This is a genomic window from Variovorax sp. YR566, from assembly GCF_051992195.1.
Classification (GTDB): Bacteria; Pseudomonadota; Gammaproteobacteria; order Burkholderiales; family Burkholderiaceae_C; genus Variovorax.
Genome location: NZ_CP197092.1, coordinates 3,514,294 through 3,568,688, shown reverse-complemented (window position 1 = coordinate 3,568,688; position 54,395 = coordinate 3,514,294). Strand labels below are relative to the sequence as shown.

At 65.9% G+C, this 54,395-nt stretch carries 60 protein-coding genes (2 of these 60 only partly in view); 22 read left to right on the top strand and 38 right to left on the bottom strand.

What is annotated here, in order from left to right; translation table 11 throughout:
- The 24 genes from ACTG4X_RS16685 to ACTG4X_RS16570 all read right to left on the bottom strand — a co-directional run.
- A protein-coding gene (locus tag ACTG4X_RS16685) for a family 2A encapsulin nanocompartment shell protein (RefSeq protein WP_093054609.1) crosses the window boundary here: on the bottom strand, positions 1–505 show its 5' portion. 428 nt of this gene lie to the left of the window's left edge; only the first 505 of its 933 coding nucleotides appear in the window; its start codon is at positions 503–505; its stop codon lies beyond the left edge, outside the window.
- 64 nt (positions 506–569) lie between these two features.
- Positions 570–839 carry a helix-turn-helix domain-containing protein gene (locus ACTG4X_RS16680; RefSeq protein ID WP_081269389.1) on the bottom strand — a complete coding sequence of 90 codons (270 nt, stop codon included), beginning with the start codon at positions 837–839 and terminating at the stop codon, positions 570–572.
- On the bottom strand, positions 836–1,753 hold the full coding sequence (gene epsC, locus ACTG4X_RS16675) for a serine O-acetyltransferase EpsC (RefSeq protein ID WP_093054607.1): 918 nt from the start codon (positions 1,751–1,753) through the stop codon (positions 836–838). The genes ACTG4X_RS16680 and epsC overlap by 4 nt, the downstream gene beginning before the upstream one ends.
- A 37-nt stretch (positions 1,754–1,790) precedes the next feature.
- Entirely contained in the window at positions 1,791–2,273 is a 483-nt protein-coding gene (locus ACTG4X_RS16670) for a rhodanese-like domain-containing protein (protein WP_093074697.1), read from the bottom strand.
- A 128-nt stretch (positions 2,274–2,401) separates the two neighbouring features.
- Positions 2,402–3,349, bottom strand: coding sequence for a TauD/TfdA dioxygenase family protein (locus tag ACTG4X_RS16665; protein WP_440534327.1), 948 nt, complete (start codon positions 3,347–3,349; stop codon positions 2,402–2,404).
- A 45-nt stretch (positions 3,350–3,394) separates the two neighbouring features.
- Complete coding sequence (locus ACTG4X_RS16660) at positions 3,395–4,216, bottom strand: ABC transporter ATP-binding protein (protein WP_440534326.1); 822 nt, start codon at positions 4,214–4,216, stop codon at positions 3,395–3,397.
- Positions 4,217–4,236: 20 nt separating this feature from the next.
- Entirely contained in the window at positions 4,237–5,028 is a 792-nt protein-coding gene (locus ACTG4X_RS16655) for an ABC transporter permease (RefSeq protein WP_258355135.1), read from the bottom strand.
- On the bottom strand, positions 5,028–5,867 hold the full coding sequence (locus tag ACTG4X_RS16650) for an ABC transporter permease (RefSeq protein ID WP_440534325.1): 840 nt from the start codon (positions 5,865–5,867) through the stop codon (positions 5,028–5,030). The genes ACTG4X_RS16655 and ACTG4X_RS16650 overlap by 1 nt, the downstream gene beginning before the upstream one ends.
- Entirely contained in the window at positions 5,864–7,228 is a 1,365-nt protein-coding gene (locus ACTG4X_RS16645; RefSeq protein WP_440534324.1) for an LLM class flavin-dependent oxidoreductase, read from the bottom strand. The genes ACTG4X_RS16650 and ACTG4X_RS16645 overlap by 4 nt, the downstream gene beginning before the upstream one ends.
- Positions 7,225–8,319 carry an ABC transporter substrate-binding protein gene (locus tag ACTG4X_RS16640; protein WP_093174173.1) on the bottom strand — a complete coding sequence of 365 codons (1,095 nt, stop codon included), beginning with the start codon at positions 8,317–8,319 and terminating at the stop codon, positions 7,225–7,227. The genes ACTG4X_RS16645 and ACTG4X_RS16640 overlap by 4 nt, the downstream gene beginning before the upstream one ends.
- A 179-nt stretch (positions 8,320–8,498) precedes the next feature.
- Entirely contained in the window at positions 8,499–8,633 is a 135-nt protein-coding gene (locus tag ACTG4X_RS16635) for a hypothetical protein (protein ID WP_440534323.1), read from the bottom strand.
- A gap of 56 nt (positions 8,634–8,689) precedes the next feature.
- Positions 8,690–9,058: a hypothetical protein gene (locus ACTG4X_RS16630; RefSeq protein ID WP_440534322.1), complete on the bottom strand. Its 369-nt coding sequence runs from the start codon at positions 9,056–9,058 to the stop codon at positions 8,690–8,692.
- A complete protein-coding gene (locus tag ACTG4X_RS16625) occupies positions 9,058–9,615 on the bottom strand; it encodes a hypothetical protein (protein ID WP_440534321.1) in 558 nt (185 codons plus the stop codon). Before ACTG4X_RS16625 ends, ACTG4X_RS16630 begins: the two co-directional genes overlap by 1 nt.
- 652 nt (positions 9,616–10,267) lie before the next feature.
- Complete coding sequence (locus tag ACTG4X_RS16620) at positions 10,268–10,483, bottom strand: TOBE domain-containing protein (RefSeq protein ID WP_007829250.1); 216 nt, start codon at positions 10,481–10,483, stop codon at positions 10,268–10,270.
- 54 nt (positions 10,484–10,537) lie between these two features.
- Entirely contained in the window at positions 10,538–11,134 is a 597-nt protein-coding gene (locus ACTG4X_RS16615) for a malonic semialdehyde reductase (RefSeq protein ID WP_093054585.1), read from the bottom strand.
- A 16-nt stretch (positions 11,135–11,150) separates the two neighbouring features.
- The gene (locus ACTG4X_RS16610) at positions 11,151–12,440 is read right to left on the bottom strand and encodes an O-acetylhomoserine aminocarboxypropyltransferase/cysteine synthase family protein (protein ID WP_093054584.1); all 1,290 of its coding nucleotides are present in this window, start codon (positions 12,438–12,440) and stop codon (positions 11,151–11,153) included.
- A 38-nt stretch (positions 12,441–12,478) separates the two neighbouring features.
- Positions 12,479–13,309, bottom strand: coding sequence for an ATP-binding cassette domain-containing protein (locus ACTG4X_RS16605; protein ID WP_093074723.1), 831 nt, complete (start codon positions 13,307–13,309; stop codon positions 12,479–12,481).
- A gap of 5 nt (positions 13,310–13,314) precedes the next feature.
- Positions 13,315–14,283: an aliphatic sulfonate ABC transporter substrate-binding protein gene (locus ACTG4X_RS16600; protein WP_440534320.1), complete on the bottom strand. Its 969-nt coding sequence runs from the start codon at positions 14,281–14,283 to the stop codon at positions 13,315–13,317.
- Between the two features lie 10 nt (positions 14,284–14,293).
- Positions 14,294–15,139, bottom strand: coding sequence for an aliphatic sulfonate ABC transporter permease SsuC (gene ssuC, locus ACTG4X_RS16595; RefSeq protein ID WP_093054578.1), 846 nt, complete (start codon positions 15,137–15,139; stop codon positions 14,294–14,296).
- A 9-nt stretch (positions 15,140–15,148) separates the two neighbouring features.
- Positions 15,149–16,318 (bottom strand): FMNH2-dependent alkanesulfonate monooxygenase, encoded by a 1,170-nt coding sequence (gene ssuD / locus ACTG4X_RS16590; RefSeq protein WP_440534319.1) that lies wholly within the window; start codon positions 16,316–16,318, stop codon positions 15,149–15,151.
- Complete coding sequence (locus ACTG4X_RS16585) at positions 16,318–17,274, bottom strand: sulfonate ABC transporter substrate-binding protein (RefSeq protein WP_093173967.1); 957 nt, start codon at positions 17,272–17,274, stop codon at positions 16,318–16,320. The genes ssuD and ACTG4X_RS16585 overlap by 1 nt, the downstream gene beginning before the upstream one ends.
- 31 nt (positions 17,275–17,305) lie before the next feature.
- Positions 17,306–17,443: a hypothetical protein gene (locus ACTG4X_RS16580; RefSeq protein WP_177142297.1), complete on the bottom strand. Its 138-nt coding sequence runs from the start codon at positions 17,441–17,443 to the stop codon at positions 17,306–17,308.
- Positions 17,444–17,570: 127 nt separating this feature from the next.
- On the bottom strand, positions 17,571–18,155 hold the full coding sequence (gene ssuE, locus ACTG4X_RS16575) for an NADPH-dependent FMN reductase (RefSeq protein WP_093054572.1): 585 nt from the start codon (positions 18,153–18,155) through the stop codon (positions 17,571–17,573).
- Between the two features lie 97 nt (positions 18,156–18,252).
- A complete protein-coding gene (locus tag ACTG4X_RS16570; protein WP_093173969.1) occupies positions 18,253–19,293 on the bottom strand; it encodes a sulfate ABC transporter substrate-binding protein in 1,041 nt (346 codons plus the stop codon).
- A gap of 147 nt (positions 19,294–19,440) precedes the next feature.
- Between ACTG4X_RS16570 and ACTG4X_RS16565 the strand changes: the two genes are divergently transcribed.
- Both ACTG4X_RS16565 and mnmC read left to right on the top strand, forming a co-directional pair.
- Positions 19,441–19,716 carry an oxidative damage protection protein gene (locus ACTG4X_RS16565; RefSeq protein ID WP_093173971.1) on the top strand — a complete coding sequence of 92 codons (276 nt, stop codon included), beginning with the start codon at positions 19,441–19,443 and terminating at the stop codon, positions 19,714–19,716.
- A 183-nt stretch (positions 19,717–19,899) separates the two neighbouring features.
- Entirely contained in the window at positions 19,900–21,678 is a 1,779-nt protein-coding gene (gene mnmC, locus ACTG4X_RS16560) for an FAD-dependent 5-carboxymethylaminomethyl-2-thiouridine(34) oxidoreductase MnmC (protein WP_440534396.1), read from the top strand.
- A gap of 3 nt (positions 21,679–21,681) precedes the next feature.
- Here mnmC and ACTG4X_RS16555 read toward each other — a convergent pair whose 3' ends face one another.
- Together ACTG4X_RS16555 and ACTG4X_RS16550 are read right to left on the bottom strand one after the other, a co-directional pair.
- Positions 21,682–22,485, bottom strand: coding sequence for a sulfite exporter TauE/SafE family protein (locus ACTG4X_RS16555; RefSeq protein WP_440534318.1), 804 nt, complete (start codon positions 22,483–22,485; stop codon positions 21,682–21,684).
- A gap of 3 nt (positions 22,486–22,488) precedes the next feature.
- On the bottom strand, positions 22,489–22,824 hold the full coding sequence (locus ACTG4X_RS16550; RefSeq protein ID WP_440534317.1) for an antibiotic biosynthesis monooxygenase: 336 nt from the start codon (positions 22,822–22,824) through the stop codon (positions 22,489–22,491).
- Between the two features lie 128 nt (positions 22,825–22,952).
- Between ACTG4X_RS16550 and ACTG4X_RS16545 the strand changes: the two genes are divergently transcribed.
- Positions 22,953–23,852 carry a transglutaminase family protein gene (locus tag ACTG4X_RS16545; protein ID WP_256216665.1) on the top strand — a complete coding sequence of 300 codons (900 nt, stop codon included), beginning with the start codon at positions 22,953–22,955 and terminating at the stop codon, positions 23,850–23,852.
- A gap of 27 nt (positions 23,853–23,879) precedes the next feature.
- On the opposite strand, the gene ACTG4X_RS16540 is transcribed toward ACTG4X_RS16545, so the two are convergent.
- The 4 genes from ACTG4X_RS16540 to ACTG4X_RS16525 all read right to left on the bottom strand — a co-directional run bounded on the left by ACTG4X_RS16540 (position 23,880) and on the right by ACTG4X_RS16525 (position 28,474).
- Positions 23,880–25,094, bottom strand: a complete 1,215-nt coding sequence (locus ACTG4X_RS16540) for a glycerophosphodiester phosphodiesterase (RefSeq protein WP_373559387.1) — start codon at positions 25,092–25,094, stop codon at positions 23,880–23,882.
- Between the two features lie 166 nt (positions 25,095–25,260).
- Positions 25,261–26,184, bottom strand: coding sequence for a crotonase/enoyl-CoA hydratase family protein (locus ACTG4X_RS16535; protein WP_440534316.1), 924 nt, complete (start codon positions 26,182–26,184; stop codon positions 25,261–25,263).
- Positions 26,185–26,261: 77 nt separating this feature from the next.
- Entirely contained in the window at positions 26,262–27,749 is a 1,488-nt protein-coding gene (locus ACTG4X_RS16530; RefSeq protein WP_177192739.1) for a sensor histidine kinase, read from the bottom strand.
- Positions 27,749–28,474: a response regulator transcription factor gene (locus ACTG4X_RS16525; RefSeq protein ID WP_093074754.1), complete on the bottom strand. Its 726-nt coding sequence runs from the start codon at positions 28,472–28,474 to the stop codon at positions 27,749–27,751. Before ACTG4X_RS16525 ends, ACTG4X_RS16530 begins: the two co-directional genes overlap by 1 nt.
- A gap of 98 nt (positions 28,475–28,572) precedes the next feature.
- Between ACTG4X_RS16525 and ACTG4X_RS16520 the strand changes: the two genes are divergently transcribed.
- The 4 genes from ACTG4X_RS16520 (at position 28,573) to msrA (ending at position 31,170) form a co-directional block, all read left to right on the top strand.
- Positions 28,573–29,220, top strand: coding sequence for a cytochrome b/b6 domain-containing protein (locus tag ACTG4X_RS16520; protein WP_440534315.1), 648 nt, complete (start codon positions 28,573–28,575; stop codon positions 29,218–29,220).
- Positions 29,220–30,011: a molybdopterin-binding protein gene (locus ACTG4X_RS16515; protein WP_093173984.1), complete on the top strand. Its 792-nt coding sequence runs from the start codon at positions 29,220–29,222 to the stop codon at positions 30,009–30,011. The genes ACTG4X_RS16520 and ACTG4X_RS16515 overlap by 1 nt, the downstream gene beginning before the upstream one ends.
- 105 nt (positions 30,012–30,116) lie before the next feature.
- Entirely contained in the window at positions 30,117–30,368 is a 252-nt protein-coding gene (locus tag ACTG4X_RS16510; RefSeq protein WP_093173986.1) for a pentapeptide MXKDX repeat protein, read from the top strand.
- A gap of 100 nt (positions 30,369–30,468) precedes the next feature.
- Entirely contained in the window at positions 30,469–31,170 is a 702-nt protein-coding gene (gene msrA, locus ACTG4X_RS16505) for a peptide-methionine (S)-S-oxide reductase MsrA (protein ID WP_093054545.1), read from the top strand.
- A gap of 16 nt (positions 31,171–31,186) precedes the next feature.
- On the opposite strand, the gene ACTG4X_RS16500 is transcribed toward msrA, so the two are convergent.
- The 5 genes from ACTG4X_RS16500 to ACTG4X_RS16480 are packed head-to-tail and all read right to left on the bottom strand — an operon-like array spanning position 31,187 to position 36,814.
- Positions 31,187–32,485, bottom strand: a complete 1,299-nt coding sequence (locus ACTG4X_RS16500) for an acetyl-CoA hydrolase/transferase family protein (protein WP_440534314.1) — start codon at positions 32,483–32,485, stop codon at positions 31,187–31,189.
- Between the two features lie 8 nt (positions 32,486–32,493).
- The gene (locus tag ACTG4X_RS16495; RefSeq protein WP_440534313.1) at positions 32,494–33,504 is read right to left on the bottom strand and encodes a class I fructose-bisphosphate aldolase; all 1,011 of its coding nucleotides are present in this window, start codon (positions 33,502–33,504) and stop codon (positions 32,494–32,496) included.
- Between the two features lie 51 nt (positions 33,505–33,555).
- Entirely contained in the window at positions 33,556–34,728 is a 1,173-nt protein-coding gene (locus ACTG4X_RS16490; RefSeq protein ID WP_440534312.1) for an NAD(P)/FAD-dependent oxidoreductase, read from the bottom strand.
- 28 nt (positions 34,729–34,756) lie between these two features.
- Positions 34,757–35,662: a delta(1)-pyrroline-2-carboxylate reductase family protein gene (locus tag ACTG4X_RS16485; RefSeq protein WP_440534311.1), complete on the bottom strand. Its 906-nt coding sequence runs from the start codon at positions 35,660–35,662 to the stop codon at positions 34,757–34,759.
- Positions 35,663–35,668: 6 nt separating this feature from the next.
- Positions 35,669–36,814 carry a branched-chain amino acid ABC transporter substrate-binding protein gene (locus ACTG4X_RS16480; protein ID WP_093054535.1) on the bottom strand — a complete coding sequence of 382 codons (1,146 nt, stop codon included), beginning with the start codon at positions 36,812–36,814 and terminating at the stop codon, positions 35,669–35,671.
- Between the two features lie 168 nt (positions 36,815–36,982).
- On the opposite strand from ACTG4X_RS16480, the gene ACTG4X_RS16475 reads away from it, so the two are divergent.
- A complete protein-coding gene (locus ACTG4X_RS16475) occupies positions 36,983–37,876 on the top strand; it encodes a LysR substrate-binding domain-containing protein (protein WP_307614046.1) in 894 nt (297 codons plus the stop codon).
- Here the strand turns inward: ACTG4X_RS16475 and ACTG4X_RS16470 are convergent.
- Positions 37,873–38,901 (bottom strand): aldo/keto reductase, encoded by a 1,029-nt coding sequence (locus ACTG4X_RS16470; protein ID WP_093074781.1) that lies wholly within the window; start codon positions 38,899–38,901, stop codon positions 37,873–37,875. The two genes, ACTG4X_RS16475 and ACTG4X_RS16470, sit on opposite strands and share 4 nt — an antisense overlap.
- Positions 38,902–39,175: 274 nt before the next feature.
- Between ACTG4X_RS16470 and ACTG4X_RS16465 the strand changes: the two genes are divergently transcribed.
- The 4 genes from ACTG4X_RS16465 (at position 39,176) to ACTG4X_RS16450 (ending at position 41,445) form a co-directional block, all read left to right on the top strand.
- Positions 39,176–39,838 carry a peptidoglycan recognition protein family protein gene (locus ACTG4X_RS16465; protein WP_440534310.1) on the top strand — a complete coding sequence of 221 codons (663 nt, stop codon included), beginning with the start codon at positions 39,176–39,178 and terminating at the stop codon, positions 39,836–39,838.
- Positions 39,835–40,389, top strand: coding sequence for a hypothetical protein (locus ACTG4X_RS16460; protein ID WP_440534309.1), 555 nt, complete (start codon positions 39,835–39,837; stop codon positions 40,387–40,389). The genes ACTG4X_RS16465 and ACTG4X_RS16460 overlap by 4 nt, the downstream gene beginning before the upstream one ends.
- Positions 40,390–40,472: 83 nt before the next feature.
- Entirely contained in the window at positions 40,473–40,985 is a 513-nt protein-coding gene (locus ACTG4X_RS16455; protein ID WP_440534308.1) for a GNAT family N-acetyltransferase, read from the top strand.
- Positions 40,986–41,112: 127 nt separating this feature from the next.
- Positions 41,113–41,445 (top strand): hypothetical protein, encoded by a 333-nt coding sequence (locus ACTG4X_RS16450; RefSeq protein WP_093074793.1) that lies wholly within the window; start codon positions 41,113–41,115, stop codon positions 41,443–41,445.
- A 27-nt stretch (positions 41,446–41,472) separates the two neighbouring features.
- On the opposite strand, the gene ACTG4X_RS16445 is transcribed toward ACTG4X_RS16450, so the two are convergent.
- Positions 41,473–42,180, bottom strand: coding sequence for a Crp/Fnr family transcriptional regulator (locus ACTG4X_RS16445; RefSeq protein WP_440534307.1), 708 nt, complete (start codon positions 42,178–42,180; stop codon positions 41,473–41,475).
- Between the two features lie 119 nt (positions 42,181–42,299).
- The gene (locus tag ACTG4X_RS16440; RefSeq protein WP_440534306.1) at positions 42,300–43,040 is read right to left on the bottom strand and encodes a Crp/Fnr family transcriptional regulator; all 741 of its coding nucleotides are present in this window, start codon (positions 43,038–43,040) and stop codon (positions 42,300–42,302) included.
- A 224-nt stretch (positions 43,041–43,264) separates the two neighbouring features.
- Between ACTG4X_RS16440 and ACTG4X_RS16435 the strand changes: the two genes are divergently transcribed.
- The 10 genes from ACTG4X_RS16435 to ACTG4X_RS16390 form a co-directional block, all read left to right on the top strand.
- Entirely contained in the window at positions 43,265–44,389 is a 1,125-nt protein-coding gene (locus ACTG4X_RS16435) for a sensor histidine kinase (protein WP_440534305.1), read from the top strand.
- A 248-nt stretch (positions 44,390–44,637) separates the two neighbouring features.
- Complete coding sequence (locus tag ACTG4X_RS16430) at positions 44,638–45,621, top strand: MurR/RpiR family transcriptional regulator (protein ID WP_440534304.1); 984 nt, start codon at positions 44,638–44,640, stop codon at positions 45,619–45,621.
- On the top strand, positions 45,618–46,595 hold the full coding sequence (locus ACTG4X_RS16425) for an isoaspartyl peptidase/L-asparaginase family protein (RefSeq protein WP_440534303.1): 978 nt from the start codon (positions 45,618–45,620) through the stop codon (positions 46,593–46,595). The genes ACTG4X_RS16430 and ACTG4X_RS16425 overlap by 4 nt, the downstream gene beginning before the upstream one ends.
- Positions 46,596–46,634: 39 nt before the next feature.
- A complete protein-coding gene (locus ACTG4X_RS16420; RefSeq protein WP_440534302.1) occupies positions 46,635–48,512 on the top strand; it encodes a dipeptide ABC transporter ATP-binding protein in 1,878 nt (625 codons plus the stop codon).
- A gap of 78 nt (positions 48,513–48,590) precedes the next feature.
- Complete coding sequence (gene gsiB / locus ACTG4X_RS16415) at positions 48,591–50,144, top strand: glutathione ABC transporter substrate-binding protein GsiB (RefSeq protein WP_093054515.1); 1,554 nt, start codon at positions 48,591–48,593, stop codon at positions 50,142–50,144.
- A 48-nt stretch (positions 50,145–50,192) separates the two neighbouring features.
- A complete protein-coding gene (gene gsiC / locus ACTG4X_RS16410; RefSeq protein ID WP_093054513.1) occupies positions 50,193–51,113 on the top strand; it encodes a glutathione ABC transporter permease GsiC in 921 nt (306 codons plus the stop codon).
- A gap of 10 nt (positions 51,114–51,123) precedes the next feature.
- A complete protein-coding gene (gene gsiD, locus ACTG4X_RS16405; RefSeq protein ID WP_093054511.1) occupies positions 51,124–52,050 on the top strand; it encodes a glutathione ABC transporter permease GsiD in 927 nt (308 codons plus the stop codon).
- Positions 52,051–52,065: 15 nt separating this feature from the next.
- A complete protein-coding gene (locus ACTG4X_RS16400) occupies positions 52,066–53,148 on the top strand; it encodes a P1 family peptidase (protein WP_354336042.1) in 1,083 nt (360 codons plus the stop codon).
- Between the two features lie 14 nt (positions 53,149–53,162).
- Entirely contained in the window at positions 53,163–53,981 is an 819-nt protein-coding gene (locus ACTG4X_RS16395) for a M55 family metallopeptidase (RefSeq protein WP_093174011.1), read from the top strand.
- Positions 53,982–54,284: 303 nt separating this feature from the next.
- On the top strand, positions 54,285–54,395 hold the 5' end (the start) of the coding sequence (locus ACTG4X_RS16390) for a nitrite/sulfite reductase (protein WP_354336039.1). It continues 1,668 nt past the right edge of the window; only the first 111 of its 1,779 coding nucleotides appear in the window; it begins with the start codon at positions 54,285–54,287; its stop codon lies beyond the right edge, outside the window.

Below are 54,395 nucleotides of genomic sequence, written 5' to 3'. Positions count from 1 at the left end.
TCAGCAACTCGTCCAGGTCGTCGGGCGTGGGTGCGCCGGTCAGCGGAAAGATGCGCTGCTCTTCCGTCACCTGGGCCAGCAGGCCGTAGTCGGGGTTGTTGATGAGCTCGCTCTCCTGGTTCTCCTTGATCGTCTCGATCGTGAGGCGCAGCTGCTCCTTGATCTGGTCGTGCGGGCTGCTGTAGAGGTCGGAGATGCGGGTGTGCACGTCGAGCACGGTGCTCACGGCATTGAGGTAGTGCTCGCGCGGGTTCTCTTCGTAGTCCACGAAGGTGCGCGGCAGCTGGTTTTCTTCTTCGCGCGAGGTGCAGGTGACCTTGATCGACTCGGGGTTCTTGACCTTGTTGACGCGGTAGATGCCCGCCTCCACCGGCACCCATTGCAGCAGGTGCGTCAGCCAGCGCGGGCTGATGGTCTCGAGCTGGGGGACTGTCTTGGTGGCATTGGCTAGCTGTCTTGCGGCGTTGTCGCCAAGGGCGGTCGTACCACCAACTGTTGCGCTCATGGATCAGGGCTCCGGGTGTTAAGGAAAAAGTGGCCGCCAGTGTCCGGCGGCCACGGGTTTTCCCTCAACAGGCTATAGCCGCCAAGTTGATCCTTCTTGCAAGGCGCGATTGCTCCAGTTGCTCGCAGCGCATGAGCAGGCCGACCATGTTGATGCCCAGCGCGGTCGCGAGTTTTTGCGCGGTGACGATCGAAGGAATGACACGGCCGCGCTCAATTTCGCCTACGTAGGAGCGGTTCAGATCGGAGCGCTCTGCCAGCTCCTCCTGCGACCAGCCCTTGCCCTCGCGCAGCTGGCGGATGGTCACACCGAAGTCTTCTACAAATGCTTTCATGCTGCCCCACCCGCTTTCGGTGCGTTCTGCAGGCTGGCCTGCGTGACGCTCGCGCCTGGCGGCACGTCGTCGGTAATCCAGACATTGCCGCCGATGACGGCGCCCTTGCCCAGCGTGACCCGTCCGAGGATGGTCGCGCCCGCGTAGATGACCACGTCGTCTTCCACCACCGGATGCCGCGGCAGGCCCTTCTGCAGGTTGCCTTCGGTGTCGGTCGGAAAGCGCTTGGCGCCGAGCGTGACTGCCTGGTAGAGCCGCACGCGCTTGCCGATGACGGCCGTCTCGCCGATCACGACGCCCGTGCCGTGGTCGATGAAGAAACCCGCGTCGATCTGCGCGCCCGGGTGGATGTCGATGCCCGTCTGCCCATGCGAGAGCTCGGCCACGATGCGCGCCAGCAGCGGCAGGCCGAGCTTGTAGAGCTCATGCGCCAAGCGGTGATGAATCATCGCGAGCACGCCGGGGTAGCACAGCAGCACCTCGTCGACGCTGCGCGCGGCGGGGTCGCCCTGGTAGGCCGCGAGCACGTCGCTGTCGAGCAGGCGGCGCAGACCGGGCAGCGCGTTCGCGAACCGGCGCACGGCCTCGGTGGCCGTGTCGTCGATCTCGCTCGCGGGGCGCGGCTCATGGCGCGCGTTGAAGTTCAGTTCCAGCCGGGCCTGCACGAGCAGCGCCTGCAGGGCAGCATCGAGCGTGTGGCCGACGTAGAAGTCTTCGCTCTCGTGGCGCAGGTCCGGCGGGCCGAGCCGCATCGGAAAGAGCGCACCTTTCAGCGACTCGACGATCTGCGCGAGCGCGTCGCGCGACGGAAACTCGCGCGCACCGGGCTCCCGCGATCGACGCTGCGAATCGCGCCACTCGTCGCGCACGCCATGCAGCGCACGCACGATGTCGCTTACCTCGAAATGGGCCATGTGTTTTTCTCCCGGGGGACGTCTTGTGTTGGGGATTTCAGTCCTGCACCCACGGCAGCTTGTGGAAACGCCAGCCGTCTGCACCGCCACGGTGCTGGTGCGCGTCGATCTCGCCCTCGAAACCTTCGAGCACGTTGAAGACGTTCGTGAAACCGGCCTTGGCAGCCGCCTCGGCGGCCAGTGCGGAGCGCTTGCCGCTGCGGCACAGCAGCAGCACCACGGCGTCCTTGCCGCCGTCTTTCGCCAGCTTGGCCTCCAGTTCGCGCACGAAGCGCGGGTTGCGCGTGAGCGCCGTGCCCGTGGCCCAGGCCACATGCAGGCTGTCGGGCACGTGCCCGACAAACTTGCGCTCTTCGCCCGAGCGCACGTCGACCAGCACGGCATGGCCCTTCTGCACCAGTTCCCAGGCCACCGGTGGCGTCACGCCGCCGGCATAGGGCCAATTGCTTTCGGCGGCCTTGGCGCGCGCCTGTTCCAGTGCTTCGGGCAAGACGAGTTCTTCTTCAACTTCCACTGACATGCTGTGCGGCTCCTGTTGTGCGTTGGATACGCCTTGATGGCGATAACCACCACTGTAGGAGCCGCACGCCGAAGCTCAAACAACTGAAAAGTCGATTCCTAACAACCATCCGATCTATAGAAACAGGCTCAGGCAGCCGCTTCCGCAGCTTCGGCAGCGCGCACGGCCGGGGCCGTCCGGTCCACGCTCGTCGCGCCATCCACGCCATAGGGCACGTCGCCCGCGATAGTCACCCGCCGCACCACGCGGTGCTGGTCGCCGTAGTCGTTGATTGCGTAGTGCTGCGTGGCCCGGTTGTCCCAGATCGCCACGTCGCCCTGCGTCCAGCGCCAGCGCACCGTGTTCTCCAGGCGGTGCACATGGCTCTGCAGCACGCTCAGCAGATGGCCCGAGTCGTGCGTCGAATGGCCGGCCAGCCTCTTCACGAAATGGCCCAGCACCAGGCTCCGCTCGCCGGTTTCGGGGTGCACGCGCACCACCGGGTGCTCGGCTTCGAGCAGGCGGCGCGTGAACACTTCTTTGTAGCGACGGGCGCCCTCGTCGTTCAGGTCGACCGGCAGGCGCGCGGCGGCGTAGTCGTAGTCGTTGCCGTGAATGGCGCGCAGCCGGTCGGCCAACGCCTTGAGGTCATCGGGCAGGCTCTCGTAGGCCGCCACCGTGTTGGCCCAGACGGTATCGCCGCCATAGGCCGGGATCACAACCGCACGCAGGATCGACACCTGCGGATAGGCGACCTCGAAGGTCACGTCGGTGTGCCACGAATTGGCGCGGCCGCCGTGGCGTGAGTCGAGCTCCAGCAGCCGCGTGCCGTCCTTCGAGGGCACGGTCGGGTGCGGCACCAGTTCGCCCCACAGGCGCCCGAAGGCTTCCTGCTGCGCATCGTCCAGGTGCTGCTGGCCGCGGAAGAACAGCACCTTGTGCTTGAGCAGCGCGGCCTTGATGGCACCGAACACCTCGGGTTGCAGCGCGCCCGAAAGACGCACGCCGCGCACCTCCGCGCCGATGTGGCCGGCCTGCCGGACGATGTCGAGTTCGTTGTCCTGCGCAACGACCGGGGAAGAAAGAATGGCGCTCATCGAAGGTCCTCTTTGGTTGATGGAAGAAAGGAAAGAAACAAAGGCTCAATAGGCAAAGCGCAGGCCGGCAGGCAAACCACCCACCGAATACAGCGGCGCTTCGGCCAGCGGCGGCGTGCCCGCGAACTCGCGCAGCACCTCTTCCTTGACGTGGGTGAAGGCAAGGTCCACGCGGTTGCGCGGATGTGCAAGCTCCACCGGCACGATGCGGCGGATGCGCCCGGGGCGCGGCTCCATCACCACCACCTTGTCGCCGAGGTACACGGCCTCCTCCACGTCGTGCGTGACGAGGATCATGGTGATGCCTTCAGCCTGCCAGATGCGGTGCAGCTCCTGCTGCAAATGCGCGCGCGTCATCGCATCGAGCGCACCGAAAGGCTCATCGAGCAGCAATATCTCGGGCCGGTTCACCAGCGCCCGCGCAATCGCCACGCGCTGCGACATGCCACCCGACAGCTGATGCGGATAGGCACTCTCGAAACCCTTGAGCCCGACCAGCTCGATGTGCGCCTGCACCTCCTTGCGCTTCTGCTGTGCACCGAGCCCGGCATTGAGCAGGCCCAGCGCGATGTTGTCCCGTACCGTGAGCCACGGGAACAGCCTGTGCTCCTGGAACACGATGCCGCGATCGAGGCTGGTGCCGACGATGCGATTCCCGTCGATCAGCACCTCGCCGCGGTAGTCCGCTTCGAGGCCGACGACCAGCCGCAGCAGCGTCGATTTGCCGCATCCGCTGGAACCCACGATGCTGACGAACTCACCCGGCGTGATGGTCAGGCTGATGTCGTCGAGCACCTTCAGCGGTGCGCCCTCGACCTCGTATTGCTTGCTGAGCTGGCGTATTTCCAGCGTGGCGGCGTGTGCCATTGCGTTGTTCTTTCTCTTGTTCAGAAGCCGGCCACGGAACGTCCGCGCCAGGCCAGCAGGCGGTTCTCGATGCGCGTGGCGATCCAGTTGAGCGTGAAGCCCACGAGCCCGACCACGATCACGCCGAAGATCACCAAGTCCATGCGGAAGTGGTCGCGCCCGTCGATCATGGTGTTGCCTATGCCCTTGCCCGAGACCAGCAGGTACTCCGCCCCGAGCGTGGCAAGCCATGCGTAGATCAACGCCAGGTGAATGCCCGCGAAGATCGACGGCGACGCGCTCGGCAGCACCACGCGCGTGAACAACTGCCAGCGGTTGAAGCGCAGCACCCGCGCCACCTCGACCAGGTCGCCCGGCACGCTGCGAATGCCCTCGAAGGTGTTGAGCACCACCGGAAAGAAAGCCGCGAGCGACAGAAAGGCCACCTTGGCCGCGTCACCCAGCCCGAACCAGACAGACAGCAGCGGAATCCATGCGAACAGCGAGATCTGCTTGAGCGTGTGGAAGCCCGGCCCCACAAGGTTCTCGAACAGCCGCGACAGGCCCAGCGCCGCGCCGAACAGCAGCCCCGCGCTCGCGCCGATGGCAAAGCCCGCCAGGTCGCGCCACAGGCTGGCGGAGAGCCCTACCCACAGCTCCCCGCTCGTGGCCTGCTCCACCGCCTGTTGCCAGACGCTGTCGATAGACACCAGCAGCGGCGAACTCGACCAGCCGAAGCGGAAGGCTGCCCACCAGAGCGCGACCAGCAATGCAGGCAGCACCCAGCCGCGCAGGGGTTTCGGCACGCGGCGAAAGAGGTTCCCGGCACTCATCAGAACCCCGCCCGCCGCCAGCGCAGCAACCGCGTCTCGATCAGCGCGAGCATCTTGTCGAGCACGAAGCCGACCAGCCCCACCATCACCACCGCCGCCAGCACCACGTCGAGCTGGAACAGCTGCCGCCCGAACACGATCATGTAGCCCAGCCCTTCGCTCGACGCCAGCAACTCGACCACCACCAGCGCGAGCCATGCATGCGTAAAGCCATAGCGCACGCCGTTCCAGATAGGCGCCGCCGCGGCCGGAAACACCACCCGTGACAGCAACTGCCAGCGGCTGAACCGGAACACGCGCGCCACCTCGATATAGCGCGTGGGCACGTTCTGGATGCCCTTGTAGGTGTTGAGCGCAATGGGCACCAGCGAAGCCTTGGCAATCAGGATGATCTTGAGCGCCTCGTCGATGCCCACCAGCAGCATCAGCAACGGCAGCCAGCCGAGCACCGGCACCTGCGCGAAGGCCTTGAACAGCGGATAGACGTAGTCCTTGAAGGTCGGCGACAGCCCCATCGCAGTGCCGATCAGCAGCCCGCCCACCAGCCCGACGCCGAAGCCCGCGAACACGCGCCAGAGGCTGATGCGCAGGTTGTCGAGCAGCTCGCCGCTGCGCAACGCATCGGCGAAAGTCGCTGCCACCGCTTCGGGCGACGGCAGCACCTGCGGCGCGATCCATTCGTTGCGCGCCGCGATGTGCCACAGCAGCAGCACGGCCAGCGGCACCGGCCAGGCGAGCAGCAGGCGTGTCGTGCCAGGCAGCCATCGGCGCCATGCCGCAAGGGGCGACGTTCGCCCGACGACCGGGAGCGACAGCTCCGGAGGCAGCACCGCACTCATGCGGCCGCCTTGAGATCACGCGCCAGCAGATGCCGGTTCGCGGGCCGCGCCAGTCCCAGGTTCTCGCGCAGAGTGCGGCCTTCGTACTCATGGCGGAACAGGCCGCGGCGCCGAAGCTCAGGCACCACCTGCGTCACGAAGTCATCCAGCCCGCCGGGCAAGGTCGGCGGCATGACGTTGAAGCCGTCGGCCGCCTCTTCTTCGAACCACTGCTGCAGCTGGTCGGCAATCTGCGAGGCCGTCCCGTGGATCGACCAGTGACCGCGCGCCGTGCCCACGCGCTGGTAGAGCTGGCGGATGCTCAGGCCCTCTGTGCGCGCCAGTTCGGTCACGAGCCGGAAGCGGCTCTTGGGCCCGTTCGGCTCTGGCAAGTTGCCGGGCAGCGGGCCATCGACCGGATAGCCCGTGAGATCCACGCCACCGATCACCGTCGACAGCAGCGCCACGCCCACGTCGGGCGGAATCAGTGATTGCAGCTCCTCGAGCTTTTCCTTCGCATGCTGCTCGCTCTGCCCCACCACGGGGAACACGCCCGGCAAGATCTTGAGCCCCTCGGGGTCGCGGCCATGGTGCGCCAGCTGCGCCTTCAGGCCGCGATAGAAAGCCTGCGCGCCCGCCAGCGACTGCTGCGCGGTGAAGATCACCTCCGCCGTCGCTGCGGCCAGCGCCTGCCCCGCTTCCGAAGCGCCGGCCTGCACCACCACCGGGTGCCCCTGCGGCGGCCGCGCGACGTTGAGCGGGCCGCGCACGCGAAAGTGCTTTCCCTGGTGCGCCAGCACATGCAGCCGGTCGGGGTCGAAGTATTCGCCGGCCGCCTTGTCGTGCGTGAAGGCATCGTCGTCCCACGAATCCCACAGCCCTGTCACCACATCGACGAACTCCCGCGCGCGCTCGTAGCGCAGCGCGTGCTCGGGATGCCGATCGAGGTTGAAGTTCAGCGCTTCGGCCTCGTTGGACGAGGTGACGACGTTCCAGCCCGAACGCCCACCACTCAAGTGATCGAGCGAGGCGAACTTGCGCGCCACGTGATACGGCTCGTTGTAGGTGGTCGACACCGTGGCGATCAGGCCCAGCCGCTCGGTCACGGCCGCGAGCGCCGACAGCAACGTCAACGGCTCGAAGCCAGAGACCCGTGCGCTGCGATGCAGGGTGCGCGACGCCGACGCGTCGCGGATGCCCACGCTGTCGGCCAGGAACACCGCATCGAACTTCGCGCGCTCCGCCGTCTGCGCCAGTGCCTTGTAGTACGCGAAACCGAGCCCGGCCTGAAGCGGCACCTCGGGGTGGCGCCATGCCGCCACATGATGGCCGGTTGCCATCAGGAAGGCGTTGAGCTTGATCTGCCGCTTGCTACTGCTCATCGCGCCACCGCCACTTGCTTGCCGCTGACTTCGCCATTGGCCTCGTACACCGGCCAGTAGTTCTCCAGCTTCAGCTCGCGCAGCGCTGCATCGAGAAAGCTGCGATCGAACCAGTTGTCGATCTCTGCCTTGCCGCGCACCAGCTTGAGCGCCAGCGCCTGTTCGGCCGAATCCTTGTAGCGCTGCACCAGGAACGGATCGAGCAGCGGCGACAGGCGCACGCGCAGCGGCTGGCCGATGAAGTCCTCGCGCCAGTATTTCTCGGCCACCTCGGCCTTGCCCCATTGCCTGAACACTTCGTCGCGCTGCGATTCGTCGGAGTAGCGTCGCGCCACCGTCACCAGCGACTTGACGATGCGCTGCGTGGCCTTGGGATAGCTCCGCGCGAAATCGTCCGAGGCCAGCAGCACGGTTTGCCGCGTGTACTTGAACGAATCCTCGGAAGCCGAATAGATCACCTTCGCCGCGCCCTTGTCGCGCAGCACGAACAGCTCGACATAGCCGAACGCGCCATCGATGTCCCTGGTGGCCAGCGCGGCCTGTGCGCCCGGCAGGTCGAGGTTGATGAGGCGAACATCGCTTTCCTTCAGCCCGTGCGCGGCCAGCGCGCGCACGGCCGCGAGATGCAGGTTCGTGCCCTTGTAGAGGGCGATGCGCTTGCCGCGCAGGTCCTCGATGCGTTTGACCGGCGAATCCGGCGGCACCGCGAGGTAGAGGCCATTGCGCACACCCGAGCCCGCGATGATCCGAGTCTTGACTCCGCCCGCGCGGTGCACGATGGAAGGCAGGTCGCCCTGCCAGGCCAGGTCGAGCTGCTTGTTGACCAGCGCCTCGTTCACGGCCGGGCCCGCGCCCTTGAAGAACACCCATTCGATCTTCGTACCGTCAGCCTTGAACTCTTCCTCGAGCCCGCCGAAGGCATGCAGCAGCGCCGCAGACGACCCGCCGAAGCGCACCGGGTTGCCCACGCCGCCAGTGGCCACGCCGATGCGGATGGTGGCCGGCGTTTCGGTGTTGGCCGCCAGCAGGCGTGGTGCGGCGGCGATCAAAGGCCACGCAGCAGCGTGACGAAGAAACGAACGTTTGAGCATGAGCGGCAACCTTGGCTTCGATGAATCCAGAAGATTCTGCGAGGCGGGTGCGCGAGGCGGAAGGAAGCTGTTCGCGCTTTCTAATGCGCCCCGCGACTAAGGGTGATTGCCGTTTGGAGACAGCCAAAAGAAAACCCGCCGTAGCGGGTAATCAGGGGGAGAACGCCTTGGTTGGTATGTCAGGGCTTGACGCGTTCGGCACGTACCCTCTTCAACCGAAGCTCCGCTTCGCTGGCGGAGAGCTGCCCTTCCGCCACCAGCCTCTTGAGCCTTCGCTCATCCGCGCGGTTCAGTGCATCTTTCAGGAGGGCCATCTTGCGCTCCCGGCAAGGGCTGCATTCGTAGAAACTCGTCGAACTCCCCGTGAGCTTCATCTTTGCGTCGTACTCAAGTGCAAGAGTTCGCCCATTGGGTTCAATACCATGGCGAGGATTTTTCCGTTCTTGAACGTGACGAGGGCACTCCCTTCGCACCCTGTGGCATCGGTTCTTTCCGGGTCGTAGGCTTTCCACGAAACCCTGCGCATATGCCGCAAGGCGTAGCGGACGTCCTCTTCTGCCAGCACGACATCGTCGCAGTTCAGAAAATCCTTGTTCTCCCAGGCACTTCGGTGCGAAGGGTGTGTGACTTCCACTTTCTGCACATAAGCGATGGGGTACCGCTTGTCAGCGGCCTGCGCTGAAGATGTTCCCGCTGCCACGATCAGTATCGTGGCCACGAGATTGTTGATCTTGCGCATCAAGGCCCTTTGCGCGCTGAACGCGCCTTCTGCAGCAGAAGTTCCGCTTCAGTGGAAGAAATCCGTCCTTGCGCCACCAGCTTCTTGAGCCTGCGCTCATCGGCTCGATCGAAAGCGTCCTGAAGAAGGATCATCTTGCGTTTCCTGCACGGATCGCACCCATAGTAGCTTTCAGGAACACCGGTAGGTTCGAGTTTGGCGTTCGCTTCGAAGATGTTGATCCTCCCCGTGGGCTCGACTCCGATGACGATGATCTTTCCATTTCTGAAAGTGACGGAAGCACCACCTGAACACCCCGTCCTCTCCGTCTCCTCGCTGAAAAATGCCTTCTCTGTGACCCTGCGTATGTGCCGCAGCGCATATCGCACATCCTCTTCGGTCAGGACGACATCGGAGCAATCTAGGAGATTTTTGTCTTCCCACACAGACCCGCTGGAGGGCTCGACGACTTCGATCTTCCTTACGGAATCAAGCGGGTATCGCTTGTCCGCCGCGTGAGTCGGGGCACCCATTGCGGTTGCAACCAGCGCCATCAAAGGAATGCTTACTTTGCTCATGGTGTGGGTATGGGGAGCGTCCAGTTCGCGCCTTGCACCTCGGTACTGTTCTTTCTGCTGACATCCGGGTGACGAAACACTTCGCTCGTTGCGAGTTGCATTGAGCTCTGGAGCACATGAACGAGCCACGAAAGCGCCTGGTTCTGAGCTGCTGTTGGAGTGGGAAAGACACCGGCGTCTCCCCGCAGTCTTTCCAGAGGCATTTTTCTTTGCTTGAGAGTCGGTTTGAAACCCTCCGGCAATCTTGCTCTTCCCACCATTTCGATTCCTATGGCTTCCATATTGCTCGGATAGCGGTCTCCTGGCGCTCTACGCATCTCGATCCGATGCATCGCCCTCGCGCGTGACTGAGCATTTCGTGTTCGTCAATTTCAACGAGCATGGGGTTCCTCCCTGAATATCTTTGATTGGTGAACGACTCTTCACGAGGCGTTTCCCAGCATCGACACACGACACGGATCGCACCTCGCGGCGCGGATGCTATGGCGATGTCTTCAAAGAAAATTCAGGGTCTTGAAAGATTCGATGGATTCCAGAAATTCAGCACGGTCGATGAATCCACACCCTGTAAACCCCTGCAAACACGAAGCCCAGAAACGAAAAAACCCGGCGCCATGACAGCGCCGGGTTGTCGCAGATGCCCGAGGGTCCGTCAGAGCTTCGCGATCGAAACCTCAGTCGACTTCACGAGCGCGACCACGTCGGAGCCCACCTTCAGTTGCAGCTCGTCGACCGAGCGCGTGGTGATGACGGAGGTGACGATGCCCCAGGCGGTTTCGACATCGACTTCGGAGACGACGTCGCCGCGGATGATCTCGCGGACCTTGCCCTTGAACTGGTTGCGCACGTTGATGGCTTGGATGGACATGATGGTTTCTCTTTCAGGTTGAAGCAGGGATGGATGGATGAATGGGCCGGAGCGTCAGACGATCTCGGCCACGTCGTCGAACGCCAGCCGGGGGCCGCGCTCGAAAGTGCCGGCGTGGTCGGCCACGCCGAGGTTGACGAGGAAGTTGGCGCGGTAGCGCCCGTCTGGGAAGAACGCCTTGTCGACCAGGTCGGCGTTGAAGCCCGACTGCGGCCCCGCGTCGAGCCCGAGCGAGCGGGCCGCCAGAATCAGGTAGGCGCCCTGCAGGCTGCTGTTGCGGAAGGCCGTGGCCTGTGCGGCTTCGGCGCTCTTCTCGAAGAAGGGCTTGGCGTCGTAGGCCGGGAACTGCGTGGGCAGGTGCTCGTAGAAGCGCGTGTCGTGCGCCACGATCACCGTGACGCCGGCCGCCAGCGTCTGCGCAGTGTTGCCTGCGGACACGGCTGGCTTGAGCTTCGCCTTGGCTTCTTCGCTGCGCACGAACACGTAGCGCGCCGGCTGGGCGTTGTAGGCGGTCGGGCCCCACTTCAGCAGGTCGTAGAGCTTGTGGATCAGTTCGTCGGTCACGGGCACGGGCTTGAAGGCGTGCACGGTGCGGGCCTTGCGGAACAGCTGGTCCAGCGCGGCTTCGGGAATGGATTGCAGTGTGGTCATTTCTTCAGAAGGTCTTTCAGTTCGATGCGGCGGCAAGAGCCTGGTCGAGGTCGGCGATCAGGTCGTCGATGTGTTCGATGCCGACCGACAGGCGCACGGTGTCTTCGGTCACGCCGGCCTTGGCCAGCTCCTCGGGTGACAGCTGCCGGTGCGTGGTCGAGGCGGGGTGCGTGGCCAGCGAGCGCACGTCGCCGATGTTCACGAGGCGCGTGAAGAGCTTCAGCGCATCGAGGAACTTCGCCCCTCCCTCGCGACCCGCACCGATTCCGAAGGTCAGCACGCCGCTGGAGCGGCCGCCGAAGTACTTCTTTGCCAGCGGGTAGTCGGGGTGGTCTTCGAGCGCCGCGTAGTTCACCCAATTCACGGCCTTGCTCTGCTTCAGGTGCTGCGCCACCGCGAGTGCGTTGCTGCTGATGCGGTCCATGCGCAGTGCCAGCGTCTCGATGCCCTGCAGGATCAGGAAGGCGTTGAACGGCGAGATGGCCGCACCGGTATTGCGCAGCGGCACCACGCGCGCACGGCCGATGTAGGCGGCCGGGCCCAGCGCCTCGGTGTAGACCACGCCGTGGTAGCTCACGTCAGGCTCGTTCAGGCGCCTGAAGCGCTGCTTGTGCTCGGCCCACGGGAACTTGCCCGAATCGACGATGGCACCGCCGATGCTGGTGCCGTGGCCGCCCAGGTATTTGGTGAGCGAGTGCACCACGATGTCGGCGCCGTGTTCGATAGGTCGGCTCAGGTACGGCGAAGGCACTGTGTTGTCGACGATCAGCGGCACGCCGTGGCGATGCGCGATCTCGGCAATGGCCGCGATGTCGGTCACGTTGCCCGCCGGGTTGCCCAGCGATTCGACGAACACCGCCTTGGTCTTCTCGTCGAACAGCTTCTCGAAGCTCGTCGGATCGCGGTGGTCCGCGAAGCGCGTGGTGATGCCGAACTGCGGCAGCGTGTGGGCGAACAGGTTGTAGGTGCCGCCATACAGCGCGGTGCTGCTGATGATGTTGTCGCCGGCCTCGGCGATGGTCTGGATCGCGTAGGTCACGGCCGCCTGGCCCGAGGCCAGGGCCAGCGCCGCAATGCCGCCTTCAAGCGCGGCCACGCGCTGCTCCAGCACGTCCTGCGTGGGGTTGTTGATGCGGGTGTAGATGTTGCCCGGCACCTTCAGGTCGAACAGGTCCGCGCCGTGCTGCGCGCTGTCGAAGGCATAGGCCACCGTCTGGTAGATCGGCGGCGCCACTGCGCGGGTGGTCGGTTCGGGCGAGTAGCCGGCGTGCACCGACAGGGTTTCGAATTTCCAGTTCTGCGACATGCGACTGCCTTTCAAAGGGGCGGATGGATGAAAGAAGCTCAGATCGCCCAGCGCAATGCATGCGCGGGGGTGCTGAGCCAGCTTGCGTCGGTGCTCTCTGGCGCGGTGTCTTCCGGCTTCTGCAGCACCCTGTCGAGGATTCGTTTTTCAATGGCCGCAAAGGCCGGGTCGCCCTGCGAGCGCGGGCGGGCCAGCGCGATGTTCTCGTCGAGCGCGATGCGGCCGTCTTCGATGAGGATCACGCGGTCGGCCAGCGCCACGGCTTCCTGCACGTCATGCGTCACCAGCAAAGCGGTGAAGCGGTGGCGCTGCCACAGGTTCTCGATGAGGCGGTGCATCTCGATGCGCGTCAGCGCATCGAGCGCCCCCAGCGGCTCGTCGAGCAGCAGCAAGCGCGGGTGATGCACCAGCGCGCGGGCCAGTGCCACGCGCTGCCGCTGGCCGCCCGACAGGCGCGCCGGCCATTCGTTCTCGCGGTCGGCCAGGCCGACTTGCGCCAGCACTTCCTTGCCGCGCGCCTTGGCATCGTTGGGCAGGCCCAGCGTCACGTTGTCGAGCACGCGCCGCCACGGCAGCAAGCGCGCCTCCTGGAACATGATGCGGGTGTCGTCGTGCAGGCCATGCACGGCCTTGCCGTCGGTGTAGAGGCCACCGGCGCTCGGCTCCTCCAGCCCCGCGATGAGCCGCAGCAGCGTGCTCTTGCCGCAGCCGCTGCGCCCGACGATGGCGATGAACTGGCCCGGCTCGATGGTCAGGCGCGTGTTGCGCAGCACTTCGCGCGCACCGTAGCGCTTGTGCAGGCCGCGCGCTTCGAGGCGCACGCCGCCAGCGATGGCCTGGGGTTGGATGTCTTTCAGGACGGCACTCATGGGCTTCAGGCTCCGGGTTTGAACAGCGCCACGTTCAGCGCATCGATTTTTCGGGGGAGCAGCTTTTCCTTGAAGAAGGCATCGGCGATGCGCTGCTGCTCGGTCAGGGCCTCGGCCACCACCGGACGCACGGCATAGCTGCGGCGGCTGTTGGCCTGCTCGATGGTTGCGGCGTCCAGGCCCCATACGGGCGACAGCAGCGCGGCCGCGTCCTTCGGGTTCTGCTTGACCCACTTGCCGGTCTTCTCGAGCTCGGCGTAGACCACGCGCAGCACGTCGGGCCGGGCCTTCGCGAACTTGGTGCTCGCGAGGTAGTAGCGCTGGTACGAAGCGATGCCCGCACCGTCGGCCAACACGCGTACCTTCGACTGGCGCTGTGCGGCGGCGAGGAACGGGTCCCACACCACCCATGCGTCGATGGCGCCCTTCTCGAAGGCGGCGCGGCCATCGGCGGGCGTGAGGTAGGCGGGCTCGATGTCCTTGAACGACAGGCCGGCCTTGTCGAGCGCGGCGATCAGCAGGTAGTGCGCGCCAGCGGCTTTCGCGAAGCCGATCTTCTTGCCCTTCAGGTCGGCCACGGTCTTGATCGGCGAGTCTTCGCGCACCACGATGGCCTGTGCGGCCGGCGACGGTGCTTCCTGCGCAATGAAGGTCAGGTCTGCTCCGGCGGCTTGCGCGAACACCGGTACGGTGTCGGCCACGTCGGCGCTGATGTCCAGGTTGTCGAGGTTCAGCGCCTCCAGCAGCGGCAGGCCGCTGGTGAACTCGTGCCAGCTCAGCGTGACGTTGAGCGGCGCGAGCTGCTTTTCGAGCGCGCCTTGTGCCTTGAGCACGGCGATCAGCGTCGACGATTTCTGGTAGCCGAGCCGCACGGTCGCGGGCCGCGCGGCCACGCCCTGTGCAAGCACCACACCGGCGCCGAACGCGCCCAGCGTGGCGATGACGGTGCGACGGGAAACATGGAATTGCGTCATGCCCCTGCCCTCACTTCGCCTTCTTCTGGTAGCCAGGATGCCACCGCAGCCACCACTGCTCCAGCCCGCGCGCGAACAGGTCGGCCAGCTTGCCGAGCAGCGCGTACAGCAGGATGCCCACGAGCACGATGTCGGTCTGCAGGAACTCGCGGGCGTTCATCGTGAGGTAGCCGATGCCGGCCTGCGCCGAGATGGTCTCCGCCACGATCAGGATCACCCACATCAGGCCCAGCGAGAAGCGCAGGCCCACGAGGATCGACGACAGCGCGCCCGGCAGGATCACCTCGCGGTACAGCTGCCAGCGCGACAGGCCGTAGGTGCGCCCCATCTCGATCAGTTGCGGATCGACGTTGCGGATGCCGTGGAAGGTGTTCAGGTAGATCGGGAAGAACACCGACACCGAAATCAAGAACAGCTTGGCCGATTCGTCGATGCCGAACCACAGGATCACCAGCGGAATCAGCGCCAGCGCAGGGATGTTGCGCACCATCTGGATGGTGGAGTCGAGCAGCGTCTCGGCGAACTTCACCGAGCCCGTGAGCAGGCCGAGCGCAAGCCCCGCCCCGCCGCCGATGGCCAGCCCCGCGAGCGCGCGGCCCGCGCTGACCTTCACGTGCGTCCACAGCTCGCCCGACACCGTGAGGTTCCATGCAGCCTTGACCACGTCGACCGGCGCCGGCAGCACGCGCGTGCTGAGCCAGCCCAGCGACGACGCGATCTGCCAGAAGACGATGAGCCCGACCGGCACGAGCCACGGCACCAGCCGCCCGGCGACGTTGGCAGCGAAGCTCCTGAATGCGTTGCCAGTGTTCTCGGTGGGTGCCACGGCCGGCAGCTCCTGAACTTGTTCGGTCATGGCGGTCCTTCAGCTTTGGGAGACGAGCCTGGATGGCGCATCGAGATTGGCGACGACCTCGCCGAAGGGCCCGCTGAGCGAACCGCCTGCCAGGCGCGTCTGCGCCTTGCGCGAGAGCAGCGGGAACACCAGTTCGGCGAAGCGGTAGGCCTCTTCGAGATGCGGGTAGCCCGAAAGAATGAATTTGTCGAGCCCGAGCGCCGCGTATTCCTCGATGCGCGCAGCAACGGTCTTCGGGTCACCGACCAATGCGGTGCCAGCACCGCCACGCACGAGGCCCACACCAGCCCAGAGGTTCGGCGCAATCTCAAGCTCGGCGCGCGAGCGCTTGGCGCCGCCAGCATGCAGCGCGGCCATGCGGCGCTGGCCTTCGGAATCCATGCGCGCAAACGCAGCCTGCGCGCGGATGACGGTCTCGTCGTCCACGCGGCTGATCAGTTCTTCGGCGGCCTTCCAGGCGGCGTCTTCGGTCTCGCGCACGATCACATGCAGGCGGATGCCGAACTCGACCTTGCGGCCCTGCCGCTCGGCGCGGGCGCGCACGTCGGCAATCTTCTTCGCAACTTCCGCGGGCGGCTCACCCCAGGTGAGGTACGCATCGACCTGCTCCGCGGCAAGCTCGTGCGCGGCGGCCGACGAGCCGCCGAACCACACGGGCGGATACGGCCTCTGCACCGGCGGGTAAAGCAGCTTCGCACCCTTCACGCTCAGGTGCTTGCCTTCGAAGTCGAAAGCCTGCCCGTCGTGGCTGCGCGCAATGATCTCGCGCCAGATGCGGATGAACTCGGCCGACTGCTCGTAGCGCGCCGCATGGTCGAGGTACACGCCGTCGCCTTCGAGCTCGGCCTGGTCGCCGCCCGTCACTAGGTTCACGAGCAAGCGCCCGCCGGAGAGCCGGTCGAAGGTCGCGGCCATGCGCGCGGCCAGGCTGGGCTGGTGCAGGCCGGGGCGCACCGCCACCAGGAACTTGAGCTTCTTCGTCGCACCGATCAGGCTCGACGCGATGACCCACGGGTCTTCACACGAGCGGCCCGTCGGAATGAGCACGCCTTCGTAGCCGAGGTTGTCGGCCGCGCCGGCAATCTGCTGCAGGTAAGCCAGGTCGATGGGGCGTGCGCCCTCGCTCGTGCCGAGGTAGCGGCTGTCGCCGTGCGTGGGGAGGAACCAGAAGATCTGCATCACGCAATCCCCGCGCCGGCGGCTTCGAGCAGGTTGATCTTTTTCGGGATCAGCTTCAGTGCGAAGAAGGTGTCGGCAATCTGCTGCTGCTCGGCCAGGATGGCCTTGGTGATGGGTGTAGTGCCGTAGTCCACCCGGCCCACCGACAAATCGGCCACCGGCTTCGGCAGGCCCCAGAGCGTGGCCAGTTCGGCCGCGTAGTCACCCTTGTTGGCTGCGCCCCAGACGTCGATCTTGTTGATCTCTTCGACCGCGATGGCCAGCACGTCGGCGTTCTTCGCCACGTAGTCGAGCGACGAGAAGTAGTAGCCACGGTTGCCGACCACGCCGGTGGCGTCGGCCAGCACGCGCGCTTCGAGCGACTTCTCGGCTGCGGCGAGGAACGGGTCCCAGATGACCCAGGCGTCGACCGAGCCCTTCTCGAAGGCGGCGCGCGCATCGGCCGGCGGCAGGTAGACCAGGTTCAGGTCGGTGTACGGCAGCCCGTGCTTCTCGGCCAGCTTGACGATGAGGTAATGAACGTTCGAGCCCTTGTTGAGCGCGATCTTCTTGCCCTTCAGATCGGCCACGGTCTTGATGGCCGAACCCTTGGGCACGATCACCGCTTCCGCCCGCGGACGCGGCACCGTCGCGGCCACATAGGCCAGCGGCGCACCGGCTGCCTGCGCGAAGATGGGCGGCGCCTCGCCCACGTCGCCGAAGTCGATGGAGCCGACGTTCAGTGCTTCGAGCTGCACGGGGCCGGCGGTGAACTCGGTCCACTTCACGGTCACGCCGAGTGGTGCGAGTCGCTTCTCGAGCGTGCCGCGGCCCTTGAGGACGCTCAGCGGCCCCTTCTGGTTGCCGATGCGGAGCTGGCGTGCGGGCGCCTGTGCCAGCGCAGCAAAAGAAGGCAGCGCAATGGCGGCAGCAACGCCCTGGATCAGGCGACGTCGGGGTGCGGAAATCAATGTCATGGCAATGCTTGGGTATGGATGTGCCGCGCGGTCAGGCGGCGGCAATGAAACTCACGATCAGCGCAATGGCGCTGACGACGATGACGCTCACGGCAAGATCGCCCAGCGCGTGCCAGAGGGAGCGCGGCGAGGTGTCGAGCACGGAGTCTTCGGTGGCAACGGGGGTCATGCGTGGATTCCTTGGTCTGCAAAAACTTCAGGCAAAAGCTGTCCCGCACCGCGCGCAGGCGGCTTTCAAGAACGGGAATGAGAGAGATGAGGTCTGGACAAGCCGGGCTCGCGACGAGCCCGTGCTTTCAGACGCTACATCGCACGCGAGAAAACGGCACCGGCTCGAAGCCGTGGGTTGCCGGCAGCTTCAGGCCTTCGGTGGCCAGCACCTCGACGGCCTCGTTGAGTCGCTCGGCCAGGTCGTTGTGCACCTGGTAGGCGTTCTCGGGCGTCAGCGCAATCTGCGATTCGCTGGCGTACACGCCCGGCAGGATGTGGCGCGCCGACAGCGACTGCAGCACGGGGCGCAATGCGTAGTCGAGCGCGAGCATGTGGTGCGGGCTGCCGCCGGTGGCCAGCGGCAGCACCGTCTTGCCCTTCAAAGCATTCTGCGAGAGCAGGTCCAGAAAGACCTTGAGCAGGCCGCTGTAGGCCGCCTTGTAGACCGGCGTGGCCACCACGATCACACGGGCCGCCGCCACCTGGGCAATGGCACGCTCGATGGCCGGGTTGTTCCACTCGGCCAGCAGCAGCGCCTGCGCCGGCAGCTCGCGGATGGCAAGCCGCTCGATCCGCGCATGGCGCTGGGCCAGCCGCTCGCCCACCGAGTCGAGCAAGGCGGTGGAGCGGGACGGGGCCGTGGGGCTGCCGGCAATCAGGAGAACGGACACGGGAGACTTTCTGTTTTCTTCGGAGATGTCGAGGCGAACCGGGTCATGACGCTCGCGGAACGGGCGCCATGCGGGACCGGCTCGGTCGCGGGTCGAGTTACTTCTGCTTCGTCGTGTAGATCTGGTCGAAGGAGCCGCCGTCTGCGAAATGCTCCTTGTCGGCCTTCGCCCAGCCGCCGAAGGCCTGGTCGATGGTCACCAGCGTCAGCTTGGGGAACTGCTTGTCGTACTTGGCCTTCGCCTTGTCAGACGTCGGGCGGTAGAAGTTGCGGCCCGCGATGTCCTGGCCTTCGTCCGAGTACAGGTACTTCAGGTATTCCTCGGCCACGGCGCGCGTACCCTTCTTGTCGACGACCTTGTCGACCACAGCCACGCTGGGCTCGGCCAGGATGGAGATGGAGGGCACCACGATCTCGAACTTCTCGGGGCCGAATTCCTTCAGCGCCAGGAAGGCTTCGTTCTCCCAGGCCAGCAGCACGTCGCCCACGCCGCGTTGCACGAAGGTGATGGTCGAGCCGCGCGCGCCGGTGTCGAGCACGGGCACGTTCTTGAACAGGTTGCCGATGTATTCCTTGGCCTTGGCATCGCCGCCGTACTTGCGCTTGGCGAATTCCCACGCGGCCAGGTAGTTCCAGCGGGCGCCGCCCGAGGTCTTGGGGTTGGGGGTGATCACCTGCACGCCGGGCTTGATCAGGTCGTCCCAGTCCTTCAGGCCCTTGGGGTTGCCCTTCTTCACCAGGAACACGATGGTCGAGGTGTAGGGAGCGGAGTTGTGCGGCAGGCGCTTCTGCCAGTCGGCCTTGACGAGGCCGCCATGCGTGACGAGCGCGTCGACGTCGCCGCCCAGCGCCAGCGTGGCTACGTCGGCGTCGATGCCGTCGATGATCGAGCGGGCCTGCTTGCCCGAGCCGCCATGCGACTGCTTGACCGTCACGTCCTGGCCAGTCTTGGCCTTCCAGTACTTGGCGAAGGCCTGGTTGTAGTCCACGTACAGCTCGCGCGTCGGGTCATAGGACACGTTCAGCAGTGTCACCGGGGCTGCGCCGCCCTGGGCAAACGTCGGCAACGCCGACAGGGCCATGGCACCGGCCACGCCGGCACCCAGGGAAAGCTTGATAAAGTCGCGGCGGAGGCTCATGGTGTCTTGCTCTGAAAAGGCATATCAATGAAGCTGCGTATTCTCAATACGACATATAGAAACTGGAACGACCAAGTTTTCAGTTCTAAATAGCCAAATCAACTAAGCAACCGCTTTCCCCACTTTTCCCGTTCAAAGGCAATCGAAATGGCACGCATGGTTCAGTGCATCAAGCTCGGCAAAGAGGCCGAAGGGCTCGACTTCCCGCCCTACCCAGGCGAGCTGGGCAAGCGCCTCTGGGAAAACGTCAGCAAGGAAGCCTGGGCCGCCTGGCTCAAGCAGCAGACCATGCTGGTCAATGAAAACCGGCTGAATCTGGCCGATCTGCGCGCCCGCCAGTACCTGGCGCGGCAGATGGAAAAGCACTTCTTCGGCGAAGGCGCCGACGTGGCCCAGGGCTACGTCCCCCCCTCGGCCTCCTAACGGTCGCCACCGCGATTGCCGCCTACCTCTTCTTCGGGGAACACCGCAGAACCGGCTTTGCCGGGCTGCAGGTGTTGCCCCCTCGAAGGGGGTTGGCGAAGCGACACGAAGTGCGCGAAGCCTGGGGGTGAGCCTGTTACATGGCGCGCCGACGGCGTCCCCCGCAGCGAGCGCTTCGACGACATCTATCACACCGAAACCGGAGCACTGGCGCAGTCGCGCCATGTGTTTCTGGGTGGCTGCGGGCTGCCCGAGGCCTGGATCGGACAGTCGCAATGGCTGATTCTCGAAACCGGATTCGGGCTTGGCCTCAATTTCCTGACAACCTGGCAAGCCTGGCGCGCGGACGCCGGGCGGCCACGGATGCTGCACTTCGTCTCTATCGAGGCGCACCCGGTTTCGGCTGAAGACCTGCTGCGTGCGGCCGGGGCGTATCCCGAACTGGCCTCCCTCGCCCGCGAACTGGCCGCGCAGTGGCACGGGCTGCTGCCGGGCTTCCACCGGCTGGCCTTCGACGAAGGCCGCGTGCTGCTCACCCTCTGCATCGGCGACGTGCAGCCAATGTTGCGCGCCCAGCGCTTCGAGGCCGACAGCATCTTTCTCGATGGCTTCAGCCCGCAGCAGAACCCTGCCATGTGGTCGGAAGACACGCTCAAGGCCGTGTCGCGCTTTGCGCGGCAAGGCACGCGCATCGCCACCTGGACGATTGCGCGGGCGGTGCGCGACGCGCTCAAGCAGTTCGGGTTCTCGGTCGAAAAAGACCAGGGCCTGCCACCCAAGCGCGATTGCCTGCGCGGCGTGTTCGCGCCCGCCTGGACGGTGCGCCGCCGTGGCCCCGTGCCCGAGCGCATCGACACGCCGGGCCGCTGCGCCGTCATCGGCGCCGGGCTTGCGGGCGCGGCCGTGGCAGCGAGCCTTGCGCGGCGCGGATGGCAGGTCACCGTGCTGGATGCTGCCGACTGGCCCGCCTCCGGTGCGTCTGGGCTGCCGGTGGGCATGCTCGCGCCACATGTGTCGCCCGATGATGCGCTGCTGTCGCGGCTCACGCGAGCCGGCATCCGCGCCACGTGGGCCGAACTGACACGATTGCTGGAAGAAGGCCGCGACTGGCGCGCCAGCGGCGTGCTGGAGCGCCGGCCCGATGGCGACACGCGCGTGCCGGCTGGCTGGAGCGAAAGCGGCCCCAACGAATCGTGGCCCGCGAGCGCCGGGCAATTGGCGGCTGTCAGACTGCCGGGCGATGCGCCCGCCCTCTGGCACGCACGCGCCGCCTGGGTGCGGCCGCACCGGTTGATCGCCGCGTGGCTGCGGCAGCCGGGTGTCGAGTTTCGTGGTGGGTGCCGCGTGGCGCGTGTGATGCACAGCGACGGCGCCTGGCAGTTGTACGACCGCGCCGGAGACGTGCTGGCCGAAGCCGACCGCGTGGTGATCGCCGCTGGCTTCGAGTCGGGCCATTTCGCGCCCTCGCTTCCGTTGCAGCCGGTGCGCGGCCAAGTCGCCTGGGGCCCGATGCCCGACGGTGCCGCCCTCCCCGCGACGCCGATCAACGGCGACGGCCATCTGGTCGCTCACGTGCCCGACGCCGAGGGCACCCCGATCTGGCTGGCCGGCGCGACCTTCGACCGCGACAGCACGGACCTCGCCCCCACCGAGACGGACAGCGAAGCCAACCGCGAGCGCCTTGCGCGGCTGCATCCTGCCGCGGCCTCCGCGCTGGCCGCTTCGTTCGCGCACGGCCAGGTCAATGCCTGGGTCGGCATCCGCTGCGCCTCGGGCGACCGGCGACCGCTGGTCGGCCCGCTCGACGCCGATGCAGGCGGCCTCTGGGCCTGCACCGCGCTGGGCTCGCGCGGGCTGAGCTTTGCCGCGCTGTGCGCAGAACTGCTGGCAGCGCAGTGGCACGCCGAGCCGCTGCCCCTGCCCGCCACGCTGGCCAAGGCACTCAGCACGCAGCGGCTCTGAATATCAGCCCGCGCCCGATGCCCGCCAGGCCATCAGCAGCGCCATGCAGATCACCAGCACGAAGAAGTACTTGCGCAGCGCCTGCTCCTCCAGCCGGGTCGCCAGCCGCGCCCCGGCCGCCGTGCCGATCCACAGCCCCAGCACGACAAAGCCCAGCAGCACCCAGGGCAGCCCGCTGGCGACGCTGGCATAGACAAGCACCGCCGGCAACGCCAGCGGCAGCGCATTGATCGCGAGGCTCACCGCTTGCGCCCGATGCTGCGAGTAATGCAGCGCCACCGTCAGCAACGCCGTGATGGCCAGCCCGCCGCCGATGCCCAGCAACCCCGACGATGCACCCGCGACCATGCCAACGACCACCAGCGCGACGACTGCCCCGCGCGGCTCATCGGCCTGCGCCGCATCGACGCCCGCAGTCTTCGCAGGCGACTTCAGCACGACCAGCGTCGCCAGCACCAGCAGATACCCCACGAACATCCACCGCAGCGCCGCATCGGCCACATGACTCGCTCCACGCGCGCCCGCATAAGCCCCAGCCAGAAACCCGAGCGAGATCCAGACCACCGTACGCCACGAGGCCCCATGCCCCGACACCCGGTAGCGCAGAAACCCCGCCAGGCTGGTCGGCACCAGCTGCGCTGCGAGCGAAATGGCCTGCGCATCATGCTGCCCCAGCCCGGGCATCAACGCCAGCGCGGGCACCAGCGCCCCGCCGGGGCTCACACCGAGCAGCCCGGCCATCGCACCCGAAAAGATGCCGATCGCCAGCCCGCCCAGCACTTGAACGAGACCGAACGATTCGGGCATGGGCTAAGCGGCGCCCTGCCCCGAAGGCGCCAGCAGGTGATCGATACGGCTGTCCCCATAGGTGCGCAGCACCTCGGAGATCACCACCTTGTACCCGTCGAGCCAGTGCGCCTGCGCCGCCTTGGCCTGCTGGTGCACGGGGTGGCGGATCAACGCCTGCAGGCTGTCGAGCGAGTCCCAGTAGTAGACGTTCGACACCAGCCCGTTGCCCGTGTTCTCCCATGTTTCCTCGCCCAGGTAGCCGGGCAGCGACTTCGCGGCCGCGGCGATGGTCTGGTCGAGACGGTGGAACTCATCGTCGAACTGCTTCTTGGCGAAGATGAAGGTGGCGGAGTACATGGCGAGCCGGAATCTCCTGGGTGAATGAACCCGAATGGACCCGGGCAGAGCCCGGACGGGCGCCGATTCTGCGGCATGTGCTCACGCCAATCCACCGTTTTGCCACGCGAACGCTGAGAATGCACCGCATGGCCATCCAGTACGACATCAAGCACACCACCGTCTATCGCTACAACAAGCCGGTCACCTTCGGCCTGCACCGCGTGATGTTCCGTCCGCGCGACAGCCACGACCTGCGCGTGCTGGCCACCGACCTGCAGGTGAGCCCGCAGGCCTTCACCCGGCTCATTCAAGACCCGCACTCCAACTCCGTGGCGCTGGTGCAGCCCATGGGCGAGGCGACAGAGTTGCGCATCGTCTGCTCTTTCACCATCGAGCACGTGCCGGCGCAGCAGGACCAGCTGGCGCTCGACCCCGCCGCCGAATTCTTGCCCTTCGCCTATTCGGTGCAGGAGCGCCTCGACCTCGAGCACTACCTGCGCCCGCACCACGACGACGACAACCAGGGCACGCTGATCCGCTGGGCCCACCAGTTCCTGCACACCGACAAGCCCAACAGCACGCGAGAGGTGCTCACGCGCATGAACGCGCACATCGGCCAGAGCCTCGAATACAAGGCGCGCGACGAGGAAGGCACGCAAACGCCGCTCGTCACGCTGGCGCTCGGCAGCGGCAGCTGCCGCGACTACGCCCTGCTGATGATGGAAGCCGCGCGGCGCCTTGGCATTGCCACCCGCTTCGTCTCCGGCTATCTCTACGACGCCGCGCTCGACAACGCCGCCCAGACCAAGGGCGAATCGATGACCGGCGCCGGCACCACGCACGCCTGGCTGCAGGCCTATCTGCCCGGCATCGGCTGGCTGGCCTTCGACCCGACAAACAACCTCATGGGCAGCGGCCAGTTGATCCGTGTCGGCGTCACGCGCGACCCGGCGCAGGCAGCGCCGATCTCGGGCAGTTGGTACGGCGACGCCGAGGCCTACGAGGGACTCGAAGCGACGGTGGTCGTCACCCGCCGCAAGGACTGAGCGCCGACCACCGCCTCTTGCGCGCTGCTACCTCGACCGCGCCGCCCGATACGCCTTGACTACCGGCACCGCCGTGACGGGGCTGTCGGCGAAGAGGCCGTCGATGCCGGCGTCGAGGAACGCCTTGATTTCCCCGGCGGTGTCGCCTTGCATGATCGGGTCGGCCTTCGGCGCTCTCTTGAGGCTGTCCGGCAGGAAGTTGTTCTCGGGGCGGATCGTCCAGACGTGGACCAGCAGCTTCTTGTCGTGCGCGTCCTTCACGAGCGTGGTCGGCGTGCCGAGCTTGCCGTCGACCACCGGGATCACGCGTGCCTTGGCCGTGCCGACGCCCTGCGCATAAGCTGCGATCTCGGCCAGGCCCTCGGGCTTCACAAGATCGGCATACGTGCGCTTGTCGCTCAGGGCCACAAGGTCGTAAGGCGCCCCCTGCCCGTCGATAAGCTGGACTATCTTCACCGTGCTCTTCAGGCGGATGTCCTTCAGGTTGCCGGTCTCGAAAGACTGCACGAACACCGGCGCATCAGCCTTGTTCAGGTCGTGCTTCTGCAGCGTGTCGAGCAGCTTCTTCTCGAGCGGCAGGCCTATCGAGCGGAAGTAGGTCGGGTGCTTGGTCTCGGGGTAGATGCCGATCACGCGGCCCTTGGCCACCGACTGCGCCTTGGCGAGCTGGATCACTTCGTCGAGCGTGGGCACCTGGAACTGGTCGTTGTACGACACGTTGGCCGGGCGCAGCTTCGGAATGCGCTCGCGGGCCTTCAGCTCCTTGAGTTCGGCCAGCGTGAAGTCCTCGGTGAACCAGCCTGTGATCGAGATGCCATCGATGACCTTGGTGGCCTTGCGGCCGGCGAACTTCGGCACGTCGGCCACGTTGGTGGTGGCCTCGATCACGGTGCCGGCTGCGTCGACGATGGCAATGGCGTTCTCGTGGCGGGCGACCAGTTCGCCGTCCTTGGTGGGCACCAGGTCGGGTTCGATGAAGTCAGCTCCGTCGTCGATGGCCTGCTGGTACGAGGCCAGCGTGTGTTCAGGCCGCTGCGCCGAAGCGCCGCGATGACCGATGACGAGCACGGGTGCCGCCTCTACTGGCGCTGGAGCCGGGGCCGGCGCAGGAGGCGCCGCCGGCGGTGACGCCGGCGCATCGGGTAGCGCAGGCATGCCGCCGCCACTACCACCACCGCATGCCGCCATGAACGCGCAGGCACAAGCCGCCAGAGTGGTCCTGGAAAAAGTTAACAACTGCATTGAAATTCCCCCTATTTGTTTCTATCGATGTAAATACGCCTGCCTTTGGCTGCCAAGCAGGTTGGCGGCAGGCGCGCCGGATCATCGAAGGGGGAGGTGTCGGTCGCGTGACATGCACCACGCGACAAAGGGCCATCGGCGCGCAACGGCGCCCGCCCGTGCCGGATCAGCCGCGCGCTGCCAGCTTCGCTTCGAGCTCGGCAATGCGTGCGCGGGCTTCGTCGCCCTCGGGAATCGGCCGGCCGCTGTCGCGCCACTGCACCGCGCTCTTGAAGCCTTCGGCCTCCGCCTGGCGCCTGAACCACATCCCCTCTGGGTTGTGCCGCGTGATGCCGTCGAACACGGTGGCGAACATCTGGCTCTGCTCCAACCCCATCGAGTGCCAGACCTGGTTGACGACCAGCTTGTGCATCATCAAGTGCGAACGCGGCACGCCCGCGATGCGCAGTGCGAGCTTCAGCGTGGCGTCGTCGAGCTGATCGGCGGGCACCGAGAAATTGGCGAGACCCCAATCGGCCGCCTGCGTGCCGGCAATGGTGTCGCCCGTGAACATGAGCTGCTTGGCGCGCATGGCACCGAGGCGATAGGTCCACATCGCGGTGGTCGGGCAGCCCCACACGCGCGTGGGCATGTAGCCGATGCGCGCATCGTCGGCCATGGTCAGCAGGTCGCAGCACAGCGCGATATCGCTGCCGCCCGCAACCGCATAGCCGTGCACCTTGGCGATGGTGGGTTTGCGGCTGCGCCACAGGGCCATGAAGTCGTCGGTGTTGCGCTTCATGGCGGCGTAGTCGAGCATCGGATCCCACGGCGTTTTCTCTTGCCGGCAGGGGTGGTCGCCCTGCCCCTCGCGGCCATGGCCTTCGGCATAGTCGCCGAGGTCGTAGCCGGCGCAGAAGGCGCGGCCTGCGCCTTCGACCACGATCACATGCACTTCGTCATCGGCTTCGGCCCATTCGACCGCGCGTCGAATCTCCGAAGGCGTGGTCTCGCCGATGGCGTTGAGCTTCTCGGGCCGGTTGAGTACGAGGCGCGCGATGCGCGGGTGCTGCGGGTCCTTGTCGATCAGGACGGTATTGAAGGCTGGCATCTGGCTTGTCTCCTTGCGTGAGGGTTGTGCTGTTCTTGCAGCATCGTCACCCACGCGCAGGCAAACCTGCAAGCCTTTCAGGCGCTTGCCGCACCACCCAGCTGAAAGCGGAACACCGCGCCCTTGTCCGGCTGCTGCACCAGCCGTATGTCGCTGCCGTGCAGCTGCAAGATGCGCTTCACGATCACCAGGCCCAGCCCGCCGCTGCTCGCGCTGTCGGTGCGCGATCCGCTCATGAACACGGGGCGCATGAACAGGGCCGGCTGCAGTTCGCCCGGAATGCCGGGGCCCGTGTCGCTCACCTGAACCGTCACGCCTGCGTTCTCGGCACGCAGCTGCACCACGATCTCGCCGCCCTCGGGCGTGTGGCGGATGGCGTTGTCGAGCAGGTTGGTCAGCACGCGCTCGATCATGCCGAGGTCGGCCGACACCACCGGCAGGCCGGGCGCGATGTCGGGCTTGAGGCGTTGGTGCCTCGCCTCGGCAGCCAGCTCGAACTTCTGGAACACGTCCTGCACCAGATCGGCGAGCGCGAAGTTTTCCTTCTCGGGCTTGACCACGCCGTATTCGAGGCGTGCCAGTTCGAACACTTCCTGCGCGAGGCGGCCGACCTTGCGGCTCTGGCCCAGTGCGATTTCCAGATAGCGCCGGCGCTCTTCCTCGCTGAGCGAGCCGGCCTTGAGCAGCAGCGTTTCGAGATACCCGTGCAGCGAGGTGAGCGGCGTGCGCAGGTCGTGCGAGATGTTGGCGAACAGCTCGCGGCGCTGCTGGTCCTGCAGGGTCAGCTCGCGCCATTGCTCGGCGATGCGGCGCGTCATCTGGGTGAAAGCCTGGCCCAGCTGCGCGATTTCGTCGCTGCCGTGCGAGAGGCGCTCCAGCGTGGGAGCCTCGCTTTCGAGCGAGGCGATGCCTTCTGTCTCGAAGCGCTTGACGGCCGAGGTCAGCTCGCGCAGCGGCCGCGTGATGAGGCGGAAAGCCGCAAGGCCCGCAAGCAGCCCGAGCAGCGCCACCAGCCCCATCGACCACAGCGTGGTGCGCAGCACGTTGTCGGTCGCCGCATTGGCGACCAGCGCGTCGTGGTCTTCGCCCTGCAGCACCACGTAGACGTATCCCACGTCGCGCCCGTCCATGCGCAGCGGCGCGGCGCTGAACACCTTGGACGCGGCAAGACTTCGCGGATCGTCGCCGCCGATGGGCAGCGGCGCACCCGACAGCAGCTTGCGGATCGGCCCCAGCTCGACCTTGTCGCGCTTCAGGTGCCCGAGCGGTGCGGCCTGCGCCTTGATGCGGCCGTCCAGCCCCAACAGGTAGACCTCCACGCTCGGGTTGACGGCCATGAGCTTGTCGAAAAGATCCTTCACCGCCTCCTGGTTGAGTCCGCCAGGCTTCATGAGCTCGGAGTTCTCGGCGATGTGCGCCGCGAGCCCGAGCGACAGGCGCTGGATGACCTCCTGTTCGTGAATGCCATTGGAGCGCATCTGCAGCCACGCCGAGGCCCCGCAGCACACCAGCAGCAGCACCGCGAACACGGCCGACAGCCGCCGCGACAGCGTGGCCCACGCCATCACGCAGAGTCCTCCCCGGTCGCGGTGGCCGACAGCTTGTAGCCCCGCCCCCACACCGTGAGGATGCGCCGCGGCTCCGCCGGATCGGCCTCGACCTTGGTGCGCAGCCGGTTGATGTGCGTGTTGACGGTGTGCTCGTAGCCGTCGTGCTGGTAGCCCCAGACCTGGTTGAGCAGGTCGAGCCGCGAGAACACCTTGCCGGGGTTGCGCGCGAAGAAGTAAAGCAGGTCGAACTCGCGCGGCGTGAGCTCGATGAGCTTGCCGTCCACGCGCACCTCGCGCGCCAGCGGCTCGATGTCGAGATTGCCGAGCGTGAGGCTGCCCGACTCCATGCGCGCATTGCGCGCCAGCGCGTCGGTGCGCCGCAGCAGCGCCTTCACGCGCGCCACCAGTTCCAGCACCGAGAAGGGCTTGGCCAGGTAATCGTCGGCGCCCAGCTCCAGCCCGAGGATGCGGTGCACCTCGCTCGAGCGGGCACTGATGATGATGATCGGCGTGTAGCGCGTCATGGCGCGGGCGCGGCGGCAGATTTCGAGGCCGTCGATGCCGGGCAGCATCAGGTCGAGCACCAGCGCGTCCCAGTTGCCGCGCTCCAGCTCGCGCAGGCCGGCGTGGCCGTCGGCGGCGTGCTCGACCGCATAGCCTTCGTCGCGCAGATGCATGCGCAGGAGTTCGGCAATGTGGGCGTCGTCTTCGACGATCAGCACGCGCTTGGAGGTGTCCATAGGGCGCCATTGTCCTGCGATACGGCTTGCGGAGTTATCACGATTAATTGAACTTTGCGTGATGAATCGGCCATGGGGTGCGCCCAACAATCCGCCCCATGAACAGCACAGCCATCGCCCCACTCGCCGAGCCACCCCCCGAGGTCGATCGCCGTCCCATCCACCCGCTGTGGATGCGCATCACGCACTGGCTCAACGCGCTGGCCGTGGTGATCCTGGTGACGAGCGGCTGGCGCATCTATGACGCGGCGCCGTTCTTCCCGTTCACCATCCCGACCGTCATCACGCTCGGCGGCTGGCTCGGCGGCGCGCTGCAGTGGCACTTTGCGGCCATGTGGCTGCTGGTGTTCAACGGCTTCGTGTACCTGGCCATGAACATCGCCAGCGGCCGGCTTGCCCGCAAGTTCTTCCCAGTAACGCCGGCCGGCATCTGGCACGACGCGCTGGCCGCGCTGAAGGGCAAGCTCTCGCACGCCGACCCGCGCCACTACAACAGCGTGCAGAAGCTGGCCTACCTGTTCGTGATGCTCGACCTGATCGTGATCGTGCTGTCGGGCCTGGTGCTGTGGAAGTCGGTGCAGTTCGCCGTGCTTCGCGACCTGCTGGGCGGCTACGAGTTTGCGCGCCGCATCCACTTCCTTGCGATGGCGGCCATCGTCGCCTTCGTCGTCGTGCATCTGGTGATGGTGGCCCTGGTGCCCCGCACCCTCCTCACCATGATCCGCGGCCGTGCGCCAAAAGCCTGATGAAAATCTTCAAAGCCCCCACCCTGAGCGGCATTGACGGCGACGCCGTGCTGCATGAAGCCCGCACGCTGATTGCGAAGAAGCTCGACCAGCCTTCGCGTCGCGCCTTCCTGCAACGCTCGCTCACGCTCGGCGGCCTCTCGCTGCTCACGGGCTGCAGCATCAGCGACAACGCGCAGGTGGAAGCCGCGCTCACGAAGATCTCGCGCTTCAACGACAAGGTGCAGGGCCTGATCTTCAGCCCGACGCAGCTTGCCCCAACCTACACCGAAGCCGAGATCACGCGCCCCTTCCCGTTCAACGCCTACTACGGCGAAGACGAGGTGCGCGAAGTAGACGAAGCCAGCTACAAGCTCGAAGTGACCGGCATGGTCGCCGACAAGCATGCCTGGACGCTGGCCGAGCTGCGCGCCATGCCGCAGCACGACCAGATCACGCGCCACATCTGCGTGGAAGGCTGGAGCGCCATCGGCAAATGGGGTGGCGTGCGTTTTGCCGACTTCCTGCGCCACATCGGCGCCGACCTGACGGCCAAGTACGTCGGCTTCAAGTGCGCGGACGACTACTACACCAGCATCGACATGCCCACCGCGCTGCATCCGCAGACGCTGCTGACGCTGACCTACGACGGCCAGCCGCTGCCGCCCAAGTACGGCTTTCCGATGAAGCTGCGCATGCCGACCAAGCTTGGCTACAAGAACCCGAAGCACATCAAGGCGATGTTCGTCACCAACACCTACACAGGTGGCTACTGGGAAGACCAGGGCTACAACTGGTTCGGAGGGAGCTGAGGGGCCGACACAGCCGCTCGACTGCCGAAGAAAGCGCAAGGCCCAGTTCACTGTAACCAGGCCGATCTTTGAAACGAAATCCAAACTCAACCCAGGAAGACTCCAATGAACAAGCTCACCGCAACCCTGCTCGCAACCTGTATGGCCTTCGCCGGCGCCTCGGCTTTCGCCGCAGACGAAATGGCGAAAGACGGCATGGCCAAGGACTCGATGTCCAAGGACGGCATGAAGAAAGACTCGATGGCGAAGGACTCCATGTCGAAGGACGCCATGAAGAAGGACTCGATGGCCAAAGACTCGATGTCCAAGGACGCCATGAAGAAGGACAGCATGGGCAAGGACGAGATGAAGAAGTAAGCAGAGCAACCCGCAAACGCCATTGACGCCCGGCAGATTCGGCGTCAATGTCGCGCCAACCGGCTATCCAGCCACCGAAACTCGCCCTCAAGGAGCCCTCATGAAATCCCTCGCACTCACCGCCGGCACGCTGGCTGCCGCCGCGCTGGTCTGGCACGCAGTGCCTTCGTTCGCCGAAACCGCCCGCCGGGTGCCCGCGCCCACGGCAGACCTCGTGGCACCGCCGGCCGCAAAGACCGAAACCGCCGTGTTCGCCGGCGGCTGCTTCTGGGGCGTTCAGGGCGTGTTCCAGCGCGTCAAGGGCGTGAGCAATGCCGTATCGGGCTACGCCGGCGGCGACGCCAAGACGGCGCGCTACGACGAAGTCGGCTCGGGCCGCACGGGCCATGCCGAATCGGTGCGCATCACCTACGACCCGCAGCAGGTCAGCTACGGCAAGCTGCTGCAGATCTACTTCTCGGTGGCGCACGACCCGACCGAACTCAACCGTCAGGGCCCGGACACCGGCACGCAATACCGCTCCACCGTGTTCGCCGAGAACGCCGAGCAGGCGCGCATCGCCACCGCCTACATCGCACAGCTGAACCAGGCCAAGACCTTCGGCAAGCAGCTGGCCACCACGGTCGAGATGTCCAAGCCCTTCTATGCGGCCGAGGACTATCACCAGGACTACCTGACGCTGCACCCGAGCCAGCCCTACATCGCGATCAACGACATGCCGAAGATCGACGACCTGAAAAAGCTGTTCCCGGAGAGCTACAAGGCAACGCCTTCGCTGGTGAAGGCGGCCAAGGCCGGCTGATAGCCAACCCGCAGGCCTACAGCAGCTTCAGCCGCCTGGCCTGCTCGGTCAGCTCCGCCCGGAAGGCCGGATGCGCGATGCCGATGAGTTCGCGCGCCCGCTGCTTCGCCGACTTGCCTCGCAACTGGGCCACGCCGTATTCGGTGACCACGTAGTTGATGTCGTTCTTGCTCGTGCTCACATGCGTGCCCGGCGACAGCGAGGGCACGATGCGCGAGATGGTGTCGCCCTTGGCCGTGGAAGGCAGCACGATGAAAGCCTTGCCGCCGCGCGAACGATTGGCGGCACGCACGAAGTCCGATTGCCCGCCCGTGCCCGAGTACGGCGCGTGGCCCAGGCTCTCCGAACCGCACTGACCCAGCAGGTCGATCTGCATCGTCGCGTTGATTGCGATGAGGTTGTCGTTGAGCCCTGCCAGCGCCGGGTCGTTGGTGAAGTTCACCGGGTGCATCTCCAGCGCCGGGTTGCGGTCCATGAAGCGGTAGAGCTTGCTCGACCCCAGCGCGAAGGTGGCGATCGACTTGCCCGGCAGGTAGTTCTTGCGCCGATTGGTCACGGCCCCGCTCTCCACCAGCGTGAGAATGCCGTCGCCGATCATCTCGGTGTGGATGCCCAGGTCGTGCTTGTGCGTTAGCTGCATCACCACCGCGTCGGGAATGCCGCCGTAGCCGATCTGCAGCGTCGAGCCGTCGTCGATCAGGTCGGCCACGTATTTGCCGATGGCCTCCTGCACCACACCGATCTTCGGCAGGCCGACTTCCATGACCGGCGCCTCGTTTTCCACGAGCGCGGCCACCTGCGAAATGTGCACATGGCAGGCGCCACAGGCAAAGGGCACGTTCGGGTTCACCTCGAGCACCACGGCACGCGCCCTGGCAACGGCGGCCATCGTGTAGTCGGCGCCCAGGCTCAGGGCAAAGTAGCCGTGCGCATCCATGGGCGAGGCCATGCTGAAGACCACGTCGGCCGGCATCTGCCCGCGCTCGATCTGCGCGGGAATCTCCGAGAAGTAGTTCGGCAGAAAGTCGATCCAGCCCTCCTGCCCGCCCGCGCGGGAGGCCCCACCGAAGAACAACGCGACGTGGCGCACGTGCTCGACTGTCTCGGGGTCGATGTAGGCGTACTTGCGCATCGCAAGAATCTGCGCGACCTTCACGTCATGGAAATCGCGGCGATGCTCCGACAGCGCCGTGAGCAGCGTGGGCGGCTCGCCGACTCCCGTCGGCACGATGATCATGTCGCCGTTGCGCACCTGGCGCACGGCGTCGGCGGGAGATGCCAGCTTCTGGCGGTACAGGTCCTGAGGGGTCGTCATGCGTGGCTCTATGCCTCTTTGTAGTCGCCGCGACGCGCGGCCTGATTGGCCCGGGTGCGGAGCACCAGCGCTTGTTGGGCAACAGACACGTTGGCGGCATCGCCCTTCCATGCATCGAGCGCGGGCTGCTGCACCGCGCGGGAGAACGAGAAGGCCAGCGCCCACGGCATGCGCGACTTGAACCGGATGTTCATTTCGTTCAGCCGTGCGGAAGCCAGCTGCGCCGACTGGCCGCCCGAGAGAAACGCCACACCGGGCACTGCTGCAGGCACGGTGCGCAGCAGGCAGTTGACCGTCGCCTCCGCGACCGCCTCGACAGAATCCTGCACAGCGGTCTTCTGCCCCGGCAACACCATGTTCGGCTTCAGCAGCATGCCTTCGAGCAGCACGCCCTGTGCGCGCAGTTCGGCGAAGGTCTTGTGCAGCACTTCTTCGGTAACTTCGGCGCACCGCGCGAGCGAATGGCCGCCGTCCATCAGCACCTCGGGCTCGACAATGGGCACCAGGCCGGCTTCCTGGCACAGCGTGGCGTAGCGAGCTAGCGCGTGGGCATTGACGCGAATGCAGGCGCGCGTCGGCAGGCCGTCGCCGATGGCGATCACGCCGCGCCACTTGGCAAAGCGCGCGCCCATGCCGGCGTATTCGGCAAGGCGCTCGCGCAGACCGTCCAGCCCTTCGGTGACGGTCTCGCCGGGATGTCCAGCCAGCGGCTTCGCACCCGTGTCGACCTTGATGCCGGGAATGATGCCCACGCCCTCAAGCGCCTTGGCAAAGGGCTGACCCGCGTTGGTCTTCTGGCGGATGGTCTCGTCGAACAGGATGGCGCCGCTGATGCTGTCGCCCAGCCCCGGCGCGGTGACGATCAGCTCACGCCAGTCGCGCCGCGCCGCCTCGGTCTGCGGAATGCCCAGCGTGGCGAAGCGCTTGTTGCAGGTGGCGTTGCTCTCGTCCATCGCGAGCAAGCCCTTGTCGCCTGCGACGAGTGCGCGGGCGGTATCGATCAGTGTCTGTGCGGTCATGGGTAGGTGCACCTCTCTGGCGAAGATCGTACGCCCTCCCCTTGGCCCCGCCTAGATCACGTTCTTCTCCAGCAGCGGGCTGTTCTCCAGAATGCGCGCGAAAGACACCGGCGAAAGGTCGAGGCTGCGGTATTCCCCGAAGCGGATCAGCTCCGCCACCCCGCGCCCAGCCGCCGGGCACTGCTGCAGGCCGTGGCCCGAGAAGCCATTGGCGAAGTAGAGGTTGTCGCAGTCCGGGTGCAGGCCGAGGATGGCGTTGTGGTCGAACACGTTCATCTCGTAGTAGCCCGCCCATGCGCCTGTCATGCGGATGGCTTCGAAGGCCGGCACGCGTTCGGCCAGTGATGGCCAGATGAAGCTGTCGAAGGCTTCGTACTCGACCTCGAGCGGCGCATCGTCGTGGTCCTGGTCTTCGGGCGGCGCGAAGCCGCAGATGAACTGGCGGCCCTCGGGGCGCAGCCAGATGCCGGAGGTGTCGATCACCAGCGGGCATCCGGGCAGCGTGTCGGGGCACGAGAAGCTGAACACGCTGCGGCGGCGGCCGCGCACGGGCAGATCGATGCCGGCCCACTGCGCCACCTTCGCAGCCCATGCGCCCGCGGCGTTGACGACCACGTCTGCCTCCAACGTCTGGCCGCTGTCGAGCTGCACACCGGTCACGGTGCGCCCGTTGCGGCGCAAGCCCGTCGCATGCGCCTGCACATAGCGCACACCCTGCGAGGCCGCCTTCTTGCGAAAGGCCTGCAGCAGGCTGTAACCGTCGTACCAGCCTTCGCCCGAGAGGCCCAGCGAGGCAAGCGCAACCCCTTCGGTCGAGATCCACGGAAAGCGCGCCTTCAGCTCATCGGGCGTCATCAGCGCAACGTCCACCGCGTGCGCCTTCTGCATCGCGTGGTTCTCGCGCAGCACATCGACACCGGCCGGCGAAGCGAGGTACAGGTAGCCGGGCTCGACCAGGCCGATGTCGGGCACGTCGTCGCCCACGCGCAGCGTCTCGCCGAGATTGCGGAAAAAGTCGATGCCGTACAGCGACATCTCGATGTTGATGGCGGTGGAGAACTGCTGGCGGATCGAGCTGGCCGACAGTGCCGACGACGCCTGCTTGTACGAGAAATCGCGCTCGACCACCGTGACCTCGAAGGGCTCCTCTTCGGGGCTGCGGGTCAGGAAGTAGGCGATGGCGGAGCCGATAGCCCCGCCGCCGATGATCACCACACGACGCATGAAATGCCCTTCTTCTTGCTGCTCGTCATCACTGCTGTTGTTGATTCACATACGCCAGCCGCGCCGCCGCCAGGTCCCACAGCGCGTGGCCTACGGTCTTGACGAGTACCAGGCGACCTTGTTGTACCGGCTGTGCGCTGCTGAAAGCCTGAACGGCGGACCAATCGACGCCCGCCCGGATCAGGTCGCCCGCCTCGCTGCGCGCCCCCTCCAGCGTATCCACAAACACGGCGCAGCGCCGCACCAGTTCGGGCGGCACCTCGGCCATGTCGGCGCGGTAGGCGCCGACGGCGATCACGGTGGCATCCGGCCGCACCCGCGACGGGACGACCGGCTCTTGCGAGTTGGTCGCGGCGACGATCACGTCGGATTCTTCCGCGGCGGCGGTCGGGTCGGCGATTGCGCTGGCATCGACGCCACGCGAGCGCATGTGCTGCGCCAGTGCTTCTGCATGCGCCTGCGCCCGCGCATGGATCTTCAGATGCCGCACGCCCCACACCTCGGCAAAGGCTTCGGCGTGCGCGCGAGCCTGCACACCCGCGCCAATCAGCAGCATGCGCTCGGCGCCGCCACGCCCTGCCCTCATGGCGCCCGCCAGCGACAACGCCGCCGTGCGTCGCGCCGTCAGCACATTGCCATCCATCGCGAGCAGCCGCGTGCCGGTGGCGGCATCCATCAGCGTCACGTCGCCCTGCACCACCGGCAGGCCCTGTTCCGCATTGCCGGCGTGCACGGTCACCGTCTTCAGCGCAGCAAAGTGCAGGTCGGCCGCCGGCATCAACAGCATGACGCCGCCGGCCGCGAGCGGCACCGAGGTGCGTGGCGACGCATACGCCTCACCGAGACGTTCGCGCTCGAACATCTGCAGCAGCGCCTCGACCAGAGCGCCCCAGGGCAAGGCTGCGGCGGTTTCCTCGGCGTTCAGTGTCCGCATGCAGCCTCAGGAGCCGGCCACGCGCACGCGCTTGCCGTCCTTGTAGGTGAAGACGGTGAAATCCGGCTTCTGCAGGTTGCCCTTGGCATCGAAGCTGATGGTGCCGGTGACGCCGTCGAACTTCACCTTGCGCATTGCCGGCAGGTAAGCCTCGGGCTCGACCGAGTTGGCCGCGCGCATGCCGGCGGCCAGCGCCATCATTGCGTCGTAGAGGTACGGCGCGTAGGTCAGCACGTCGACGCCATAGCGGGCCTTGTAGCGCTGCTCGAAATCGGCGCCCTTCGATGTCTTTTCGAGTTCCTTGCCGCCGCGCGTGCAGTAGAGCAGCCCGTCGACCGCGCCGCTGCTGATCTTGGCGACCTCGTCGGTGCACAGTCCGTCGGTGCCGAGCAGTTTGGCCGTGATGCCGAGCTGCTTCATCTGCCGCGCGATGAGCCCGCCCTGCGCGTCCATGCCGCCGTAGAACACCACGTCAGGCTGCTTGCTCTTGATGGTGGTGAGGATGGCCATGAAGTCGGTGGCCTTGTCGCTGCCGTACTCCTGCGCCACCACGTTGCCGCCCAGCGCCTTCACGCCGCGTGTGAACACCTCGGCGGCGCCCTGGCCGTAGGCAGTGCGGTCGTCGATCACGGCGATGTTCTTCGCCTTCAGGTCTTTCACCGTGTAGTTGGCGATGGCCATGCCCACGTCGTCGTCGCTGGCCAGGATGCGGAAGACGTTGCTGTAGCCCTGCTTCGTGAAGGTCGGGTTGGTGGCGGTGGACACGTCGGGCAGGCCCGCGCGGCTGTAGACGGCCGAAGCCGGAATGGCTGCGCCCGAGTTGAAGTGGCCCAGCATGCCCTTCACGCCCATGTCGGCCAGTTTGTTGGCGACCACCATGGCCTGCTTGGGATCGGCCTGGTCGTCTTCGGACTGCAGCACGAACTTGATCTTCTTGCCGCCGATGACAAGGCCCTGCCTGTTCAGGTCTTCGACCGCGAGCCGCGCGCCGTTGTCGTTGTCCTTGCCCCAGTGGGCGGCGCCCCCGGTGAGCGGGCCGGCGTGGCCGATGGTGACGGTCTGCTCGGCCTGCGCGAACGCGGCGACGGGCAGGCCCAGAACGGAAACCAGTGCAATGCCCAGGGCAGTACAACGGGTGCGCAAAACAATCATCGGAAGTCTCCTCGTATCGTTGGCATGGGGTCGGCACGCAGAATAGAGTCGTGGGCGCAAGCCGAACAAACGCTAAAAGCGCACAACGTTGTGCACGCCGGGAAGGACACCGTCTCCCGGGCACGACCGGTGCTTTGGCTGAACGACTGAGACAACCGCTGGCAATCGATGAGAAAAGACATTCCCAACCTTGGCGCGCTGCAGGCCTTCGAGGCCTCGGCGCGGCTGGGCAGCTTCACCCGCGCTGCAACCGAGCTGGCGCTGACGCAAAGCGCCGTCGGCCGGCAGGTGGCCATGCTCGAACAGCGGCTCGGCGTGCCGCTGTTCTCGCGCGTGCGGCGTCGGCTCACGCTCACCGACGTGGGCCGCGAATATGCGGCGCGCATCAGGCGCCACCTCGACCAGATCCGCCGCGACACGCTGGAGATCAGCGCCGGCCACGAGATGGGCTTCGTGCTGGAACTGGCGGTGGTGCCTACCTTTGCCACGCAGTGGCTGATACCGCGGCTGCCGGAGTTCAGCCTGCTGCATCCGAACATCACGGTGAACCTGTCGGCGCGCTCGCAGCCCTTCTCTTTTCAGGAGAACGCATACGACGCAGCCATCTACTTCGGCGACCAGTTCTGGCCGAACACCCGCGGCGGGCTGATCTTTGCCGAGGGCGAGATGGTGCCTATCTGCAGCCCCGCGTTCCGCGATGCGCACGGGCCATGGGACGAAGCCGGCTTCGAGCAATGCCGCCATGTGCACCTGAGCACACGCGCCCATGCCTGGCGCGACTGGTATGCGCAGCAGGGCTGGGAGTACACGGTGCACGCGTCGCGCGGACCGCGCTATGAGCTTTTCACCATGGTCGTCGCGGCCACGGCGGCAGGCATGGGCGTGGGCCTGGCGCCACGCATCCTGATCGAACACGAGCTGCGCGCAGGCGAACTCGTGATTCCGGTGGACCGCCACCTCGACGTGCACCAGGGCTACTACTTCGCGTACCCCGAAGGCCGGCCGGCCTCCGGGGCGCTGGAGCACTTCAAGCGGTGGGTGCTCGGGCTGACGCCCGCCTAGACAGGGTTGGGATTGCGTTCGAGAAAGCCCTGCTGATGCCAGTAGGGATAGGCCCGCGTCGTCGTGCTGGCCGCATCGAGCTCGGCGACCTGCGCGGGCGTGAGGTTCCAGCCCACCGCGCCGAGGTTCTGCCGCAGCTGTGCCTCGTCGCGCGCACCGACCACCACGCTCGACACTGTCGGGCGCTGCAGCAGCCAGTTCAGCGCGACCTGCGGCACCGTCTTGCCGACTTCGGCGCCGACTTTTTCCAGCGCGTCGACCACGCGATACAGCAGTTCGTCGGGCACCGGCGGGCCCATGTCAGCAGTGACGTGCAGGCGGCTATTGGCAGGCAGCGGCTGGCCACGGCGGATCTTGCCCGTGAGCCGGCCCCAGCCCAGCGGGCTCCACACCACCGCGCCCACGCCCTGGTCTTGCGCCAGCGGCATCAGCTCCCATTCGTAGTCGCGGCCGACCAGCGAGTAGTAGGCCTGATTGGCGACGTAGCGCGCCAAGCCGTAGCGCTCTGAAACGGCCAGCGACTTCATCAGGTGCCAACCCGAGAAATTCGACACACCGATGTAGCGCAGCTTGCCCGCGCGCACGAGATCGTCGAGCGTGCCAAGCGTCTCTTCCACCGGCGTGCTCGCATCGAAGCCGTGCAGCTGGAACAGGTCGATGTAGTCGGTGCCCAGTCGCTTGAGCGCGCCATTGACGGCCTGCACGAGGTGATGGCGCGACGAGCCCACGTCGTTCGGCCCCTCGCCGCTGCGGAAGGTGGCCTTGGTCGAGATCAGCAGCCCGTCGCGCGGGCGGCCCTTGATCGCCTCGCCGAGCACCGACTCGGCTGCACCAGCCGAATAGATGTCGGCGCTGTCGAACATGTTGACGCCTGCCTCGAGGCAGATGTCGATGAGCTTGCGCGCCTCGGCCACGTCGGTGCTACCCCACGCGCTGAAGAACTCGCCCTTGCCGCCGAAGGTGCCGGTGCCAAAACTCAACACGGGGACCTTGAGGCCTGATTTGCCTAGATGACGGTATTCCAAAGTGGTACTCCTTGGTGTTTGCGGATTCGGGATGAAGAAAGGTGGCCGGCAGACCGGTCAGCCTGCCGCGCGGCCATTGTTGGTTGGCGCGTTCAACCCTGCGGACGAATGGGCTTTGCGCAGCGGGCCACAAGTGTTGACGAAGTCATCAACCAGTTCACTTTTTAAGCCTTTAGCATGTGCCGCGAGGTCGTGGCCTCGCGCTCATCCGATGCGCAAGGCCTGGCTTCTGCAGAGAGTCGATAACCAACAAATTCTTCAGGGAGGAAAACCCATGCTTGTCGAAATCGACGAACACGGAATGATCAGCCACGCGCGCGTGCGACATGCGCGCAGTCCGCAGATCGAACGAGGGAAACGCGCCGGGGCCATCACCGGCATCGCGGTGCATCAAACGGACGCCGATACCTCGGCGTCTTCATTGAACAGCTACAGGAATCCCAAGGCGAACGGGGCGCACTTTCTCATCGACAAGGATGGGACGATCTATCAGACGGCGGCGATCTATCAGCGGACGAATCATGTGGGGCCGTTGAAGGCGAGGTGTCTGGCGACGGCAAGATGCGAACCACGCGATTTTGCGAAGGTGGGAGTAGAGGGAATGCACCAGATCGAAATGCGAAAACCACCGGGCGAACGTTATCCAGGGAACATGGAGGCAATCGGGATCGAGATCGTCGGAAGGGCCAGATTGCCTGCGGGATTTAGAGCTGTCGGAAAGGAAGCAGAGCTGACTCTTGATGAGTTGCGCGGCAGGCGTGGAATCTATGACGAGCCAACTGCAGCACAGAATCAGTCGCTCTCGTGGCTTGTCAGCGTGCTTCGGGAGTCGATCCGAATCGATAGCGAGGAAGTTTTTCGTCATCCTCTAGTCAGCCGCAAGAACCCGACAGAGGCCCAGGGGGCAAATTGGAAAATGCAGGTGCCAACGCCATGAAAAGAAACATCGCTCTCTTGATTCCAGTGGCATTTTTGATTGCGGCTGCGATGTTTCCGGCACAAGCGTCGGACAGGCGGTATCCCATCAGCCATGTACAGAAGGTTGAGATCACAGAACCTTCGGGCAGAACGGTATGGGAGAACAAGGATTTTCTCGATTGCGATGATGTCGTTTTGACGGAAGAGGACGTTCTTTTTGCCCTGCGGCATATGCGCCGGATTTCGCGTAGTGCCTACAACCCTGAAAAAACTGATACCACGGGCTGCGAAGGAGGTGCCAACGTCACGTTCAGGAACGGAAAAATCCTCATCATGGGTATCGAGCCCAACGGACGAACTCTTGCTCTCGAGTACGACGCAAGGATGAACCGCATGAGCAGTCCGACGAGCTTCTACGAATGCAGCCCTTGCCGGAACCGCAAGATGGCGCTGCTGAAAGATGCGCTGAATCGAGCAGATGAGCGACGGCTCAGGAAGCTCGAGGCGGAGGGAAAGATTCCTCCCGGCGAAGCCGAGCGCCGGCTGAAAGCCCTGCGCGTCAGCCGCTGACTGCCCTCACCCAACCCGCTTCGGCGGGTTTTCTTCGCCCGGCCCCTCGATGCACAGCCCTGCCGGCTCGATACCATCGCCCGATGCGAATCTCCCTCGAAAGCCCCACCCAGCCCGACGTCGTCCAGCTCATCGACGACCTCGACGCCTACCAGAAGCCTCTATATCCGCCCGAGTGCCACTACGGCATCGACATCGCGGCACTGTCTGCACCGAACGTGCTGTTCGCGGTCGCCCGCGACGGCGAAGGCACGGCCGTGGGCTGCGGCGCCATCGTGATGGAGCCCGGCTTCGGCGAACTAAAACGCATGTACGTGCGGCCGGAGAACCGGGGGCAAGGCGTCGCGGCGAAGGTGCTCGGCTTTCTCGAAGGCGAAGCGGCGACGCGCGGCTGCGCGGTCTTCAGGCTGGAGACCGGCGTGAGCCAACCCGAGGCGTTGTCGTTCTATGCGCGGGCGGGCTACGCGCGGCGCGATCGGTTTGGGAGCTACCCCGACGATCCGCTGAGCGTGTTCATGCAAAAGGATGCAGGCCAGGCGCGCACCGAACGACAACAGTCCGTTCATCGCGACTCCCTTGTGCGCCGGGGATTTTGACGGCTGGGCTGCCAGGCGGTTCGCACCTATGCGCGGTGCCGAACAGACGCAATACGCGCTGGCAGTCATTGTGGCCGGCGTAGCCTCTATTCGAGCTGCGCGCACTCCAACACCACAAGGAACCTCCATGAAGAAATATCTACTCCCGCCCATCCTGTTGCTCGCCCTGCTTGCTGCATCTGCCTGCACCGGCCCGATGGGTCCTCAAGGCAACACGGGCAACACCGGAAGCACCGGCTACACAGGCGCCACGGGCGCGAGGGGAAATACCGGCAACACAGGGAACACTGGCGCCACAGGCGACACCGGTAGTACTGGCAACACCGGCGCCACAGGGGAAACCGGCAATCAGGGAAATACCGGCAACACGGGCAATACCGGCGCAACGGGCGCCAGAGGCAACACCGGCAGCACTGGCACCGGCAGCGGAACCGTTGTCGTGGTTCCGGCCGCACGCTGATGCACTGACCAACACACCAGCCAGCAGCTATGCGATCAGATGCGCATAGCTGCGCCGGTTGGCCCGGTAGCAGTCGCACGCCGCGTTCTCCAGACCTTCGCGATCGGTGATCGTGATGACCCCCCGCCGATAGTCGATCAGTCGCCGCGTGTGCAGCGCCGTCGCGGCGTTGGTGATGCCGACCCGGCGCACACCCAGCATGCGGCCCAGCACTTCATGCGTAAGCGCAAGGTGCGTGGAATGCGCGCAGTCCTGCGTGGTCAAGAGCCAGCGCGCCAGGCGCTCCTCGATCAGGTGGAAGCGGTTGCACAGGCCCGAACGGCCGAACTCCATCAAGAGCACGCAGACGTAGCGATTGAGGATGCGCTTGAGCTTCGAGTTCTGCTCCAGCTCCTGCGCGAACGATTGCGCGGTCAGTCGCCACGCCATGCCCGCACCCTGTACCAGCGCCCGCAGCGGAGCGCTCTGCACGTCCAGCGACAGCTCGTAGCCCAGGGCGCCCTCGTTGCCCACCATGCCCGTCTGCAGGCCGTCATGGCCGTCCGCGGTCGATACCAGCGAGACGAACGCGCTCGTCGGGAAGTGGATGTGGTGAATGACGTCGCCCGGCTCGTAGAGGATCTGCGCCGTGGCCAGCTGCACGCTGTCGCAGCGCTCGAGCAGGTGCACACGGTCTGCGAGCGGCAGCGCCTCGAGCAGGCGATTGAGAACGGGGCGGGTCGGGGCTGATGTCACGGAACCGCCTGTTGGGAAGAGTCAATCAGCGCGGAAATGCGCAACCGGGCGCATTGTTGCCGAGGGGCCCTCTCGCGTCTGTGCGCAGGCGCACCAAATGCGGCCCGGCCGCCGCCGGCTCAGGTCGCGGGCTGGCGAGGCAGCAGGCGATCCGTTTCACGCTTCACGACCTCATAGCACTCGCACACCTGCTGCTCCAGACCCGGGCGGTCCAGCACCGTGATGTGCCCGCGCGAATACTTGATGAGATTCAGGCGCTGCAGCTTGCCGGCAGCCTCGGTCACGCCTTCGCGCCGCACGCCGAGCATGTTGGCGATCAGCTCCTGCGTCATCACCAGCTCGTTGCCCGGGAGCCTGTCGAGGCTCAGCAGCAGCCAGCGACACAGCTGCTGCTCCAGCGAGTGGTGCCGGTTGCAGACGGCCGTCTGCGACATCTGCGTGATGAGCGACTGGGTGTAGCGCAGCAGCAGATGCAGCAGCGGCCCGCCGTTGTCGGTCAACTGCTTGATGTGCCCGGCGCTCAGGCGAAATGCATTCCCCGCGCTCTGCACCACGGCGCGGTTAGGCGTGCTGCCCCCGCCCATCAGCAGCGACACGCCCACCATTCCCTCGAACCCCACGACGGCGATCTCGGCCGACTGCCCGTTTTCCAGCACGTACAGCAGCGAGACGATGCAATCGACCGGGAAATACACGTACTGCTGGACCACGCCCGATTCGTAGAGCACCTGCCCCAGCTTGAGCGGCACCAGCTCAAGGAGCGGCATCAGGCCCGTCAGCACCTCCGGCGGCATCACCTCCAGCAGGCTGTTGCGCGCCACGGCTGCGCGCGAAGAAGACGGGGGTGGGGACGATGCCATGTGGGGAGGAGATTCCAAAGTGCCCATCATTTTGCGGCCGATGCCCCGGCGTCTGTGCGCTTGCGCACACAGGGGTGCGCGTGTCGGCACTCCGCGTATGTGCGATGCCGCACAGACAATTCCTCCGTGGGCGGCTAACGATGGGCGGTACGCCTTTCAAGCGGAAGCCGAAGCAGGCGGCATTCATTGAATGAACCAGGCGAAAGCCATCGAGGTCCCGCAACATGCGCAACTTTCTCACCAACAACCGGGAAGAGCTGGTTTCACGGTGCAAGTCGAAGGTTGCACTGAGGCCCCGGCGGGCCGCCACTGAACATCAGCTGGCGAACGGCATTCCGTTGTTCCTCGAGCAACTGATAAGAACCCTTGCGGCCGAAGAAGACGACAAACCTGCCGAGAGCGTCAGGATCTCGGGACCATCGGGCGGAGACTCGCTGGCGTTGTCGGAGATGGGGATGACCGCCACTGCACATGGCAAGGAGCTGCTGAAGCTGGGGTACACGGTCGACCAGGTCGTTCACGACTATGGCGACCTTTGCCAGGCGATCACGGACCTGGCCTTCGAGCGCAACGCCCCGTTCGCTATCGGGGAATTCCGGACGCTGAACCGGTGCCTGGACAACGCCATTGCCGACGCGGTCACCGAGTTCAGCTTTCAGCGCGATACACAGATCGCCCGTCAGCAGAGCCTGGACGCGACGGAGCGTTTCGGGTTCCTGGTTCACGAGCTGCGCAATGCCCTCGGGACGGCAACCCTTGCGATTCACGCCCTCGAACTCGGCAACATGACAGTGGGCGGTGCCACCGGGAGCGTGCTGAAGCGCAGCCTGTCTTCGATGGCCACACTGATCAGCGGGGCACTCGCCGAAGTTCGCAGCGGCGCGCCGGAACTGCGGCAGACATTTTCCGTGGCCCTGCTCATCAAGGACGCCGAAACCGCGGCCCAGCTCGTTGCAAGCGCCGCGGGTTGCGCCTTCGAGGTGTCACCCGTCGACTCCCTGCTGGCCATCCGGGGAAACCGGGAGTTGCTGCTTGCAGCATTGGCGAACCTGCTGCAGAACGCATTCAAGTTCACGCACCCGCACACCGACATCGCCTTGAAGGCCTATGAGCTTGGCGAGCACGTCCTGATCGAAGTCGAAGATCACTGCGGAGGGCTGCCGCCGGGAATCGCCGCCAAGATGTTCGCCCCCTTCAATCAGCACAGTCATGACCGGTCGGGCCTGGGCCTGGGGCTTTCCATCGCCCGCCAGAGCGTCGAGGCGGACTTCGGCACATTGACCGTGCGGGACGTGCCCGGCACCGGTTGCGTCTTCACGATCTCACTGCCGCGCCACTCGCTCCAGTGACCGTCGGTGCCTCCGGAGGTACGGCGCGCATCCGCGACATCAGGGGAAATCCCTAGACGCCCGTCCGCAACCCGCTCGGGCAGCCCCTCCACGAGCGAAATGCGTCGCGCATCGCCTCTTCAACGCCCCTCTTCCCCTGGCCCGTTACTTGCAAACTCGATCAAAAATGACAGAAAATTTTCTTATCTGACTTATATTTGTAAACTGATTTTCAAAAAACGCACACTTTCGGGCACGTTGCACCCTTCATGAGCATCCTCGTCGACACCCCAGGCACCACCGTGGCCCAGCGCATTGCGCAGGCGCTGCCGCGGCTGTCGCGCTCGCACCGGCAGGTGGCCGACTACGTGCTGGAGCACCCGCTGCAGGTCGCCACGCTGCCCATCGACGAGCTCGCCGCCGCGGTGGGTGTGTCGGTCGCCACGGCCAACCGCTTTGCGCGCGCGCTGGAGTTCGATGGCTACGCCACCTTCCGTGCGGAACTGGTGCGCGGCTTCGAGCCGCTGGTGGCGCCGGTGGAACGCATGCGAGGCAACCTGGAGCGCCCGAGCACCGTGTCCGAGGTGTTCGCCACCGCGCTCGACGAGAGCCGCCGCAACATCGAAGCCACGCGCCAGACGCTGGACTACGCCGCCTGCGAAGCCGCGGTGGAGCGCATCGGCAAGGCGCGCTCGATCTACATCGGCGGCTTCGGCGCCAGCGCATGGCTCGCCGGCCTGCTGCAGCACGGGCTGGACGGCAGCTGCAACGACGTGCGCCTGCTCTCGGGCGTAAGCGGTGTCACCCATGCCGCGCGCACGCTGATGCACGCGGGTCCGCAGGACGTGTTCATCGGCCTGACCTTTCCGCGCTACCTGACGGACACCATTTCGCTCGCGCAGATCGCGCGCAGCCAGGGCTGCTCGGTGATCGCGCTGACCGACCGCCCCAGCTCGCCGCTGGCACCGCTGGCCGACGTGGCGCTCTATTGCCAGACCGAAACCAGCTACCGCCCGAACTGCGAGACCAGCGTGCTCGCGCTGATCGAGGCGCTGACCAGCGCGGTGTCGCTGCGCGCGCCCGACCCCGTGCAGTCGGCCGGCCGCATCCTGCAGGCAGTGCGGCCCTGGCTGCACGGTGCCAACGGCCTGCCGCGCATCAACGGCCTCGATACCAACGCTCGCCTGCAAGACACACCAGATGCCGCCGCCCTCAATGGCGCCGGCAAGAAAAAGAAGAAAGCTTCCCGATGACCTCATCCCAAGCGCCCCATGTGCCCGTGATCGCCATCCACGGCGGCGCCGGCACCATCAGCGCCGCCACTACCAGCGCCGAACAGGCGCAGGCCTATCACGACGCGCTGAAAAACATCGTGGCTGCCGCGCAGGCCGCGCTGCTCAAGGGCGCATCCGCGCTCGACGCCGCCTGCCTCGCAGTCGAGATGCTCGAAGACTGCCCGCTCTTCAACGCCGGCCACGGCGCAGTGTTCACGCACGACGAAACCCATGAGCTCGACGCCGCCGTGATGGACGGCGCCACGCTCGCCGCTGGCGCAATTGCCGGCGTGTGCCACGTCCGCCGTCCGGTGCGCGCCGCGCGCGCCGTGCTCGAAGACGGCGCGCACGTGCTGCTGGCCGGCGCGGGCGCCGAGTCCTTTGCACGCGAACGCGGGCTGGAGATGGTCGAGCCCTCGTTCTTCTCCACCGAGGCGCGCCGCCAGCAGCTCTACCGCGTGCGCGACACCGGCCGCGTGGTGGTCGACCACGAAGGCGCGTCGATGGCGGCAGCAACGCCGCCGCTCGACGAAGACAAGAAGTTCGGCACCGTCGGCGCGGTGGCGCTCGACATGCACGGCCACCTGGCCGCAGCCACCTCCACCGGCGGTATGACCAACAAGCGCGTCGGCCGCGTCGGCGATTCGCCGCTGATCGGCGCCGGCACCTATGCCGACGACCGCACGGCCGCCGTGTCGTGCACCGGCAGCGGTGAGATGTTCATCCGCGTGGCGGCTGCGTACGACGTGTGCGCCCGCATGGCCTACGGCGGCGCCACGCTCGAAGCCGCCACGCACGCGGTGGTGCAGCAGTCGCTGCCGGCCATCGGCGGCACCGGTGGGCTGATCGCCGTCGACCGCCACGGCAATCTGAGCCTCGCCTTCAACACCGAAGGCATGTACCGCGGCCACGCGCGCGGCGACGAAGCGCCCCATACGGCCATCTTCGCCTGACAACGCATCGCCGCACGCCCCATTTTTCTTCGCACTCCCATGTCCACCCCTGCCCTCGCCCTGCCGGACGGCCGCGTTCTCGCCGTCGACGACCTCACCGTTCGCTTCTCGACTTCCGAGCGCACGGTCGATGCCGTGAAGAAGCTGTCCTTCCACGTCGACCATGGCGAAACGCTTGCGGTGGTGGGCGAATCGGGTTCGGGCAAGTCGGTGACCTCGCTCGCGCTGATGCGGCTCGTGGAGCACGGCGGTGGCCGCATCCTCGGCGGGAGCATGGCGTTCCGCCGCCGCAACGGCGAAGTGCTCGACCTCGCGCAGGCACGCGACAGCGCAATGCGCAACATCCGCGGCGCGGACATCGCGATGATCTTCCAGGAGCCGATGACATCGCTGAACCCGGTGTTCACGGCCGGCGAGCAGATCTCCGAGGCCATCCGAATCCACCAGGGCAAGAGCGACTCGGCCGCGCGCGCCGAAGCGCTGCGCATGCTGGAGCTGGTGCGCATTCCTGAAGCGCGCAACGTGCTCGACCGCTTTCCGCATCAACTCTCGGGCGGCATGCGCCAGCGGGTGATGATCGCTATGGCGCTGTCGTGCAAGCCTCAGCTGCTGATTGCCGACGAGCCAACCACCGCGCTCGACGTGACCATCCAGGCGCAAATCCTCCAGCTCATCCGCGAGCTGCAGAAAGAGATGCACATGGGCGTGCTCTTCATCACGCACGACATGGGCGTGGTCGCCGAGATTGCCGACCGCGTGCTCGTGATGTACCGCGGCGACAAGGTCGAAGCAGGCAGCTCCGACACCGTGTTCGCGGCACCGCAGCACCCATACACCAAGGCGCTGCTGTCGGCCGTGCCCAAGCTCGGCGCGATGCAGGGCACCGACCTGCCGGCCAAGTTCGAATTGCTGCGCACCGAGGCCAACGCCGATGCCCAGCCCGTCGAAGCGCCCACGCAGCAAGACACGGTGCGCCAGGACACCGGCCCCATTCTTCGCGTGCGCGACCTCGTCACGCGCTTCGACGTGCGCAGCGGCCTCTTCGGTCGCGTGAAGCGCCGCGTGCATGCGGTGGAAAAGATCAGCTTCGACCTGTACCCCGGCGAAACGCTGGCGCTGGTCGGCGAATCGGGCTGCGGCAAGTCGACTACCGGCCGCTCGCTGCTGCGCCTGGTCGAAAGCCAGAGCGGCGCCATCGAGTTCGGCGGCAAGAACATCCGCGAGCTGCCCACGCGCGAGCTGCAGGCGCTGCGCCGGAACATCCAGTTCATCTTTCAGGATCCGTTCGCCTCGCTCGATCCGCGCGTGACGGTGGGCTTCTCGATCATGGAGCCGCTGCTCATCCACAACATCGCCAAGGGCGCCGAGGCGCAGCAGCGCGTTGACTGGCTGCTGCAGAAGGTCGGCCTGCCGCCCGAGGTGGCGCAGCGCTATCCGCACGAGTTCTCGGGCGGCCAGCGGCAGCGCATTGCCATTGCGCGTGCACTGGCGCTCAACCCGAAGGTTGTGGTGGCCGATGAATCGGTGTCGGCGCTCGACGTGTCCATTCAGGCGCAGATCGTCAACCTGATGCTCGACCTGCAACGCGAGCTGGGCGTGGCCTTCTTGTTCATCTCGCACGACATGGCAGTGGTCGAGCGCATCAGCCACCGCGTGGCCGTGATGTACCTGGGCCAGATCGTAGAGATCGGCCCACGCCGCGCGGTGTTCGAAGCCCCGCAGCACGCCTACACCCGCAAGCTGATGGCGGCAGTGCCGGTGGCCGACCCGTCGCGCCGTCACAAGCCGCGCGCGCTGCTCGAAGGCGAGATTCCCAGCCCCATCCGCGCGGTGGGCGACGAGCCCGACGTGCCGCCGCTGGTGCAGGTCGCGCCCGGGCATTTCGTTGCACGGCACGCCATCGGCGGCGCCTTCTGATCCTTTCCGATCGATCAACCTATTTTTTCAACCCGCAGGCCCTCCTGCTTTTTTCCACGAACCGACTGGAGTTCTTCCATGACGCAATCTTCTTCCTCCCTGCGATGGGCATCCGCACTGCTGGGCCTGGCCGCGCTGGCCGCTTCGGGCACGGCACTGGCCGCGAAAGACGTGGTGCTCTCGATCGGCTACCAGCCGGAAACGCTGGACCCGTACAACACCAACACCACCATCACCACGGCAGTGACCAAGACCTTCTATGAGGGCCTGTTCCAGTTCGACAAGGACCTGAAGGTGCAGAACGTGCTCGCCGAGAGCTACGACGTGTCGAAGGACGGCCTGGTCTACACCATCAAGCTGCGCACCGGCGTGAAGTTCCACGACGGCACCGACTTCAACGCCGAGGCCGTGAAGTTCACGCTCGACCGCGTGCTGAACCAGGACAACAAGCTGCTGCGCTACAACCAGTTCAACCGCGTGGGTAAGGTCGAGGCGCTGAACCCGACGACCGTGCGCATCACGCTGAAGGAGCCCTTCGGCCCCTTCATCAACTCGCTGGCCCACGCCTCGGCCGCCATGATTTCGCCCACCGCTCTGAAGAAGTGGGGCAACAAGGACATCGCCTTCCACCCCGTGGGCACGGGCCCCTTCGAATTCGTCGAGTGGAAGCAGACCGAAGCCGTCAAGGCCAAGAAGTTCGACGGCTACTGGAAGAAGGGCTACCCGAAGATCGACACGGTCTCGTGGAAGCCTGTGCTCGAGAACAACACGCGCGCCGCGATGCTGCAGACCGGCGAAGCCGACTTCGCGTATCCCATTCCCTATGAGCAGGCCGACCTGCTGAAAAAGAGCGACAAGCTCGAAGTGGTGGCCACGCCGTCGATCATCACGCGCTTCCTGGCATTCAACATGCTGCAGAAGCCCTACGACAACGCCAAGGTGCGCGAAGCCATCGGCTACGCCATCAACAAGGAAGCGCTGGCCAAGGTCGCGTTCGGCGGCTACGCCTTCCCCGCGCAGGGCATCGTGCCGCAGGGCGTGAAGTACGCCGAGAAGATGGCTCCCATTCCCTACGACCTGAAGAAGGCCAAGGAGCTGATGAAGGAAGCCGGCTACCCCGACGGCTTCGAGTCGGTGCTGTGGAGCGCCTACAACAACACGACCAGCCAGAAGACGATCCAGTTCGTGCAGCAGCAGCTCGCGCAGATCGGCATCAAGCTGCAGGTGCAGGCGCTCGAAGTGGGCCAGCGCACCGAGCAGGTGGATGCATGGCCCGATCCGAAGACGGCGAAGGTTCGCATGTACTACACGGGCTGGTCTTCGTCGACCGGTGAAGCCGACTGGGGCCTGCGCCCGCTGTTCGCCTCGGAAGCCTGGGCGCCCAAGCTGAACAACATGTCGTTCTACAAGAGCGAGGTGGTGGACAACGCGCTGGCCAAGGCGCTGGTGACGGTCGACGAAAAGGAACGGACCGCGCTCTACAAGACCGCACAGGACGAGATCCGCAAGGACCTGCCGCGCGTGCCGATGGTCACGGAGCAGAACCTGTCGGCGCATGCCAAGCGCCTCTCCGGCGTGTTCGTGATGCCTGACGGCAACATCAACATCGACGCAATCTCCGTAGCGAACTAAGCCTCGCCCCCTCACCCGCCAGGGTGAGGGGTTGACCGCCTGCACCCCATGCTGAATTACTTTCTCAAACGACTGTTGGGCCTGATCCCCACGCTGCTCATCGTGGCGGTGCTGGTGTTCCTGTTCGTCCACATGCTGCCCGGCGACCCGGCGCGACTTGCCGCCGGCCAGGAGGCCGACGAGCAGACCGTGGCCATGGTTCGCGCGGAGCTCGGGCTCGACAAGCCGCTGCCGCAGCAGTTCGTGAGCTTCTTCACCCACATGCTGCAAGGCGACTTCGGCACTTCCATTCGCACACGGCGGCCGGTGTCGGTGGAAATCGGCGAGCGCTTCTTCCCGACGGTGATGCTGACCATCACCAGCATGGTGTGGGCGGTGATCTTCGGCATGGGTATCGGCATTGTTTCGGCCGTGTACCGCAACAAATGGCCGGACCGGCTGGGCATGACGCTCGCCGTATCGGGCATCTCTTTTCCCGCATTTGCACTCGGCATGCTGCTGATGCAGATCTTCTCGGTCCAGCTCGGCTGGCTGCCCACGGTGGGGGCCAGCAGCTGGAAACACTACATCCTGCCCTCGATCACGCTGGGCGCGGCCGTGGCGGCCGTGATGGCGCGCTTCACGCGGGCCTCGTTCGTCGAGGTGATCCAGGAAGACTTCGTGCGCACCGCGCGCGCCAAGGGCGTGCGCGAATCCAGCGTGGTGTTCAAGCACACGCTGCGCAACGCGCTGATTCCGGTGGTCACCATGATGGGCCTGCAGTTCGGCTTCCTGCTGGGCGGCTCCATCCTCGTGGAGGCGGTGTTCAACTGGCCCGGCCTCGGCCGCCTGCTGGTCGATGCCGTGCAGATGCGCGACTACCCCGTCATCCAGACGCTGGTGCTGCTGTTCTCGCTCGAATTCATTCTGATCAACCTGGTGGTGGATGTGCTCTATGGCTACATCAACCCGACCATTCGCTACAAGTGAGCAAGCAGCCATGACGCAAGCTTCCGGCGTGCCTGCCGAAACCCTCATTCCAACGACACCCGTCGCGGCCGTCCAGATCGCGGGCAAGGTCCGCACGCCCTGGGGCGAATGCTGGCGCCGCTTCAAGAAGCAGCCGGTGGGCATCGTCGCCGCGCTCTTCGTGCTGCTGCTGGTGTTCGTCGCGGTGTTCGCGCCGTGGATCGTGCCCTTCGATGCGGAGAACTTCTTCGACTACGACATGCTGAACACGGGGCCTTCGGCCACGCACTGGTTCGGCGTCGACCCGCTGGGCCGCGACATCTTCAGCCGCATCCTGATGGGTGCGCGCATCTCGCTGATGGCGGGCTTTCTCTCGGTGCTGGTGGGCGGCTTCGTGGGCACGGCCTTCGGCCTGCTGGCGGGCTACTACGAAGGCTGGTGGGACCGCATCGTGATGCGCGTCTCGGACGTGCTGTTCGCCTTTCCCGGCATCCTGCTGGCGCTGGGCGTGGTCGCCATCCTGGGCAGCAGCATGACCAACGTGGTGGTGGCTGTGTCGGTGTTCAGCGTGCCGGCGTTTGCGCGGCTCGTGCGCGGCAACACGCTGGTGCTGAAGCAGCAGACCTACATCGAGGCCGAGCGCAGCATCGGCGCTTCAGACTGGACCATCATCGTGCGGCACATCCTGCCGGGCACCATTTCATCGATCGTGGTGTATTTCTCGATGCGCGTGGGCACCTCGATCATCACGGCCGCCAGCCTGTCCTTCCTGGGCATGGGCGCGCAGCCGCCCACGCCCGAATGGGGCGCGATGCTCAGTGAAGCCCGCGCCGACATGGTGACCTCGCCGCACGTGGCGCTGTTCCCCAGCCTGGCAATCTTCTTCACCGTGCTCGCCTTCAACCTGCTGGGCGATGCACTGCGCGACGCGCTCGATCCGAAGATCGACCGCCAGTAATTTCCGTTCTTCTTCATGTCTTCCAGCAAGCAGCAAGCCCCTCTCCCCTTCATCGGCAACCTGCTCCAGGGCGAACGCAACGCCATCACCGACGTCGCGGGCGTCACCGTAGGCCACCAGACGCTCAGCGATGGCCCCGTGCAGACGGGCGTGACGGTGATTCGCCCTCACGCCGGCGACCCGTTTCGCGACAAGGTGCCCGCGGCTGCCGTGGTGCTCAACGGCTTCGGCAAGAGCGTCGGCCTGGTGCAGGTGGCCGAGCTCGGCGTGCTCGAAACGCCGATTGCGCTGACCAACACGTTTTCGGTCGGCACCGTGGCCACGGCGCAGATCCGCCACTGCGTGGCCGACAACCCCGAGAGCGGACGCACGCTGCCCACGGTCAACCCGCTGGTGTTCGAGTGCAACGATGGTTTTCTCAACGACATCCAGCGCATGGCCGTGACCGAGGCCGACTACCTGCAGGCGCTGGCTGATGCCGGCGTCGACTTTGCGCAGGGCTCGGTCGGCGCGGGGCGTGGCATGTCGAGCTTCCAGCTCAAAGGTGGCATCGGTAGCGCATCACGGCGGGTGTCGGCGCGCGAAGGCGGCTGCCATACCGTAGGCGCGCTGGTGCTGGCGAACTACGGACGCCAGCCGCAACTGGTGCTGGCCGGGCATTCGGTGGGCGACCGGCTGGCGAAGCTTCAGGCCGCGCGCAGCCTGCCGGCGGTGGACGAGGCCGAGAAGGGTTCGATCATCATCATCGTCGCCACTGACGCGCCGCTCGACGCTCGACAGTTGCGCCGCCTGGCGCTGCGCGCGGGCGCCGGACTGGCCCGCACGGGCTCGGTCTTCGGGCATGGCAGCGGCGACATCGTGCTGGCCTTTTCCACCGCCTACACCGTGCCCGACCGCGTCGAGCGGCCGATGCCGGCCGTAGCGATGCTGCACGACGGGCTGCTCGACGGGCTGTTCCAGGCCGCGGCAGACAGCACCGAGCAGGCGATCATCCATGCCCTGTGGCGCGCAACGCCCGTCACCGGGCGCGACGGCAACCACCGCGCCGCACTGGGCGACGTGCTGCCCGCCTCCGCCCTTCTTTCAACCCACGCCTGACTGCGAGCCGCTCCATGAAAGTCCTGATCTCCACAGACATCGAAGGCGTCGCCGGCGTCTATCACTCCGAGCAGGTGCGCCCGGGCAACCCCGAGTTCGAGCGCGCGCGCCTGCTGATGACGCAGGAAGCCAACGCAGCGATTGCCGGCGCCTTCGACGCAGGCGCCACCGAGGTGTTGGTGAACGACTCGCACGGCGGCTTTCGCAACATGCCGCCCGATGTGCTCGATGCGCGCGCCCGCGTCGTGCAGGGCAAGCCGCGCTACCTGAGCATGGTGGCGGGCGTGGAAGAAGGCGTGGACGCCGTCTGCATGGTCGGCTACCACTCGCGCGCGCAGGGGCGCGGCATCCTGGCGCACACGATCAACAGCTTTGCGTTTGCCGGCATCTCGCTCGGCGGGCAGGAACTGGGCGAGGCCGGGCTCTATGGCGCGCTGGCCGGCGAATACGGCGCGCCCGTGGTGATGGGCAGCGGCGACGACGTGTTCATCGCCGAGAACCGCCCGCTCTTTCCGCACGCGACCTTCGTCGAGACCAAGAAGGCGACGGGCTGCACCAGCGGCATTTCGCTGTCGCCCGAGCAGTCGCGCCGGGCGATTCGTGCGGGGGTGGAAGAAGCGCTGGCCGCGCGTTCGAACGCGAAACCGCTCGTTTTCAAGGGGCCGCAGACCGTGACGCTGCGCACCCAGTCAACCGCGCTGGCCGACCTGTTCTGCCAGTGGCCGGCCTTCGAGCGCGTCGACGGCGTCACGCTGCGCTTCACCGCCGATACGGTGGAAGCGGCGGTGCGCATGCTGAACTGCTGTTCCGCAATGTCTTCGATGCTGCGCTGAGGCGCCAGCCCCTCTTCAGGCCTGTATGGCGAAGCGGATGGCCGCGCGGCCAGGAACCCGCTCGCCCATCCGGGCCTTGTCCGGTTCCTAGAATTCCCGGGTCCGGTAACTCTTTTCCGGCCATCTCGCCTTATCCGGAATAAGCATCAAACCGTCCCGCAACCCGCATGGATGCTGGCGAATAAGCTTATCCGCATAAAGCGCGAACCAAAAAATAGTTTGTTTCCATAAGGCCGGCTTTCAGAATCTCGGCTTCTTGCTGGGGCGCTGGACGCACCGCACTTCAAGACATACGCACGCACGATGTACCAATACACAGAATTCGATCGCCAGTTCGTCCACCAGCGGGCTGCCCAATTCCGCGACCAGCTGGAACGCTGGCAAAAGGGCAAGCTCGCCGAAGACGAGTTCCGC

Bases quoted from the DNA above. Each gene is read 5' to 3' on its own strand.
- ACTG4X_RS16610 (WP_093054584.1), bottom strand. From the start codon at position 12,440: ATGTCGCAGAACTGGAAATTCGAAACCCTGTCGGTGCACGCCGGCTAC.
- ACTG4X_RS16660 (WP_440534326.1), bottom strand. From the start codon at position 4,216: ATGGCACACGCCGCCACGCTGGAAATACGCCAGCTCAGCAAGCAATAC.
- ACTG4X_RS16640 (WP_093174173.1), bottom strand. From the start codon at position 8,319: ATGCTCAAACGTTCGTTTCTTCGTCACGCTGCTGCGTGGCCTTTGATC.
- ACTG4X_RS16460 (WP_440534309.1), top strand. From the start codon at position 39,835: ATGAAAAGAAACATCGCTCTCTTGATTCCAGTGGCATTTTTGATTGCG.
- ACTG4X_RS16430 (WP_440534304.1), top strand. From the start codon at position 44,638: ATGAGCATCCTCGTCGACACCCCAGGCACCACCGTGGCCCAGCGCATT.
- ACTG4X_RS16490 (WP_440534312.1), bottom strand. From the start codon at position 34,728: ATGCGTCGTGTGGTGATCATCGGCGGCGGGGCTATCGGCTCCGCCATC.
- ACTG4X_RS16535 (WP_440534316.1), bottom strand. From the start codon at position 26,184: ATGCCAGCCTTCAATACCGTCCTGATCGACAAGGACCCGCAGCACCCG.
- ACTG4X_RS16550 (WP_440534317.1), bottom strand. From the start codon at position 22,824: ATGTACTCCGCCACCTTCATCTTCGCCAAGAAGCAGTTCGACGATGAG.
- ACTG4X_RS16440 (WP_440534306.1), bottom strand. From the start codon at position 43,040: ATGGCATCGTCCCCACCCCCGTCTTCTTCGCGCGCAGCCGTGGCGCGC.
- ACTG4X_RS16645 (WP_440534324.1), bottom strand. From the start codon at position 7,228: ATGAGCAGTAGCAAGCGGCAGATCAAGCTCAACGCCTTCCTGATGGCA.
- ACTG4X_RS16515 (WP_093173984.1), top strand. From the start codon at position 29,220: ATGAAAATCTTCAAAGCCCCCACCCTGAGCGGCATTGACGGCGACGCC.
- ACTG4X_RS16680 (WP_081269389.1), bottom strand. From the start codon at position 839: ATGAAAGCATTTGTAGAAGACTTCGGTGTGACCATCCGCCAGCTGCGC.
- ACTG4X_RS16455 (WP_440534308.1), top strand. From the start codon at position 40,473: ATGCGAATCTCCCTCGAAAGCCCCACCCAGCCCGACGTCGTCCAGCTC.
- ACTG4X_RS16650 (WP_440534325.1), bottom strand. From the start codon at position 5,867: ATGAGTGCGGTGCTGCCTCCGGAGCTGTCGCTCCCGGTCGTCGGGCGA.
- ssuD (WP_440534319.1), bottom strand. From the start codon at position 16,318: ATGCAGATCTTCTGGTTCCTCCCCACGCACGGCGACAGCCGCTACCTC.
- ACTG4X_RS16565 (WP_093173971.1), top strand. From the start codon at position 19,441: ATGGCACGCATGGTTCAGTGCATCAAGCTCGGCAAAGAGGCCGAAGGG.
- ACTG4X_RS16525 (WP_093074754.1), bottom strand. From the start codon at position 28,474: ATGGACACCTCCAAGCGCGTGCTGATCGTCGAAGACGACGCCCACATT.
- ACTG4X_RS16670 (WP_093074697.1), bottom strand. From the start codon at position 2,273: ATGTCAGTGGAAGTTGAAGAAGAACTCGTCTTGCCCGAAGCACTGGAA.
- ACTG4X_RS16630 (WP_440534322.1), bottom strand. From the start codon at position 9,058: ATGCGCAAGATCAACAATCTCGTGGCCACGATACTGATCGTGGCAGCG.
- ACTG4X_RS16665 (WP_440534327.1), bottom strand. From the start codon at position 3,349: ATGAGCGCCATTCTTTCTTCCCCGGTCGTTGCGCAGGACAACGAACTC.
- ssuC (WP_093054578.1), bottom strand. From the start codon at position 15,139: ATGACCGAACAAGTTCAGGAGCTGCCGGCCGTGGCACCCACCGAGAAC.
- ACTG4X_RS16580 (WP_177142297.1), bottom strand. From the start codon at position 17,443: ATGACCCCCGTTGCCACCGAAGACTCCGTGCTCGACACCTCGCCGCGC.
- ACTG4X_RS16625 (WP_440534321.1), bottom strand. From the start codon at position 9,615: ATGAGCAAAGTAAGCATTCCTTTGATGGCGCTGGTTGCAACCGCAATG.
- ACTG4X_RS16600 (WP_440534320.1), bottom strand. From the start codon at position 14,283: ATGACGCAATTCCATGTTTCCCGTCGCACCGTCATCGCCACGCTGGGC.
- ACTG4X_RS16485 (WP_440534311.1), bottom strand. From the start codon at position 35,662: ATGCGGACACTGAACGCCGAGGAAACCGCCGCAGCCTTGCCCTGGGGC.
- ACTG4X_RS16620 (WP_007829250.1), bottom strand. From the start codon at position 10,483: ATGTCCATCCAAGCCATCAACGTGCGCAACCAGTTCAAGGGCAAGGTC.
- ACTG4X_RS16555 (WP_440534318.1), bottom strand. From the start codon at position 22,485: ATGCCCGAATCGTTCGGTCTCGTTCAAGTGCTGGGCGGGCTGGCGATC.
- ACTG4X_RS16635 (WP_440534323.1), bottom strand. From the start codon at position 8,633: ATGGCCCTCCTGAAAGATGCACTGAACCGCGCGGATGAGCGAAGGCTC.
- ACTG4X_RS16450 (WP_093074793.1), top strand. From the start codon at position 41,113: ATGAAGAAATATCTACTCCCGCCCATCCTGTTGCTCGCCCTGCTTGCT.
- ACTG4X_RS16435 (WP_440534305.1), top strand. From the start codon at position 43,265: ATGCGCAACTTTCTCACCAACAACCGGGAAGAGCTGGTTTCACGGTGC.
- ACTG4X_RS16495 (WP_440534313.1), bottom strand. From the start codon at position 33,504: ATGACCGCACAGACACTGATCGATACCGCCCGCGCACTCGTCGCAGGC.
- ACTG4X_RS16530 (WP_177192739.1), bottom strand. From the start codon at position 27,749: ATGGCGTGGGCCACGCTGTCGCGGCGGCTGTCGGCCGTGTTCGCGGTG.
- ACTG4X_RS16395 (WP_093174011.1), top strand. From the start codon at position 53,163: ATGAAAGTCCTGATCTCCACAGACATCGAAGGCGTCGCCGGCGTCTAT.
- msrA (WP_093054545.1), top strand. From the start codon at position 30,469: ATGAAATCCCTCGCACTCACCGCCGGCACGCTGGCTGCCGCCGCGCTG.
- ACTG4X_RS16585 (WP_093173967.1), bottom strand. From the start codon at position 17,274: ATGACATTGATTTCCGCACCCCGACGTCGCCTGATCCAGGGCGTTGCT.
- ACTG4X_RS16420 (WP_440534302.1), top strand. From the start codon at position 46,635: ATGTCCACCCCTGCCCTCGCCCTGCCGGACGGCCGCGTTCTCGCCGTC.
- ACTG4X_RS16545 (WP_256216665.1), top strand. From the start codon at position 22,953: ATGGCCATCCAGTACGACATCAAGCACACCACCGTCTATCGCTACAAC.
- ACTG4X_RS16655 (WP_258355135.1), bottom strand. From the start codon at position 5,028: ATGAGTGCCGGGAACCTCTTTCGCCGCGTGCCGAAACCCCTGCGCGGC.
- epsC (WP_093054607.1), bottom strand. From the start codon at position 1,753: ATGGCCCATTTCGAGGTAAGCGACATCGTGCGTGCGCTGCATGGCGTG.
- ACTG4X_RS16510 (WP_093173986.1), top strand. From the start codon at position 30,117: ATGAACAAGCTCACCGCAACCCTGCTCGCAACCTGTATGGCCTTCGCC.
- ACTG4X_RS16605 (WP_093074723.1), bottom strand. From the start codon at position 13,309: ATGAGTGCCGTCCTGAAAGACATCCAACCCCAGGCCATCGCTGGCGGC.
- gsiD (WP_093054511.1), top strand. From the start codon at position 51,124: ATGACGCAAGCTTCCGGCGTGCCTGCCGAAACCCTCATTCCAACGACA.
- ACTG4X_RS16475 (WP_307614046.1), top strand. From the start codon at position 36,983: ATGAGAAAAGACATTCCCAACCTTGGCGCGCTGCAGGCCTTCGAGGCC.
- ACTG4X_RS16500 (WP_440534314.1), bottom strand. From the start codon at position 32,485: ATGACGACCCCTCAGGACCTGTACCGCCAGAAGCTGGCATCTCCCGCC.
- gsiB (WP_093054515.1), top strand. From the start codon at position 48,591: ATGACGCAATCTTCTTCCTCCCTGCGATGGGCATCCGCACTGCTGGGC.
- ACTG4X_RS16520 (WP_440534315.1), top strand. From the start codon at position 28,573: ATGAACAGCACAGCCATCGCCCCACTCGCCGAGCCACCCCCCGAGGTC.
- ACTG4X_RS16615 (WP_093054585.1), bottom strand. From the start codon at position 11,134: ATGACCACACTGCAATCCATTCCCGAAGCCGCGCTGGACCAGCTGTTC.
- ACTG4X_RS16570 (WP_093173969.1), bottom strand. From the start codon at position 19,293: ATGAGCCTCCGCCGCGACTTTATCAAGCTTTCCCTGGGTGCCGGCGTG.
- ACTG4X_RS16465 (WP_440534310.1), top strand. From the start codon at position 39,176: ATGCTTGTCGAAATCGACGAACACGGAATGATCAGCCACGCGCGCGTG.
- ACTG4X_RS16425 (WP_440534303.1), top strand. From the start codon at position 45,618: ATGACCTCATCCCAAGCGCCCCATGTGCCCGTGATCGCCATCCACGGC.
- ACTG4X_RS16400 (WP_354336042.1), top strand. From the start codon at position 52,066: ATGTCTTCCAGCAAGCAGCAAGCCCCTCTCCCCTTCATCGGCAACCTG.
- ACTG4X_RS16540 (WP_373559387.1), bottom strand. From the start codon at position 25,094: ATGCAGTTGTTAACTTTTTCCAGGACCACTCTGGCGGCTTGTGCCTGC.
- gsiC (WP_093054513.1), top strand. From the start codon at position 50,193: ATGCTGAATTACTTTCTCAAACGACTGTTGGGCCTGATCCCCACGCTG.
- ACTG4X_RS16480 (WP_093054535.1), bottom strand. From the start codon at position 36,814: ATGATTGTTTTGCGCACCCGTTGTACTGCCCTGGGCATTGCACTGGTT.